General features: G+C 56.1%; 45 protein-coding genes and 1 pseudogene (2 of these 46 only partly in view). 25 read left to right on the top strand and 21 right to left on the bottom strand.

All coding sequences use genetic code 11. The features are described 5' to 3' along the window. From GTQ55_RS02420 to GTQ55_RS02440, 6 genes and pseudogenes are all read left to right on the top strand, one after another. Positions 1 to 1462, top strand: partial view of a TonB-dependent receptor gene (locus tag GTQ55_RS02420; RefSeq protein ID WP_161857299.1) — the 3' portion only. The gene continues 1169 nt to the left of window position 1, outside the view; the window shows 1462 of its 2631 coding nt (coding positions 1170-2631); its start codon lies beyond the left edge, outside the window; it ends in the stop codon at positions 1460 to 1462. A 132-nt stretch (positions 1463 to 1594) separates the two neighbouring features. Continuing rightward, positions 1595 to 2074, top strand: a complete 480-nt coding sequence (locus tag GTQ55_RS02425) for a DTW domain-containing protein (protein WP_161857300.1) — start codon at positions 1595 to 1597, stop codon at positions 2072 to 2074. 269 nt (positions 2075 to 2343) lie between these two features. After that, positions 2344 to 2643: pseudogene (locus GTQ55_RS18095) on the top strand (toll/interleukin-1 receptor domain-containing protein); the annotation flags it as partial. A gap of 39 nt (positions 2644 to 2682) precedes the next feature. Then, positions 2683 to 4401, top strand: coding sequence for a hypothetical protein (locus tag GTQ55_RS02430; RefSeq protein ID WP_337248017.1), 1719 nt, complete (start codon positions 2683 to 2685; stop codon positions 4399 to 4401). A 44-nt stretch (positions 4402 to 4445) separates the two neighbouring features. After that, entirely contained in the window at positions 4446 to 4895 is a 450-nt protein-coding gene (locus tag GTQ55_RS02435; RefSeq protein WP_161857302.1) for a hypothetical protein, read from the top strand. An 817-nt stretch (positions 4896 to 5712) separates the two neighbouring features. Then, positions 5713 to 7626, top strand: coding sequence for an alpha/beta hydrolase family protein (locus GTQ55_RS02440; protein ID WP_161857303.1), 1914 nt, complete (start codon positions 5713 to 5715; stop codon positions 7624 to 7626). A gap of 244 nt (positions 7627 to 7870) precedes the next feature. Here the strand turns inward: GTQ55_RS02440 and GTQ55_RS02445 are convergent, their stop codons facing one another. Beyond that, positions 7871 to 8062, bottom strand: coding sequence for a hypothetical protein (locus tag GTQ55_RS02445; RefSeq protein ID WP_161857304.1), 192 nt, complete (start codon positions 8060 to 8062; stop codon positions 7871 to 7873). Between the two features lie 165 nt (positions 8063 to 8227). Here GTQ55_RS02445 and GTQ55_RS02450 point away from each other — a divergent pair, with 165 nt between their 5' ends. Next, a complete protein-coding gene (locus tag GTQ55_RS02450; RefSeq protein ID WP_161857305.1) occupies positions 8228 to 10384 on the top strand; it encodes a PKD domain-containing protein in 2157 nt (718 codons plus the stop codon). A 90-nt stretch (positions 10385 to 10474) separates the two neighbouring features. Here GTQ55_RS02450 and GTQ55_RS02455 read toward each other — a convergent pair whose 3' ends face one another. Next, entirely contained in the window at positions 10475 to 11500 is a 1026-nt protein-coding gene (locus GTQ55_RS02455; RefSeq protein WP_161857306.1) for a zinc metalloprotease, read from the bottom strand. A gap of 532 nt (positions 11501 to 12032) precedes the next feature. Here GTQ55_RS02455 and GTQ55_RS02460 point away from each other — a divergent pair. Continuing rightward, the gene (locus tag GTQ55_RS02460; RefSeq protein WP_161857307.1) at positions 12033 to 12551 is read left to right on the top strand and encodes a peroxiredoxin; all 519 of its coding nucleotides are present in this window, start codon (positions 12033 to 12035) and stop codon (positions 12549 to 12551) included. Positions 12552 to 12660: 109 nt separating this feature from the next. Here GTQ55_RS02460 and GTQ55_RS02465 read toward each other — a convergent pair whose 3' ends face one another. Next, positions 12661 to 13458, bottom strand: a complete 798-nt coding sequence (locus GTQ55_RS02465) for a DUF2884 family protein (RefSeq protein WP_161857308.1) — start codon at positions 13456 to 13458, stop codon at positions 12661 to 12663. Between the two features lie 325 nt (positions 13459 to 13783). Between GTQ55_RS02465 and GTQ55_RS02470 the strand changes: the two genes are divergently transcribed. Beyond that, positions 13784 to 16321: a TonB-dependent receptor plug domain-containing protein gene (locus GTQ55_RS02470; protein WP_161857309.1), complete on the top strand. Its 2538-nt coding sequence runs from the start codon at positions 13784 to 13786 to the stop codon at positions 16319 to 16321. 151 nt (positions 16322 to 16472) lie between these two features. On the opposite strand, the gene GTQ55_RS02475 is transcribed toward GTQ55_RS02470, so the two are convergent. Together GTQ55_RS02475 and GTQ55_RS02480 are read right to left on the bottom strand one after the other, a co-directional pair. After that, on the bottom strand, positions 16473 to 17621 hold the full coding sequence (locus GTQ55_RS02475; RefSeq protein ID WP_161857310.1) for a pyridoxal phosphate-dependent aminotransferase: 1149 nt from the start codon (positions 17619 to 17621) through the stop codon (positions 16473 to 16475). Between the two features lie 52 nt (positions 17622 to 17673). Continuing rightward, on the bottom strand, positions 17674 to 18492 hold the full coding sequence (locus tag GTQ55_RS02480; RefSeq protein ID WP_161857311.1) for a sulfite exporter TauE/SafE family protein: 819 nt from the start codon (positions 18490 to 18492) through the stop codon (positions 17674 to 17676). A 280-nt stretch (positions 18493 to 18772) separates the two neighbouring features. Between GTQ55_RS02480 and GTQ55_RS02485 the strand changes: the two genes are divergently transcribed. Further along, complete coding sequence (locus GTQ55_RS02485) at positions 18773 to 21163, top strand: zinc-dependent metalloprotease (protein ID WP_161857312.1); 2391 nt, start codon at positions 18773 to 18775, stop codon at positions 21161 to 21163. Between the two features lie 78 nt (positions 21164 to 21241). On the opposite strand, the gene GTQ55_RS02490 is transcribed toward GTQ55_RS02485, so the two are convergent. The 3 genes from GTQ55_RS02490 to GTQ55_RS02500 all read right to left on the bottom strand — a co-directional run bounded on the left by GTQ55_RS02490 (position 21242) and on the right by GTQ55_RS02500 (position 24922). Continuing rightward, complete coding sequence (locus GTQ55_RS02490) at positions 21242 to 23284, bottom strand: S8 family serine peptidase (protein WP_161857313.1); 2043 nt, start codon at positions 23282 to 23284, stop codon at positions 21242 to 21244. Between the two features lie 568 nt (positions 23285 to 23852). Further along, positions 23853 to 24665 (bottom strand): transglutaminase-like domain-containing protein, encoded by an 813-nt coding sequence (locus GTQ55_RS02495; RefSeq protein ID WP_161859965.1) that lies wholly within the window; start codon positions 24663 to 24665, stop codon positions 23853 to 23855. Between the two features lie 17 nt (positions 24666 to 24682). Further along, a complete protein-coding gene (locus tag GTQ55_RS02500) occupies positions 24683 to 24922 on the bottom strand; it encodes a DUF350 domain-containing protein (protein ID WP_221296248.1) in 240 nt (79 codons plus the stop codon). Positions 24923 to 24962: 40 nt separating this feature from the next. Between GTQ55_RS02500 and GTQ55_RS02505 the strand changes: the two genes are divergently transcribed. After that, positions 24963 to 25406 carry an SPFH domain-containing protein gene (locus GTQ55_RS02505; protein ID WP_237567784.1) on the top strand — a complete coding sequence of 148 codons (444 nt, stop codon included), beginning with the start codon at positions 24963 to 24965 and terminating at the stop codon, positions 25404 to 25406. 105 nt (positions 25407 to 25511) lie between these two features. Next, complete coding sequence (locus GTQ55_RS02510; protein WP_237567785.1) at positions 25512 to 25892, top strand: hypothetical protein; 381 nt, start codon at positions 25512 to 25514, stop codon at positions 25890 to 25892. Between the two features lie 105 nt (positions 25893 to 25997). Here GTQ55_RS02510 and GTQ55_RS02515 read toward each other — a convergent pair whose 3' ends face one another. Continuing rightward, positions 25998 to 26396: a globin gene (locus GTQ55_RS02515; protein WP_161857316.1), complete on the bottom strand. Its 399-nt coding sequence runs from the start codon at positions 26394 to 26396 to the stop codon at positions 25998 to 26000. 176 nt (positions 26397 to 26572) lie between these two features. Continuing rightward, a complete protein-coding gene (locus GTQ55_RS02520; protein WP_161857317.1) occupies positions 26573 to 28144 on the bottom strand; it encodes a S8 family serine peptidase in 1572 nt (523 codons plus the stop codon). Positions 28145 to 28702: 558 nt separating this feature from the next. Between GTQ55_RS02520 and GTQ55_RS02525 the strand changes: the two genes are divergently transcribed. Then, on the top strand, positions 28703 to 30382 hold the full coding sequence (locus GTQ55_RS02525; RefSeq protein ID WP_161857318.1) for an FAD-dependent oxidoreductase: 1680 nt from the start codon (positions 28703 to 28705) through the stop codon (positions 30380 to 30382). A gap of 89 nt (positions 30383 to 30471) precedes the next feature. On the opposite strand, the gene GTQ55_RS02530 is transcribed toward GTQ55_RS02525, so the two are convergent. After that, positions 30472 to 30666, bottom strand: a complete 195-nt coding sequence (locus GTQ55_RS02530) for a CPXCG motif-containing cysteine-rich protein (protein ID WP_183946613.1) — start codon at positions 30664 to 30666, stop codon at positions 30472 to 30474. A gap of 2 nt (positions 30667 to 30668) precedes the next feature. Then, a complete protein-coding gene (locus GTQ55_RS02535; protein ID WP_161857319.1) occupies positions 30669 to 31472 on the bottom strand; it encodes an alpha/beta hydrolase in 804 nt (267 codons plus the stop codon). Positions 31473 to 31795: 323 nt separating this feature from the next. Between GTQ55_RS02535 and GTQ55_RS02540 the strand changes: the two genes are divergently transcribed. The 3 genes from GTQ55_RS02540 (at position 31796) to GTQ55_RS02550 (ending at position 35286) form a co-directional block, all read left to right on the top strand. Beyond that, positions 31796 to 32959, top strand: coding sequence for a phosphoglycerate kinase (locus tag GTQ55_RS02540; protein ID WP_161857320.1), 1164 nt, complete (start codon positions 31796 to 31798; stop codon positions 32957 to 32959). Between the two features lie 209 nt (positions 32960 to 33168). Beyond that, positions 33169 to 34233: a class II fructose-bisphosphate aldolase gene (gene fba, locus GTQ55_RS02545; RefSeq protein WP_161857321.1), complete on the top strand. Its 1065-nt coding sequence runs from the start codon at positions 33169 to 33171 to the stop codon at positions 34231 to 34233. 72 nt (positions 34234 to 34305) lie between these two features. Then, complete coding sequence (locus GTQ55_RS02550; protein ID WP_161857322.1) at positions 34306 to 35286, top strand: alpha/beta hydrolase; 981 nt, start codon at positions 34306 to 34308, stop codon at positions 35284 to 35286. A 15-nt stretch (positions 35287 to 35301) separates the two neighbouring features. Here the strand turns inward: GTQ55_RS02550 and rarD are convergent, their stop codons facing one another. Then, entirely contained in the window at positions 35302 to 36216 is a 915-nt protein-coding gene (gene rarD / locus GTQ55_RS02555; protein ID WP_161857323.1) for an EamA family transporter RarD, read from the bottom strand. 164 nt (positions 36217 to 36380) lie between these two features. Next, positions 36381 to 37613, bottom strand: a complete 1233-nt coding sequence (gene serA / locus GTQ55_RS02560) for a phosphoglycerate dehydrogenase (protein WP_161857324.1) — start codon at positions 37611 to 37613, stop codon at positions 36381 to 36383. Between the two features lie 173 nt (positions 37614 to 37786). Here serA and GTQ55_RS02565 point away from each other — a divergent pair, with 173 nt between their 5' ends. The 7 genes from GTQ55_RS02565 (at position 37787) to GTQ55_RS02595 (ending at position 43906) form a co-directional block, all read left to right on the top strand. Continuing rightward, positions 37787 to 38449, top strand: a complete 663-nt coding sequence (locus GTQ55_RS02565) for a fumarylacetoacetate hydrolase family protein (RefSeq protein ID WP_161857325.1) — start codon at positions 37787 to 37789, stop codon at positions 38447 to 38449. 111 nt (positions 38450 to 38560) lie between these two features. Then, a complete protein-coding gene (locus GTQ55_RS02570) occupies positions 38561 to 39085 on the top strand; it encodes an asparaginase (RefSeq protein ID WP_161857326.1) in 525 nt (174 codons plus the stop codon). A gap of 101 nt (positions 39086 to 39186) precedes the next feature. Continuing rightward, on the top strand, positions 39187 to 40704 hold the full coding sequence (locus tag GTQ55_RS02575; protein ID WP_161857327.1) for an aldehyde dehydrogenase: 1518 nt from the start codon (positions 39187 to 39189) through the stop codon (positions 40702 to 40704). A gap of 190 nt (positions 40705 to 40894) precedes the next feature. Further along, positions 40895 to 41206 carry a hypothetical protein gene (locus GTQ55_RS02580; RefSeq protein ID WP_161857328.1) on the top strand — a complete coding sequence of 104 codons (312 nt, stop codon included), beginning with the start codon at positions 40895 to 40897 and terminating at the stop codon, positions 41204 to 41206. A 251-nt stretch (positions 41207 to 41457) separates the two neighbouring features. Continuing rightward, positions 41458 to 42555 carry a TonB family protein gene (locus GTQ55_RS02585; protein WP_161857329.1) on the top strand — a complete coding sequence of 366 codons (1098 nt, stop codon included), beginning with the start codon at positions 41458 to 41460 and terminating at the stop codon, positions 42553 to 42555. Between the two features lie 114 nt (positions 42556 to 42669). Further along, entirely contained in the window at positions 42670 to 43059 is a 390-nt protein-coding gene (locus GTQ55_RS02590) for a SpoIIAA family protein (RefSeq protein ID WP_161857330.1), read from the top strand. A 100-nt stretch (positions 43060 to 43159) separates the two neighbouring features. Further along, positions 43160 to 43906: a TerC family protein gene (locus GTQ55_RS02595; protein WP_161857331.1), complete on the top strand. Its 747-nt coding sequence runs from the start codon at positions 43160 to 43162 to the stop codon at positions 43904 to 43906. Positions 43907 to 43965: 59 nt separating this feature from the next. Here the strand turns inward: GTQ55_RS02595 and GTQ55_RS02600 are convergent, their stop codons facing one another. Continuing rightward, positions 43966 to 46428, bottom strand: coding sequence for a choice-of-anchor D domain-containing protein (locus GTQ55_RS02600; RefSeq protein WP_237567786.1), 2463 nt, complete (start codon positions 46426 to 46428; stop codon positions 43966 to 43968). Positions 46429 to 46682: 254 nt separating this feature from the next. Further along, complete coding sequence (locus GTQ55_RS02605; protein ID WP_161857333.1) at positions 46683 to 48920, bottom strand: serine hydrolase domain-containing protein; 2238 nt, start codon at positions 48918 to 48920, stop codon at positions 46683 to 46685. A gap of 273 nt (positions 48921 to 49193) precedes the next feature. Between GTQ55_RS02605 and GTQ55_RS02610 the strand changes: the two genes are divergently transcribed. Then, the gene (locus GTQ55_RS02610; RefSeq protein WP_161857334.1) at positions 49194 to 51398 is read left to right on the top strand and encodes a transporter substrate-binding domain-containing protein; all 2205 of its coding nucleotides are present in this window, start codon (positions 49194 to 49196) and stop codon (positions 51396 to 51398) included. 59 nt (positions 51399 to 51457) lie between these two features. On the opposite strand, the gene GTQ55_RS02615 is transcribed toward GTQ55_RS02610, so the two are convergent. From GTQ55_RS02615 to GTQ55_RS02625, 3 genes are all read right to left on the bottom strand, one after another. Next, positions 51458 to 51835 (bottom strand): RidA family protein, encoded by a 378-nt coding sequence (locus tag GTQ55_RS02615; protein ID WP_161857335.1) that lies wholly within the window; start codon positions 51833 to 51835, stop codon positions 51458 to 51460. Positions 51836 to 52228: 393 nt separating this feature from the next. Then, positions 52229 to 53152 carry a transglutaminase domain-containing protein gene (locus GTQ55_RS02620; RefSeq protein ID WP_161857336.1) on the bottom strand — a complete coding sequence of 308 codons (924 nt, stop codon included), beginning with the start codon at positions 53150 to 53152 and terminating at the stop codon, positions 52229 to 52231. Positions 53153 to 53364: 212 nt separating this feature from the next. Continuing rightward, positions 53365 to 53778 (bottom strand): DUF3574 domain-containing protein, encoded by a 414-nt coding sequence (locus tag GTQ55_RS02625; RefSeq protein ID WP_161857337.1) that lies wholly within the window; start codon positions 53776 to 53778, stop codon positions 53365 to 53367. Between the two features lie 318 nt (positions 53779 to 54096). On the opposite strand from GTQ55_RS02625, the gene GTQ55_RS02630 reads away from it, so the two are divergent. Further along, positions 54097 to 55941 (top strand): ABC transporter transmembrane domain-containing protein, encoded by a 1845-nt coding sequence (locus GTQ55_RS02630; protein ID WP_161857338.1) that lies wholly within the window; start codon positions 54097 to 54099, stop codon positions 55939 to 55941. A 71-nt stretch (positions 55942 to 56012) separates the two neighbouring features. On the opposite strand, the gene GTQ55_RS02635 is transcribed toward GTQ55_RS02630, so the two are convergent. Next, complete coding sequence (locus GTQ55_RS02635; protein ID WP_161857339.1) at positions 56013 to 56222, bottom strand: cold-shock protein; 210 nt, start codon at positions 56220 to 56222, stop codon at positions 56013 to 56015. Between the two features lie 266 nt (positions 56223 to 56488). Continuing rightward, positions 56489 to 57671 carry the 3' portion of an ABC-F family ATPase gene (locus GTQ55_RS02640; protein ID WP_161857340.1) on the bottom strand. The gene runs 422 nt beyond the window's last position, so 1183 of the gene's 1605 nt are visible here — the last part of the coding sequence; the start codon falls outside the window, past its right edge; the stop codon is at positions 56489 to 56491.

Consider the following 57671-nt stretch of genomic DNA (forward strand, 5'->3'; position numbering starts at 1 on the left):
CCTGGATGACCAGATTGAATTCGAGGCCAGTACCGACGCCAGTTTTGATGTGCGCGGAGAGCCGAGTTACGCGTTTGCGGGCAATCTGTCGCCGTCGGACTATGCCACCATGTATACCCACCGGAATATCTTTGATAACTCCGAGAAGGAAGACTATGTACAGCTGGACCTGAATATCGAGCTGAATAATACCTTCTTCAGCTCGGTGGATGTCGGGGCCAAATATCGCGACCACCTGAAGGATTCCAACCTGCACAAAGATGTCTGGGTGGTGTTCCTCGACCCCTATATTACGACCCTGGACAACTATGCAGATGGCTCGGTTGCCGGTGACTTCAAGGGCGGCAGCAGTTCGCAACAGGGGCTGTATGAATTCGAATATGCAAACTGGGTCGACTGGACCAATGCGACGCCCACTTACCGCTCCAACTACCGGCCGGACTACAGCTTTGAGTTAAAGGAGCAGATTGCCAGCTTCTATGTACAGGGCAATATCGAATACGACAGGCTGCACGGCAATGTCGGTTTGCGCTACGCAAAAACCGATAGTACCAGCGAGGGATTCCAGCTGTTCAAGCCGGTCTCCTGGAATCCGGATACCTGGACCATGACGCCGGCGAGTATCGACAACGATTACAAAAATGTACTGCCAAGCCTGAACCTTGCCTACGACCTCCGGGAAGATACCGTGCTGCGATTTGCTGCGGCCAAGGTGTTGTCGCGCCCCGACTACGACAATCTCAAAATGACCCGTGGCTTTGCCAACAGTATCTGGGTGCCCGGTTACGACGGTTTCGGTAGTGGCGGCAACCCAAACCTGAAACCGTATCGTGCCACGCAATATGATTTGGCGACCGAGTATTACTTTACCGACTCGTCCATCCTTTCTGTCGCCTACTTCTATAAAGACATTGATACATATATTGAGACCGCGGATGTGGGTGAAGACCTGATCGGCGAAGACGGCCCCGGGTACTACCGGATCACTATTCCGGTGAATGGTCTCGGTGGCGTCAACCAGGGGCTGGAAGTCAATCTCCAGCATGACTTTAACAATGGCTTCGGGGTACTGGCGAACTACACCTATTCCGATGCCGACATGAAAGAGAGTGAAGAGGATATCGCCGCGGGAATCGAGAAGCAGCTGCCGGCGAACTCGCGCGATACCTACAACCTTACCGCCTATTATGAAGACCACGGACTGTCTGCACGTCTGGCATACAACTACCGTTCAAAGTATTACACCGGGACGAGCCGCAATGGTCTGGATTTGTACCGTCAAGGCTATGGGCAACTGGATGCAAATGTGTCGTATCGCCTTACTGATAACATTGATCTTGTAGTCAACCTGTTGAACCTTACCGATGCGGAGCAATCCAGCGAATGGGGAGAGCAGGGCTTTGTCGGTGACGTTCATCAGTATGGGCGAAGAATTTTCGCGGGTGTCTCCGCCAAGTTCTGATTTCTTTCTCCTTGTCGTCTTTCCTTTGGCCGGCTCATTAGAGCCGGCTTTTTTTATTTATGGAGGTGGTGTAATTTGCCGTGGCGGTCCTAGACGTTACCCTTAAAGCAAAGGAAAAGAGAGTCTGATTACTTGAGGATTTACCTGCTTACCCATGAGCGCGAGCTCGACAGAAACACGAATACAGGCGCCATCGCTTTGTCGGTTGCGAGTGGCCCGGAGGGTGTGGTACAGCGTATTGTCTGGAGCCGCACCAGTCCGAATCAGAACTTGCTGCAACTATTGGCGCAGGGAGCGGTGGGGTTGCTGTATCCGTTGTCGGAGGCGGACGGCACAGAAATCGGGGTGGATGAGTGTGAACACTTTATTTTGCTGGATGCTACCTGGCAGGAAGCGCGCAAAATATACAACCGCAGTCCTTATTTGAAAACCGTCCCCCGCGTAAATCTGCGGCCGGAGCAGGAGTCCAGATATCGACTGCGGCGGAATCAAAAAAGTGATGGCCTTTGCACTGCGGAATGCGTAATCCAAATTCTGCAGGCGAAAGGGAAGGCGGCGTTGGCTGCTGAAGTTGAGACAGCATTCGATGGGTTCAATTCCCGCGCTCAGTGAGATGTAAGCGTCTTCACGCGGGCACTGCATCGAAGCATGTCTGGTGTGGTGATGGCGCAGGTCCTGATACATCTCCGCAAGCTCGAATGCACCTCGCGAGTATCGACACAGCGACTATTCCGAGTGGAATACATGAAACAGGCGCCAAAAGCGTGGATTTAAGGCTAGATTCCCGCCAGAATTCAACGTGTTGGTACAAATGTGTGGTTTCCGTGAGAGTTTTCACCTAGTCTCAGGCCCCTACTATTCGCCGGGTTAAAGGCTCTGTCATGAGCGATAATAATAACTCCCAGCGTTACCGGGCTTTCATTAGTTACAGTCATGCCAATGAGCGGGCAGCCAAATGGCTGCAGCGCGCTCTTGAATCCTATCGCCTGCCCAAACACCTGGTTGGGCGGGAAACGTCTGCGGGAGTTCTTGCGTCCAGGGTCGGCAAAGTCTTTCGGGATCGGACCGATCTTTCTCTGGCACCGGACCTTACCGTTGAGTTGCAGGCGCGCCTCGCCGCGAGTGATTACCTGATTGTTATCTGCTCTCCGGCTGCTGCCGCCTCCCGGTGGGTAAATGAGGAAATCCTGCAATTTAGTCGCCTGCGCTCTCACAAAAGGGTGCTTGCGCTGATTGCGGATGGTGAACCCTTTGCTTCTGTGGCGGGTAACCCCGAACGGGAGTGCTTGCCTCCCGCGTTGCGCTTCCAGTTAAACCCCGATGGCTCTGTTTCGGAGCGTATTGCAGAACCCCTGGCTTCGGATATGCGCGCCAAGGGCGATGGTCCGCGCATGGCGTTGCTGAAAATTCTGGCCGCGATCCTGGATCTCGGCTTGGATGAGCTGGTGCGCCGGGACCACCAGCGGCGTATGCGGGTTCAGCAACTGATCTCCGCTGCCGCATTGGTTCTGGTCAGTATCTTCGCCGGATTGAGCTACCTTGCCGTGTCTGCGCGCAATGTTGCGGAGGAGCGTAGGCTGGCGGCGGAAGACCTGGTTAACTTCATGCTCACAGATCTGCGGCAGCGACTCGAACCGATTGGCCGGCTGGATGCGCTGGATCTGGTCGGGGAGAAGGTGCTCGACTTCTACTCCAGTCAGCAGGCAAGCACTTTGAATACGGATGCACTGGGAAGGCAGGCTTCCGCCATGCACTTGCTGGGTGAAATTCGCGATTTAGCCGGGGATACGGATGCAGCCATTGCGCTGTTTTCGCACGCAGCACAGACAACTGGAGAGCTGTTGGCGCGGGAGCCGAATAATCCACAACGGGTCTTTGAGCACGCGCAAAGTATGTTCTGGGTGGGGTTCCCGGATTTTCAGCGCGGGGAATATATGCGGGCCCAGCGTTGGTTTGATCAATATCTCGAGTTATCGCGCAAGCTGCTGGTGTTGGATCCCGGAAGCAGCCGTTCGCAAACCGAACTTTTTTATGCGCTCAATACCCAAGCCGTACTCAAGATTCACAATGCCCAATTCCAGGAAAGTCTCACGTTATTCGAAGAGGCTGAAAAAATACTGACAGAGCTTCCCAATTCGGCAGATAACCGCGAGGCGCTGATCAATAATACGGCCTGGATCGCCTCGGCAAATTCATTGCTGGGTGATTTTGAGCGGGCAATTGATGCCCGGCTGCGGCAACTGGCCATGATCGACCAGTGGTTGCAGGAAGAGCCGGATCGGGCAAATCTCACCGACTACACGGTGACGGCGAAAACAGAATTGCTTCGCTTGTTTCAGATCACCAGGGATCAAGCGCGTCTTTCCGAGGTTGTGAATTCCGGCATGGTAGCCGCGGAAAAATTACTCAAGCAGGACCCCACCAATCTTGATTATCGCTTGCGGGCGTATAAGTTTTATCTTGGCGCAGAGCTGAATGAGCCGGATGGCACTTCCCTGTCGCCAACGCTGCTGGACGATATTCGTGCACTGGCCGCCGAGATTCCGGAAAACCTGGATGCGCAAATGCTGCGTTGGGAGGCTGATATCAGCCTGGGTCTGAAAAACCGGGAAGCAGAGGATAATGGAGCATTGTTTGCTTCCGTGCGGGCATTTGAGCAATGGGCATCGAAATTGGACGCGCCGGAGCAGCAGCGCAGGCTGCAGAAGCTACGTGTGCTGGCTAACCTCGTTAGCGCGCTGGATCCGCATTTGGCCTCGTCAGAGCGTCATGCGCGCATCCGTCTTGGTCAGGAAGTTCTTCGTCTCAGCGATAGCGGACTGAAATATTCCGTCCATTGTGATGAATCGAATCTGGATCCGTTAGTCAGCAGTGCGCTGGTCGATACGGATGCTTTGATGTCGGTGATCAGGCGTTGTATCGGCCTGAAGCAAGCCTAGTAGTTTTATCCCAAAAAACCACAAGAAATATCAAGGAAAGATTTATGAGTGACGATTACAAATTCCGTATCAATATCTGCAATTCATCCGATAGCGATGACGGATGCCCCGTTTTTTTTATGGAAGATCCCCATGAAAAAAAGGGGATCGCGACGATCAAGGAGGATGGCACTATTTCCATCTGCAAGGAAAAAGGAAAAAAAGTAAAGATAGCCTTTCGTCTTCAGGACGGGGTCTATGATGGCTATACCTTTGATCTGACTAAATCGTTTAGCGCGACCAAGGTGCCCAGTGGTGAAGCGGGTAATTTCAGTTTTGCGCTTGACGATGCTGGTGATCCTGAGTTGTCTCCCTCAAACGTTAAGGATGATTCGCGTACCCTGGTGGTGACCGATAAGAATGACGATGGCGGTGACTGGCGCTACACTCTGGAAATCTTCAACGATGGCAAGTCAGTCACGATCGACCCGATGATAAAAAATAGCGTGGTTTGATCAGGGTGGGCTGCCCGACAGGTCGAGAGTTTCGGTCCTCACCTTTTGGGCAGCATCCAGAACGTATCGCGCGATAATATTGGTACGGAGCTAGTATTTTTGCTGGAAAAAACACGGGTCGCTTTCGGCATGCTGGGCCTGGCTTCGGCATAAAGAGTCCGTGATCATATCCGGTATGATCGTGGCTCTTTATTCGCCGGTTACTCGGGGTATCTGCAGGTGCTGCCCGTCAGCGCAGTCAAGGCGGAGCATTGCATCGGGATGCTCTATAGAGCGCAATTAAATAATTCCTATTTGATAGGCCGGATGTCACTGATGGATGGCTGGCCCTTCTGTAAGCGGTGCGTATCCTTGCGCTAATCCTTCTGATTTACATCGCGGTAAAGGCATTTGGAGTGCAAGCGGCATCGCGAGCGTCAATTAGCGTCTATCTCCGAAACACTACCGCGTCTCATTATCTGGGTTGTGCTACTTAACCAAAATAGATGGCGCACCTCTATTTTGGTATTGGTGCATTATCTAGCTTCTGTCTCCTGTTGCTTCAGTCAAGAAATGCTCGCCGAAATTTATACCTTATAAAAAGAAAGTTTTGATCTCTGTATTCGTGGTCGACCAAAGCGATTCCATGCATTCCTGCCAATCGTGACTTTTGTGGTTTAGTTCGACCTTCATGGTGAATAAAATTATCTTATGCTGGAATTTTATTCTTTCGTTACTTAATGTGTTTGAGTCGTGAGGCAAATTACCTGGTTTCATGTTCTGCTAGAGCTTCCCAGTTTCCTAAATTTCTAATAATCAAAAAACTTAAGGGGTAAGCATGCGAGTGCTCATCGTTCTTCTGCTTTTATGTCTTTGTTCCAGTGTGCGAGCTTTCGATGTCGTGGATACTTTTGGTGGTCTCCCGGCAATGAAAGATTTTCAGATTTCTCCTAACGGAAAAACGATGGCCTATTTGCGAGAAAATGAGGGTCGATACTACGCTGTTGCGCAGCGTATGGATGAAAATAAAAGCCCGGTAATATTTGGGTTTGAAGAAAGTGAGATTAGGTCGCTGGAATGGGTGAGTGACAGTAAGATTTTACTGCGGGTGTCCGAGGCGTATTATTCAAAAGCTGACTCAGAAAGATTTACGATATACCGTCTCGGAATCTGGGATGTTGATGACAATGATATAACGTGGGCATTTAATGGGCCAAGGTATAAACACAATATTAGTGCACCTAAGCTCGTTAGTAAAATCCTGAATGAAGATAAGTACGTGTTGCTTTCCTATTACTATAGAGAGGTAGATGCTCTTTTTCGGATAAATCTTGAAACCGGTAAGAGAGAGGAAGTTTTTCAAGGAAAAAATATTAATCACTGGATGGCCAATGAAGACGGGGATCTTATCTTCTATCGTAAGTACGATAAGAAGATGGAGCAGGCCGTCTCAATGGTTCGAGGTGCCCACGAGGACGATTTTTCGCCGCTAATGAAGATGGCAGATGGCGAGCTTCAGATCTTCCCTGAAATAACGGTAGGGGTTAGCGAGGAATTGGATCGGGTTTATTACGTGGCAGAGGGCGAGCAGGGTGTTGACTGGTTCCTTGCTGCTCCTGTCAAGAATGGCGTTGTTGGAAATGGTGTAGTTTTGGGGCCTTTGGGTGACCGCGGTTACGACATTAATTCATTGGTTTACGATTATCACTCCTCCATCCTTTCTGGGTATGGCGTTATTCTTGATGTTGAAGAGTTTCGTTTTCTTGCGCCTGAGCTTTCACAAGTATATGCAGATTTGCGCACTACTTTTGAGGGCGCGGAAGTTGAGTTGACTTCGTATACCCAAGATCGATCCAGGTTCGTCGCACGTATTTCCGGTTCTAAGTATGCTGAAGAGTATTATCTGTATGACCAAAAGGCAGGTAAGATTCAATTTCTGGGAAGTGGATATCAAATAAAGGATAAAAATAAGCTGGGGCGCGTCACCAGCTTCTCTTATCAAGCGAGAGATGGCCTTGAGATTTCTGCCTACTTAACAGTTCCTTTACATGTAGAAGGTGAGTTGCCTCCGCTAATCGTAATGCCACACGGTGGTCCGGAAAGTCGGGATAGCAAGAGTTTCGATTGGAAGCGGCAGGCCTATGCCTCGGCTGGATATGCGGTATTTCAACCGAATTTTCGCGGCTCATCCGGATTTGGTACTGAATTCGCTGAAAAAGGCTACGGTGAGTGGGGTCAGAAAATGCAAAGTGATGTCAATGATGGCGTAGAATTTCTGGTTAAAGAAAGGCTTGTTGATCCGGAAAAAATTTGTGTCGTAGGATCTAGTTATGGAGGCTATGTCGCTCTTTTCAGTGCTGTGCAGTACCCGGAGATTTATCAATGCAGTGTTTCTTTTGCAGGGATCAGTGTTTTGAGTGAGATGCACCTTCACGCAGAAGAGCAAATGAGGGGGCTAAGTTATTGGAAAAAGTCTATAGGTGATCGTTTTGAAACAGACGAGTTGTCAAAGTATTCGCCTCTGGATCTGGTGAATAAGGATGCCGCGCCTACTCTCCTGTTTCACGGTGACATGGATACGGTGGTTCCTTTATACCAGTCAGAAAAAATGGCTAAGCGGCTCAAGGCGCTACGAGTAAAAAACAGCGAGTTTATACAGCTTGATGGAGAAGATCACTGGTTGTCAAAGGGGAGTTCTCGTGAAGTTTTTCTAGCAAAGTCCCTGGATTTTATTCGTGAAAATATTCAGTGAAAGATTAAATTGATTTTCCAGATATTTTCTGAGTATTGGGAGTTGTTTGGGTAAATTAGTCTGCATTTGATTTTTTGCCTGGTTCTGTGCGCAGGGAGCACAGTGATAGACTGTGCTCTTTTGGCCAGCTGATTCTGAGCTCGCGTGTGAATTACATCGCCGCCCGCGGTGATCGAATACACACTTGGCGTGTGCAATGCTGGCCTCGAATAAGGGCAGAACACCAAGGACTCGGTTCTCTACATTATGTGTTCTCTAGGTAGGTCAGTCCCCATATCTGGCTTGGCAGTAAATACGTTGTTGCCTTTCGCAGCGAACGCGAGTTACTGCAATTCATCAATTTTTTTCGAGGCGCACCGTTGATGACGATGATGTCATCCTGCTTGCCGACTTCCAGAGTGCTGATCGGGATACCAAATGTTGAACGTTCGTTCATCCATGACTGGTTCCTTCAGTTTATTCGATACTTTTTATCTCTCCCGGCATGTCATGCGTCCCACGTTGGCTGCCAGTGAACAGTGGGAGAAGCGCCATTCACTCGAGTTGGTAGATTGGAGTGGCACGCTGTAAAGCGTGCAGCAACCAATGAGAGAAAATAACGATGCAAAATAAAAATAGTTATAAAGGTTTGCTTCTTACCGTGGGTCTGACGGCGGTGTTGCCGGCTTTCGGCCAGCAGTGTCAGTCTCCGGCTCCGGTATGGGAAGACAACTTCGACGGTACCACTTTGGACACTTCAAAGTGGGAACCCATGATTGGCGATGGTTGTAGTTACGGTATCTGTGGCTGGGGCAATAGCGAGCTCCAGTATTACAAGGCCGAGAACGCCACAGTGGCCAACGGGTTACTGACCATCACCGCCCGCAAGGAACGGGTACAGAGCAAAGCCTACACATCCGCGCGCCTGCGCACCGCCAATATGCCCGATGGCGGTGAGTGGACCAACGGTCGCTTCGAGGCGCGGATCAAGGTGCCGGATGGCACCGGCACGTGGTCGGCCTTCTGGATGCTGCCCACCGACCCCGCCGAAAGTTGGCCGATCAGCGGCGAGATCGACATTCTGGAGTCCATCGGGCAATCGGATGAGTACGTATTTGGCACCCTGCATTACGGCGAGCTGTATCCGAACAACGCCTTCACCGGCAACCGCCTGCTCATCCAGCCAGAACCCTGGTCGGCGGATTTCCATGTTTACGCGCTGGAGTGGGAGCCGAACGAGATGCGCTGGTATGTGGACGACCAGCTGTACGCAACGCTGACGCCCAACGACCTGACCAGTGCATCCTATTGGACCTTTGAAAATTACCAGTACCACTTCCTGTTGAACCTGGCTGTGGGCGGTAACCTTGGCGGTGCCGTGGATGACAGTATGCTGCCGCAGACCATGCAGGTGGATTATGTGCGGGTCTACGATTACGGCCAGCCCAGTATTACTGGTGAGCGTATTGTGGATAACGGCGAAACAACCAGTTATTCCGTTGCCGGTGCCATTGGCGGAAACCCCGGTTACAGCTGGACCCTTCCCGCCGGCGCGACCCTGGTGTCCGGCGGCAACAGCGACACCATCACGGTGCAGTGGGGCAGCGCCGGCGGTGATGTGAGCGTCAGCGTCAGCGATAGCTGTGGTAGTCGCGATTTGAGCCTGCCGGTGCATGTCGGACCCAAACTAGTGCAGGAAAACGTACTGGATGACTTCGAGTCCAATCGCACCCTGGCGTATACGGTGTTCGATGGCACTTTTGTGCAGGATGCAGCCAACCCGCAAGCGGACGCCACCAATGGTTCCTCGACCGTGGCAATGTATACCCGGTCCGCCGGGGCTCAGTACGATGTGATCGCCGCAGATACCGGCGCAATTGTGGATGCGGATCCGTTCCTGTCCGGTGAGAAGGCCTTCTATATGGATGTCTTCACCACCGCCGCCGCGGGTACCCAGATCCTGGTGCAGCTGGAAGACAGTTCGACGGCCACGGCATCGAACTATCCGTCGGGTCGACACTCCAAGTACGCCGCCTATGTGGGCGAGGGCAGCGGATGGCAGCGACTGAAGTTTGAGCTGGACGATCGCATCGATGGGGCTACCCCGGCGAGTGCGGTGGACAGCCTGGTGATCCTGTTCGACCCCAATACCCTCAATGGCGACACCTATTACTGGGATAACTTTGATATCTACGGCCTCGACACGGGTGTCAATCAGGCGCCGACAGCCAGTGCCAGCCACAGCTGCACCGGCCTTGACTGCAGTTTTGATGGCAGCGCCAGCGCCGACAGTGATGGTTCGATTGCGAGCTATCACTGGGACTTTGGGGATGGTGCCACCGCATCCACGGCAACCGCCGCCCATTCCTATGCTGCGACCGGTAGCTATAGCGTGACACTCACCGTTACCGACGATCAGGGGGCAAGCGGCCAGAGCAGCTTCGATGTCAGTGTGAACGACGGTGCCATGGCGACCACCATGTTTGTATCCAGTGTGGTGACCGGTACCGCGTCCGCGGGCAGGGGGCAGAAGTACGCAACCGCCACCGTGACGGTACTGGATGACCTCGGCCGCGGTATGCCGGGGGTATCCGTGACCGGTGACTTCAGCGGCAGTATTGCCGAGAGTGGTGTCAGCGGGCTTACCGACAGCAACGGTATCGCCACCGTGACCAGCTCGGCTTCCGCTGGCGGTAACGTGTCGGTGAGCTTCTGTGTTACCAACCTGAGTGGTGGCCTGAGCCACGATACCGGCACCAGCACCGGACTGTGTCAGTAAACCGGTGTGCGCGGGCGACGCTAGTCGCTCCGCGCCCCGTGGATCTGTGAACAGGGGCCTGCCTCCGGCGATGCCGGAGGCAGGCCTTTTTTATGTGCCGTGAAAACCGCAGGAGCCAACGCGGTCTTTGTAAGGCTGGGAGTCTTTGATAAACGCCGTATATTCCTCGCGAAAGCTCGCGCAGGATGCGGTGGCATCATCCGAGGTGCCGCAACAGCGGATGGCTTCCGACAGCTCCCGCTCGGACACACTGTCGAACGCAGCAGACTGGCCGGCACCGTACATGATGCTGTCGGACCAGGTCTTTGCCGGGCGCCAGGAATTGTTGCCGTAGGCACCGCCGTAATAGCAGCCGGCACCTTCCAGGCAATCGAGGCCGATGTCTTCGGTACCCCACGCCGGGGTGCACTGGGCCCCGAAGTAATCGTCCACGGTGTCTTCTGACCAGGCACAACACTCGACCGTGCCACCTTCATCGGTGGTGCACTCGCCCTGCGTGTCTCGGTTGTAGCCGGTACAGGCGTCCTTACTGTCAAAGGTATGACAGGCCGCACTGGCAGACTGGGTATATTCCGAGGCCGGTTTGAAGCTGCTGCACCATTTGTCGCAGCCGGGTCCGTCCAGGTTGCGCCATTGGCGCGACAGGCTACTGGGCCAGCCGCTCACGGCAGAGCCATCGGCATTGGTGCCGCCGTCGTATAAATCGGCGAGGCCGAAATTGTGCCCTACTTCGTGCACCACGAGATTATTCAGTTTGTACAGTGCGGTCTCTGCATCCGGCCAGCCGCTGTCGCTGCCCAGGTAAATGATTTCACCGCCGGAAGCGCCGTAGCCGGTGTCCGCGATAACGACCTTGATGGTGCCATAGAGGTCGTCCACATCGCACTGCTGCAGAATGGCCTGGTGTATTCTGTCGTCGTCACAACTGAACGAGGCGCCGTTGCTGTTGCCGGTCGCCTTGCATCCCAGCGCTCCCGCATCGGACAGTGCCAACCGGTAAAACGCAAAATTGGAGACATAGTCCCGAAACGGTGCCAGCGCCTGGAACTGGTTGAGGATCGCATCCTCGACGATCTCATCGAAATAGGGAGCATTGTCGAGGTCAGCAAACAGCAATTTGAACTCTGCGGTCTCGCTCCCTGCCACCAGTGGGCAGTCAGGGGTCGCTGTGACCCTTGCATATTCGCCGGGTTGAAGCGCCTGCGGTGATCCAGAAGAATCGCCAGACGTATCAGAAGAGCCATCGGAATTGCCTCCAGATCCGCCTGGGGCTGAGGGTGCCGATGGGGCCTGGCCGATTTCCTCGGCCTCGGGTTCACTGCCATTGCCACCGCCACAGCCGGTCGCAAGCGCGAAAAAAATACACAGGCCTGGCAGCCAGAGAGTATGGTGTCGCATGTTATTGGGATTGAGATCGCTTAAGCTTGGACTCTTGGCCATAGTCCGCGGTTATTGGTGTACGAGCTCAATCCATTGTGCGCCTGTTGCCGGAGCCCCTGTCGTCCTTCCGGCGCGCCCGTCAAGGCGCAAAAGTAGGCGATTTTACGGCTAAAAAATGAGCGTTTCCAGCGATTGCGCCGCAGCGCTGGAAGTGAATGTGGAGTCAGTTATTGACCCGGCGACCGCCGGAAAAATCAGGAGAAAAGTGATGAGAAAATTATTCTTGCTGCTCGCCATGGTGGCGATTGTTGTACCGGCCTATGCGCTGGAGGTAGGGGATAAGGCCCCGGATTTCTCCCTTCAGGGAACCGATGGCAAAACCTACACCCTGTCTGACTTCAATGGCAAGCAGGCCGTGGTTATCGCCTGGTATCCCAAGGCCTTTACCAAAGGGTGTACCATCGAGTGCAAGTCACTTGCGGAAAACGGTCACCTCATCCGCGAGTATGACGTTACCTACTTTATGGCGAGTACCGACGAGGTGGAGGACAACACCAAATTTGCCGAAGAGCAGAAGGCCGACTTCCCTCTGCTAAGTGATCCCAGTGGTGAGGTTGCAGAGGCTTACGATGTGAAAATGCCGGTGCTGAATATGGCCAAACGTGTGACCATCTATATTGGTAAAGACGGGACAGTGCTGAAGATCGACCGGGATATCAAGCCCGCGACCAGTGCCCAGGATATGGCGAGCACCCTGGGGGAACTGGGGGTTGCCAAAAAGGGGTAGCAAGAAAAACGAGAAAGGGTTGAGTCGAGTACTTTCCAAAAAAAAGGCCGCAATTGCGGCCGAACTTTCTGGGGGTAATTCTGGTCAACGCAATCGCGTTTCGCGTCAGTTATTTACTTCTACTATTTACTTCTACAAGGTCAAGCCCCTGCAATTCCGGGATGGCCTTGTGAACGTCTTTTTCGAGAGTATCCAGTTCTGACAGCTGGTTGCACAGGGCGCTTGCCCTGGCTTCCAGCCGTTCCGCTTTTTCTTCCACGGCCTTTTCGGCGGCTTCTGCAGCAATTTCGGCATCCCGCTCGATACTCGCTCCACCGGTAAATACCGCTTTCATCGCGTGCCACGCGATCGCGCCAGCTGACTTTTTGGCGAGCGCCTCTATCTGTGGTTCAAGCTCTCTTTCAAACGTATCGCCCATGGCATGTTCCATCCATGATCCGCCAAAGGTGTATACATCACCCGGCTGCTGGATTTCGGCCAGCAACTTCGTGCGTAGTGCCTCTGAAGATGCGAGAAACTCCTGGGTATCCGGGTCTTCGGCACCAGCCAGGGTTGCCAGAGCGATACCCACTCCATCCAGTGCGATATCCATTGCTTCGGCGGAGATCAGCGTTACGTCCCGGCCAGCACTGTGCAGCCCCTGTTGATAGGACAGCATCAGTGCCTGCTGTTGTTCGTCGAGGATCAGCCCCTCATCCCCAACGGCAAGCTGGTCGGGGGCATGGTAGGCAAAAAGCGGCGCGCTGCTCTCGCTGTCGCGGCTTTCAATAAAGCCGGGGCCCACGGTGACCTGGTGATGAAGGTCGAGAGAGCAGTGGGTACCGTTCCCCGACTCGAGGTTGAGGGATTCGCCGTGTGCCGCCGAGGTCGTCATTACTGCGAGAGCGATGGGGATTAAGGATTTCATCGAGTGTTCCGTTTTCACTGGTTTGTAGTTACGACGATGGCACTGCACCGAATGGATGCATCGGGCTTGAAAAAAAGTTTGGCATGTATATTGCTCCACAGAAAAGTAACACACAGAACATTACAGACTCTTGCGGTCGCAGGTCCCGCGTCCCGCTCAGCATAAAGATGTAATAGGCCACAGCAAATACGGCCAAGCAGTATCTGAAAGAACCCGTTAACACCGATGTTTTCAAACCCTGCGCACTACCAATGTGCGGGCTACGGGAAGCTTTTGCCTAAAGAAAATCACGATTCTGACAATTGTTCAATGAGAGGGCTGGCTAATGAAGCGGAAGTATCTGAGTAGTGCGGTAGTGGCAATCATCACCAGCGGTGCGGTGGCACCGGTACAGCCGGTGTTTGCGGAAGAACTTGAGGAAGTGGCTGTCACGGGGGTTCGGGGGAAGCCGCGTTCGGTATCGGATTCTCCGGTACCGGTGGATGTATTTGGTAGCGAGGCCCTGCAATCGGTGTCCTTTACCGATACCAACGACATAATGAAGACGCTGGTGCCTTCCTATAACGTGACGCGCCAACCGATCAGCGACGGCGGCACATTTATTCGTCCGGCCCAATTGCGGGGCATGCCTACGGATAAAACCCTGGTACTGGTTAACTCCAAGCGCCGCCATCGCGCGGCGCTGGTGCAAATTGGCGGCTCCGGTACCCAGGGACCGGACATTGCCACCATCCCGAGCTCTGCGCTGAAGTCTGTGGAGGTTCTGCGCGATGGCGCAGCGGCGCAATATGGTTCTGACGCCATTGCCGGGGTAATCAACTTTATCCTGAAAGATAATCCAGACGGCGGTTCCTTCAGTGTGCAAGCCGGTGAGTACTCGGAAGGTGACGGCTTCCAGACGACGGCCACCGGTAATGTGGGTATGCCCATCGGCGAAGACGGTTTCTTCAGCCTCTCCGGTGAGATGTCCCAATCAGACTTTACCTCGCGCTCAGAGCAGTACTGTGAAGACTGGTTCTGCCTGGCTGATCAGGATCCTGAGTTCATCGAGGCCGCGAAAAATGCTTCCCTGGAGGGCGATGTTGTACAGCCCTGGGGGCGACCCAATTCGGAAGGTGCGCGACTCTTCTTTAATGCAGGCTATGATCTCGGCGATGGAAAAGAGCTCTACGCATTTGGTAATTATTCAGAAAGTGAAGCGGATGGTAGTTTCTACTATCGCTACCCGGGTAATGGCACCATTGAGGACCTGCGAGAGGAAGATGGCTCCATTTACAGCCCGCTGGAAAAATTCCCGGGCGGCTTTACACCGCGCTTTTTCGGTGAGGTGACCGACTACTCGCTGGTGAGTGGCCTGAAAGGCGAGCTGCTTTCGGGCATGCTGTACGACTTTAGTGCACGCTATGGATACAGCGAAGTCGCCTATACCCTGAAAAATACTGTCAATCCGTCAATGGGGCCCGATAGCCCAACCTCGTTCAAGCCTGGCACACTGGCCAACGAAGAGATTCAGTTGCAGGCCGATTTCTCCAAAGAACTCGATTGGGGTATGGCCGCTCCAGTGGTTGCCGCTTTCGGCCTGAGTTATATGGACGAATCCTATGACCTGGCCGGTGGCGATGAAGCTTCCTATGCGGCCGGTCCCTACGCGACGCAGGATCCCTGGGCGTTCTGTGACGGCGACATCCCCACCGCTGCAGGTCTGGCGGTGATCGCGGGTGGTTCTACCCTGAATTGTGCCGATGAAAATGATCCAATCTATACCGTTGTTGGCGTTGGCTCTAACGGATTCCCTGGGTACTCGCCGGAATATTCTGGCAGCTATTCTCGCGACTCCTACGCGGTATACGGTGACCTGAGTAGCGATGTAACTGACCGGCTATTTCTACAGGCGGCGATCCGCTACGAAGATTATTCCGATTTTGATGCCGAACTGGTGGGCAAGCTCGCCATGCAATACGATCTGACAGAAAATATCGGTCTTCGCTCGTCGATTGGTACCGGTTTCCGTGCACCAACTCCGGGCCAGCAGGGCACCACAAACGTATCCACGCGGCTACCTAATGGCTTCCCGGTTGCCACCGGCTTGTTCCCCGCCAGCAGTTCTGTTGCACAGGCACTGGGTGCCGATGCACTGAAACCGGAAACCTCTACCAACTTTACCTTTGGCTTTACCGCCGATTTCGATGCCCTTTCGATGACGGTGGACTTCTATCGTATTGATGTTGACGATCGCACCTATGCAATCTCAACCCTGGACGTATCTGCGGATAGCTCGACTGGTAGCGCCTATGGCAACTACCTCGCTCTGGTTGACGCCGGCGTTGTCGGTGCGGAATCCATCGGTGGGGTTTTCTACTTTACCAATGCGTTCGATACCCGCACCCAGGGCGTGGATGTAGTTGCCACCTATCCACTCAGCTGGTCCGATACCAGTGTGACCAACCTTACCGCCTCGTTTAACTACAACAAGTCGGAATTTGCCTCTGACCCCAGCGAGTATCTCAACGAAGAAGATGAGTTTGACTTTGAAAACTTCCAGCCGAAACTGCGTGGCGCAGTGACTGCAATGCACGATGTTGGACCGCTGTCCCTGATGGCGCGGGCCAATTGGTATGGCAGCTATGAGAACTTCCAGGCGGGTAACGTTCAGGAATACGACCCGTTGGTTCAGGTCGATCTGGAAGGGCGTTACAACATTACCGAGATGACCAATGTGAGTGTCGGTGGACGCAATGTCTTCGACAAGTACCCGGAAAAAGACCAGCTAGGTGACTACTGTTGTGGTGCGATATACGCGTCGGACACGGTAGTCGACTGGCAGGGTAGCTTCTACTACATGAGCCTGAATCACAATTTCTAAATAGCAGTGTCTTCTGCAAGTTTGGATCCCCGCTTCGGCGGGGATTTTTTATGCCCTGATGAAACGTGAACCAGTGCGAGCCGGAACGGCAGTCACAAAAAAGGCCAGCGAATGCTGGCCAGTGGAGCGACTGCAAATTTGGCGTTGTGAATCAGCTCATACGGTGCAGTACCTTGGGTAGTGCCGAGGTATACTGCTGTACGTCTTCGATATACCCCATACTGACACGAGACCAGTTGGTGTAGTCCCGGTAAATGCCGCGGATAAGTACATTTTCTTTTGCCATCTCCTCACGGAAGGTCTCTGCGTTCAGGTCTCCCAGATTCACGAACATGAAGTTGGTGACGGAGGGCAACGCCGTCAGGCCGTTTTCCTTCACTGCGGCGCTGACCATTTCTCTAGCCTCTTTCACTTTGGCGCGAGAGTAGTCCATAAACGTGTGATCTTCATAGCTCGCGATGGCGGCAGCCAGGCCTGCCTGATTCAGTCCATACCAGCCGATACCAAAGCGCTCCATTTCCGCGATTTTTTCTGGCTGGGCAATCAGGTAGCCCACACGCATGCCGGCGAGGCCGTAAATCTTGGAAAAGGTGCGCGCGACGATGACGTCGTGTCCCTGTTTGATCAGTGGGATAACGGTGTTGGCATCGCTGTTATCGGTCAGCTCGTTGTACGCTTCGTCGGCGAGTACCGTGCACTTTTTAGAAGCCTTGATGCAGAAGTTTCGCATCGCCACAGGATCTATCAGCATCCCTGTCGGGTTATTCGGGTTGGTGACCTGGACCATGGAGATTGAGTCGTCGATCGCCGCGTACATGGCGTCGAGGTCGATAGCGAGTGATTCCAGCTTGGGAAGCCTTTTGATCTCGCCGATATCCTGAATTTCCACTACCCGTGCTGTAGTGTCCCAGAAAAGGTCCGGTCCGAGGATGCTGCCTTTTCGCCCTGCGACAATGGCTGCTGCGACCAGGCCGGCGCTACTGCCGCTACCGAGGGCGATGTGATCCGGGGTCAGTCCGTGGCGCTCTGCAATCATGGTCTTGAGGCGCATGACGCTGTCGTAAACGTAGTAAGCACCCTTCTGGCTGGCTTCCATCATGGCTTTCAGCGCTGCGGGGCTAGGGCCATAGGGGTTTTCATTGGCGTTTAGCTTTGCCACACCTGGCGGCGGGCCATAGAGCGGAGTAGGACGGGATATCTCCTTTGCCGACGCGCTGCTGGCAAGCCCGCTTATGCTGGCTGCCGAGAAGGCCGCAGTGGTGCCCTGTAAAAACATCCGCCTGCTCAGTGATTTGTTCATTATTTTACTCTCCCCGTTGGTGTGTCGTTTTTCAGTTCGGTAACCGAACTGATTAAGCCTTGGCGAACATCGCCAGAGATACCACTATCAGGTACACCCCAAACAGTCGTTTAAGGTGTAGCTCATTCATGCTGTGCGCCCAGCGGGCGCCTATCGGTGCGGAAATGATGGAAAAGACGGAAATCGCGACCAGTGCGGGGATATTTATGTATCCGATGGATCCCATGGGCAGATCTGGTGCACCAAGCCCCATAATGAGGAATCCGATGGCGCCAGGAAGCCCGATAAGGAAGCCAATGCCCGATGCTGTTGCTACCGCCTGGTGTGCCGGCCGGTTGCACAGCACCATCGTCATCACTGTAATGGTGCCGCCACCAATGCCGAGCAGGGAAGAAAATCCGCCGAGAAAACTGGCGAGTCCTGCGCGTGCAAAACCGGTAGGCATCTCCAGCTTCCCTTTCAGGCCATCAAACAGGTGGGGGAAGAGGAAATAGACTGAATACAGCAGAACACCTGCAGCGAATACATGCACCAGGCTTTTACTGTCGGTAAATGACGCTATGTACAGGCCGGCTCCCACGCCCAGTACGATCCATATCGACCAGTCACGCAATACTTTAAAATCCACTGCACCTCGTCTGTGGTGCGCCTGCACCGAGCGTGCTGACGAAACCACAATAGAGGCGAGCGATGTGCCCACCGCAACGCGCATCATTTCATCTGACGCGCTATGCAGGAACGGGAATACCGCCAGCAACGCAGGTACCACGACAAACCCCCCCCCGTTACCGAAAAGGCCTGCGGTAATTCCGGCTATCAGGCCCGCGGCGCAGAGCAGCAGGATAAAAAGAGAAACTTCCTCAAAGCTCATGGGCTCTCCAAATGCTCTTTAGTGACCATGGATACAAAAGCATTAACCGTGCCAATGGGCGCCTGCTATAGAAAGCTGAGGTGAGTTGAGGTCTGATGTCGTTAAGCCGAACAAGCCCCTCAAACCCGGGGTGGAAAGGAGATTGATGCGGCGGTAACACGTGGCGGCTATCGACAATCCGAACCTGGAGGTTTACGGATGTGCCATCGCTGGTTATCTTCGTCCCGGTATTGATCCATAACGATTTTAACGAACTCGAATAAAGCCCGGCGGGGGAGACATGCTCAAAAAGATAATCCTGGTGACGGCGCTGCTCGTCAGTATCGGCACGCATGCCGAGACCATCAGCAAGCTGACTGCAACGATGAACAAGCAGCAGGGGTTGTTCGACTTCTATTGGGATGAAACCAAGGGCCGCGTATTGCTGCAGGTTGATCAATTTGATCGCGAACTACTGCTCCTCACTGGACTGGCCCAGGGGCTGGGCTCGAATCCTGTAGGCCTGGATCGCAATCAGGCGGGCGAAAGCCGCGTGGTCAAGTTCGAGCGAGTGGGTAACAAGGTTCTGATACACCAGCTGAATCTGGCTTATCGGGCCCAGTCGGAGAACCCGGCGGAGCGGCGCGCGGTCGAAGAAGCCTTTGCGACCTCTGTGCTGTGGGGCTTTGATGTCATTGCGGAAGAGGGGCGGGGGGTGCTGATTGATTTCACCCCATTCCTGTTGAGCGATCAGCATGGTATTGCCCGAAGCCTCAAAAGCGCCAAACAGGGGAGCTACAGCGTTGATGCGAGTAAATCCGCAATTTATCTTCCTCGCACCAAGAGCTTTCCCGAGAATACCGAATTTGAGGCGCAGTTGACCTTTGCCGGTAACGAGCCCGGCAACTATATGAAGGAAGTGGTACCGACGCCGGAGCTGGTTACCCTGCGTCAACATATCTCTCTGGTGGCGTTGCCAGATGACGACTACCAGCCGAGAAAATTTCATAGCCGCAGTGGTTATTTCCCGCTCAAATACCGCGACTACGCAACAGCGATTGACCAGCCACTGGATCAGCGGCTGATTTTTCGCCATCGCCTGCAGAAGAAACCGAACAGTAATGAAGCGGTTGAACCCATCGTGTATTACGTCGATTCCGGCGTACCGGAGCCCGTGCGTAGTGCATTGATCGAAGGGGCCAGCTGGTGGAATCAGGCATTTGAGGCAGCCGGGTTCGAGAATGCGTTTCAGGTCAAGGTTCTTCCTGAAGATGCCGATCCATTGGATGTACGCTACAACGTGATCAACTGGGTACACCGCTCAACACGCGGTTGGTCCTATGGTTATTCGATCTATGACCCGCGCACGGGTGAAATCCTGAAGGGTAATGTAACGCTCGGGTCTCTGCGTGTTCGACAGGATTTCCTGATCGCGCAGGGCTTGCTGCAGCCATACGGCAACAAGGACGCAGATACGGAAAGGCTCAAAGCGATGGCGCTCGCGCGTATTCGCCAGCTGTCGGCACATGAGGTGGGGCATACTCTGGGGCTCGCACATAACTTTATTGCCAGCACCGAAGATCGGGCGTCGGTAATGGACTACCCAGCACCATTGGTTACCCTGAAGGGAAGCGACCTGAAGCTTGGTGAAGCCTATGCCACCGGTATCGGAGGCTGGGACAAACTCGCGATTCGCTACGGGTATGGCATTGCCGAGGGAGATGAGTCGGATTACCTCGCGAGTGTGATCGATGAAGCGCAAAAACAGCAATTGCGCTTCATTTCCGATCCGGATTCCCGTGTCATCAACAACGCGCATGCGGAGTCACACCTGTGGGACAACGGAGAAGACGTGTTGCAGGAATTTCAGCGTATGGCGGAACTGCGTCGTCACGCGCTGGAAAACTTCACCGCGGCCGCAAACCGACCGGACGCGGCCCGCTCCTCGCTGGATGAAACGCTGGTGCCGGTCTACTACGGTCATCGCTACCAGGCGGAAGCCGTGGGCAAGCTGATCGGCGGGCTGGATTACAACTACCTGTATAACGATGCGAAGGGTGAGAGTTACTCCATGGTACCCCCGGACAGGCAGCAGCAGGCGATTGATGCGCTGGCGCATACGCTGAATCCGGAGTTTCTGGCCATGCCGGAAAAGGTGTTACAGCTGCTGCCACCGAAGTCCTACGGCTATCGCCGTACCAATGAGAGCTTCCCCGCATACACTGGCGTCGCCTTTGACGGGATCGCCATGGCGGAGGCGGCCGCCGGCCATACCTTTTCCATTCTGCTCGATCCAGAACGCGCTGCACGTTTGCAGCAACAGCAGGCGCGTCGCGGCGAGGGGCCGGGGTTCAATACTCTGCTTGCCCAGCTGACAGAGCAGGCACTGGCCAGTAACAAGTACGAGGGGCTGGAGGCTGCCATTCACCAGCGAGTAAATCATGTTTACATCCACCAGTTGATGCTGCTGGCTGGCAATAAGAAAGCGCCGGAATCCGCCCGTGCCCGCGCAAGTTTCGAGCTGGCCAGGTTCCAGCATGCCATTGGTGAGATGAAGCTCTTCGGTGAAGACGCTCACGGCTACAACGCGCACTACTTTTACGAGGCCAACCGTATTGCTGCGTACATGGCTGGAGACCTGAAGGTGGAGCCGGGAGATATCAAGGGGATGCCGCCTGGGTCACCCATATGATCCGTGTCAATTGGGCCTGAAGAAGCAAAAAGGCCGTGCAAATAGCACGGCCTTTCTTCATTCCAGGCGGGGAAAAATTCAGAAAAAGCAACGCCCGCCCCAACGGAACTGGCAGGTTGCGGTTACCTCGCGGGTTACCGAGTGACTGGCACCATCGTTGTCGGTGACGGTCAGGGTGACACGGTAAGTACCGTTCTGGGTGTACTCGTGGCTCGGGTTTTGTGCATTAGAGCTGCCGCCATCCCCAAAATCCCACGACCAGCTCTGAATGGTTCCATCACTATCCGAACTGTTATCGGTAAAGCTGGCAGTGGAACGGCTTATCGACACAGTAAAGTCGGCCTCCGGTGGCGCGTTTTCCGCTGGATCAGAAACCGTGACCTGCCGGCTGATGGAGTCGGTGGCATTTTCATTGTCAGTGACTGTCAGCGTCACGGTATAGGTGTCTGGGGAAGCGAAGTTGTGTGAAGGGTTCTGTGCGCTGGAACTGGTGCCATCACCAAACTCCCAGCGCCATGAATTGACGGTGCCATCGCTGTCGCTGCTGGTGTCGGTAAAGTCCACACCCAGGCCACTGGTGGTGAAATCAAATCCCGCATCCGGGGCCTGGTTCTGTACCGGGCCTGAAATGTCGAACGACTGCCTGCTGCTGTCGCTGGCATCCTCGTCGTCAGTGACCGTCAGCGTTACCTCGTAGGTCCCACCGCTGGCATACGTATGCTCTGGACTCTGTTGGGCGGATGTATTGCCATCGCCAAAGTCCCACGCCCACCGGGTGATGTTACCGTCGCTATCCCCGCTCTGGTCCGTGCAGCTGAGAGTCAACGCGTCGGAGGTACAGCCAAACTGGGCGGTGGGCGGTCGATTGCCGCCACTGACCGCATCCAGCGCGGCGCGCGCATCAATGATTCCCGCTCCGCAGCCGCCACTGCAACTGCCGGGAACCGCACGCGCGGTGTCCTGTATTGCCTGGATGACCTGATTTGGCGACAGCGCGGGATTCGCCTGGTACAGCAGGGCCGCTACGCCAGCGACATGGGGGGCGGCCATGCTGGTGCCCTGGTAGTGCCGGTAGGTTTCTCCGACAGGACCCTGTGAGCCACTGTTGAGCGTGGAGAGAATTCCGTTGGCGGTCGTATTGGTCTCTCCGCCGGGTGCACTGATCTCCACGGAATCGCCGTAATTGGAATAGCTGGCGCGGTTCCCCTGGCGGTCTGTGGCGGCTACGGTGACCACGCCATTACAGTTTGCCGGGGCGTAATTCGCGGCGTCGGCATTGCTGTTGCCGGCGGCAATAACCACCGTTGTGCCATTGGCGCGCGCGGTATCAATCGCGCTCTGCATGGCCGCGCCGCAACTTCCCTGTCCGCCGAGACTCAGATTGATGACCTGGGCCGGATTTGCATTGGCCGGCACGCCGGAAACTGTGCCGCCTGAGCTCCACACGATGGCATCAATGATATCCGAGGTGTAGCCGCCGCATTTTCCCAGTACCCGCGCGACCAGGACTTTGGCCCCCGGGGCAATGCCGGCCACACCCTGGCCATTGCCGGTAACTGCGGCGATGGTGCCCGCGACGTGGGTGCCGTGCCAGCTGCTGTTGCGCGGCTGGGACGGGTTGAAGAACCCGCACTCCCAGGCATCGAGCCAGTCACCGGGGTCGCTGGGGTCGTTATCACGGCCATTGCCGTCATTGGCGACCGCTGTGTCACCGATAAAGTCATAGCCGCGAATCACATTGGCATTCAGGTCCGAGTGATCGGTAATGCCCGTATCGATGACCGCGACCACGACACCGCTACCGTCGTGCGTATCCCAGGCGGTTTCCAGGTTGATGCCACCGGTGGCTTCGAAGTAATGCCACTGTTCGCTGTAGCGACTGTCGTTCGGCACGGCCGTATGTTGCATCATGCGGTCGACTTCCACGGACAGCACCCCAGGTTGTTTCTCCAGCGTGCGGATCAGCTGTTGTAGTGCGTTTTCCGGCAAGCGTTGTTGCAAGCGCAATACGTCAAACTCGCCACCGAAAAGGCTGCGGCGATAGCGTAAATCTGCGCCGGCAATACGGGAAAGGGCTGCCGCGGTATCGCGGTGGTCGCGACCGGAGCTGGCGGAGGTCATTCGCAGTATCAGCTGCTGTGGCAGTTGGCCGGGAGTGATTTCCGGTTCAGCTGGCCAGGGTTGTGCGGAACTGTTGGCCGTGACAAGAAGAGCAAGCCAGCAACCAATGCCGGCTAACGAGGAAAAAGAGCGAGTCAATCCAGAGGCAATCACAACTGCGTCCTTGCATGGTCGGCGCGAAAACCTTGCGCGAAAGGCCTGCGCACCGGTTGGGTCTCAGCGCCTTCCTGGCGCAACCTTTTTTTAAGACTAGCAGGTTAGCTTTGGAGATCCTGGGGAGCGGGCAATCGATCGTCAGGCAGGTAGTGGTTGCGGGTTATGGGAAAGGTGGGTCAGATCGCTGATCACACAGTTGCGGCCGGCAGCTTTGGCGCGATACAGCAGACCATCCGCCTAATTGATCGCCTGAAAGATATGATGGTGCACCAGGCAATCAGGAATATACTGCCCAGCATCGCACTGGTGAACAGCATGGAAATGAAAATATAGTCTGTCGCCGCCATGGCCTATTCTCTGGGAGCTATTCCTTTCCGAACCATTTCAATAGCTCGCTCTCCGGTGATCGGTATCATCCGCGAATAAACTGAGACTTTCTGATCCAGTGCTTGCCACGGTAACTGCGTGTTGGTGCGGAGGTGGTTTTGGCCCAGAAGAAATCCCGGTTGAACTGGAATTCCACCTCGTAACCCTCGGCCAGAGCGGCCAGGGGCATCGCCTGCCAGTTGGACTGGCGGCGTTTGCTGGTTGCTTCCAGCAGGTATTCGGTGTTGTTCACAATGGCTACCACCCAGGCATGCCCTTCGCCCTTGTGGGTGCCCAGGGCAACCCGCGCATCAACCCCCAGGTTGATCAGCCAGTCGGCGAGTAAAATTGCGTGGTCCTCGCAATCGCCGCGTTTCTGGTAGTACGCCTGACGGGAGGTCTGCCAGATATCCGCAAGGCCCGCATACTGCAGGTGGTCGTACTGATACTCTTTGCGGATCGCCAGTGTATATAGCGGTACCCAGAGATCTTTGGTTTCAAACGGCTGGAATCCCACCAGGTAGCTGTTGGCAAAGTGATGGAGTTTGTCCAGGCCGCGTGCCGAGGCCGTCACCGACTCCAGCCCCTGCCAGTTCCAGACGGAGATATAGCTGCTCTCCTGTTCGGAACGCTTGCCGACCGCCTGCTGCACCATGGATTCGGTGAGTGGAGAGCTACTTCCTGTCACCAATACAGAGCCGCGCTGATCGTCCTTTGTATCCTGGGACGTGTCAGGATTGCGATTCGACGCCCTTTTTAACGGCTTCAGGATGCTTTTTTCCTGTTGTGACGGTTGCTGCTGCACAATCAATTCCGGCAGCATCAACGCCATGCCAAGCAATACGCCTGCCAGTAGCATACGCACGGTAAAAAGCCTCAGCCCTTGAGGCCAAAGGAAATGATCAGGGCCACGAACACAAGGATCGTGGAGGCAAAGATGGCCACGGCGATATTGCCGTTCTTCAGCTCCGCCTCGATATCCACATGCTTGAGTAATTTCTTATCGATAATCAGCAATGCCAGCATGCCAATCAGCAGTGCCAGCAGGGTGTACAGAAGGTTCAGGCCGAGGTTGAACAGTGTTGCGGTAAGGAATTCAGATTGCACGTTTTTCATCCATGTAGATCATTCGCGCGCAATTAGATCACAACACACAATGATTTTCCGCTGCGTGCCGCTAAACACTGACAATATTTCGGTAAGTCAGGTGTACAACACTTATGCCCAGCCGGTGATTAGGGATGGGGTTCGACGGGTAATCGCCAGGTACTCCATTAATGAAATTGTCTCCAGCCGGGAGATAATGAACACACAGGTGGCCAACTGGCTGCTGGACCGAACCCTCGTCATCCGTTTTCTCGCCCTGCTGCTTTTTATCTGGGTACTGGTCGGCTTCAATTCCAATGCCCCGAAGCTGGTATTGCAGCCGGATTGTTCTGCAGAGCAGAAGGCCAGAGAGAGGGCACTGCAGGTGGAATCCGGGGCGGTGGAAAACTTTGCTCCAAAAATGCGCAAGGCAGAGGAAACCAGTGCGCATCTGGAGTCATTAAGAGACGAGCAGCAGGCTGAAGTTACAGGCGAAGAAACGCCTGACTCATAAAACGTAGCGGGTTTCAGGTGAATGAGATTTTAGCAGGTATTTTTGTTGGGAACGGGTTCTGCCCTGAGTAGACTTCCGAACACGTTGGAAGAGGAGGTGTTTTCCATGCGTTATTTAATACCTGTAGTACTGTTTTGTTCGCTCTCTGGTGTCGCCATGGCACAGCAACCGATGGCTCAGCTCCCGGCTGGCGCTTCGGAAGTGCAGATCATGGGTAAGACTTACTGGCACAGTGGCGATAACTTCTATCAGTTCAATGAGAACACCGGTATGTTCTATGAAGTTCCTCAGCCCACAGTGCAGGCGCATAAGGATCGTGCATCTCAGGCGCACCAGTCTGTGGTAGCCCAGCCTGGCCCGGGTGTGACAGCTGACCAGATTGAAGGCTGTCGTAATGCCGCGGCGGATAAATCCAATGCGGTGCCTAACCGAGGCAGTGAGGTGTACATTAACGAATACAACAGCTGTATTCGCGACCTTCAGTAACCAGTGACTTTTAGACTCGAAGGTGGAAAAGGATTACCGGTATCCCGGTAATCCTTTTTTTATGTCCGTATTTTTTTCTCTCGTACCCTTTGCTTCTGACCCTGATTAATAGGCTCCACGAATCAGCTCGATGCCGGGCTCAATGGCGCGCCGCCAGGCCTGTGCTATGGCGTCATCAAATTGCGGGTCATGTGCGCGCAGCGTTGCCAGAAGTGCGTCCAGCCAAAGTCCATACCACTCAGGGCGTATCCCGTAGCCCTTGCGTGAGTGGCTGCATCCAAGCGCCTGCAATTTGGTGTCCGGCATACCGCGGGCGTGCAGTACCAGTTGCATGATGCCATTGCGCAGAAGGTGCCGCTGGGCGGGCATGTCGGTGTCTTTGAACAGGGCCCGAATCTCCTCGGAGCTACCCATAAAACGGTCGTAAAAATCGATGAAAAAACTCTCGCGGTTGCAGCAGCGGCCGTAACTCTGAAACACGATATCGCTGTCGGCATTTCCCATGGCCGTGGCTCCCCTGACGTTTGTTATCCCTGAGGATTGTGGAAAACAGGTGACCGCGGATTCTAATGCGGGTGCTGGGTTGAAGATTGATGTAAATCAAGTCGACGGAGTGAGGGTGTGAGCCGGGAATAAAAAAGGGGGCCGGAAGGCCCCCTTTGGAATCTGCGTGCGCAGGGTTACTGCGTGCAGTTTTTGCCTTTGCAGGGCTTGCCGCCGCCGCTGCCGCCGCCGCTGCTGCCACCGGAGCTGCTGCCGCCGCCACAACCATTGGCGGTGAGGTAGTCCACCGCATCTTTGGCCTGAACCAGGCCATAGCCATAGGCGTTGTCACGTCCCGCAGCACCCAGGTCTTCCGCGGTGCTGGTCATCGCCGCGCGAATTTCGCTGGCGCTACAGCTGGGGAAGTGACTCCACACCAGTGCGGTTACGCCGGCAACGTGGGGCGTCGCCATGGAAGTGCCGTTGTAGTAGGCGTAGTCACTGGGTTCGATGACCAGGTTGGCACTGCTGCCCAGCTGGCCGAGAAGCGCCGCGCCGTCGGTATCGGAAATGCCCGCAGACGGAATACCGGTCGCGACACCGCCCATGGTCCCAAACAGCATGCCGGGTTCATTGTTGTAGATCACTGCGGCGATACCACCGCCGGCCTCACAGGACTGCACTTTTTCGGCAAAGCTGATGTTGCCGCGGGAGATCAGACAGACCTGGCCGGTAGCGCCAGTACAGGCGGATTCGCCCAGGCCACAATCCACCAGGTTGCCGGTGACATCGCCTTGCGGGCTCTCATCCATTCCGGCCGCTTCAATGGCATTGCCACCGACGGTGAGGCTGGTGGACAGGCCCGCGCCTACCGGCACGGAAGACAGCACATCGACACCGGGGCCGGAGAGTTCAACCTGATCGGTCTGCTGGGAGAAGTCGGCAACGACTTTGTTGCTGTCGATGGCCGCTACCGACACCACGGCATCGTAAGAGGCCGGGTAGGAGTGACGGGTGTTGCCGTCGTTACCGGCCGCTGCGATGGAGAGGATGTTCTGGTTGGCGTAGAGGTCGGCAAAAGCCTGTTCCTCGGTGCGGGACTTGAAGGTACCGCCGAGGCTCATATTGATCACGCTGGCGCCGTTACTGGCGCACTCGTCGGCCGCGGCTACCAGTGAAGAGGAGTAGGCCCAGCCGTCTGCGCCGAATACCTTGACGATATGCAGGTTGAGGTTGCCGTTGGGGTTCACCCCGACCACGCCCACACCATTACTGATCGCGGCGATGGTACCGGCCACATGGGTGCCGTGATGGTTTTCATCGGTGTACCAGTTGCCGGTGCCGGAATCGAAGTTGCCGGTGACGTTATTGCCGGACAGGTCTTCGTGGGCGATGTCGTAGCCGGAGTCGATGATGCACACGGTCTGGTTGCCGGCCATGGCGTCGCTGACCTGGTCCGCCTGAACCATGGGAATGCCGAAGGGTACGGTTTCCGCCATCGGGTAGCGTTTAACGTCCTGCTCCACGTATTCCACATTGGGGTTGTTGCGCATGGCGGTGAGGGCCTTGGATGGCAGGTTGGCTGCCATTGCGTTGCGCTTGTTCAGCGCCAGTGCCGAGCGGCCACCGTTCTTCTCCATCATCGCTGTGACAGCCGGGCCTTTTCCCTCTTTGAATTTGACAATGTAGCGGTCGTCGTCGGCACTGGCCTGGGTTGAAATGGCCAGTGCAAGAATGCTCGCGCACAGGGCTGGAAGGGTTCTGGTCATCTTTTGATTGCTCCAGTTTGGGCTGGTACTTCTTATTGTTAATGGTGTGATGTTGGCTGACTGCTGCCTGATACCCCTGCAAACGGGTACTGGCGTACAACCGGTGCAGAAAATTTAGCAGGTATTTTCGCGGCCGGAATTACCCGCTGACAACAATGTGCACTCCACTGCAAAAAGATGTATTCGGGAGGGAAACGGTGACAGCTTGATTGAGGGAGTTCCGTGCTGGTTCGTTGTTGGCGGCCTGGAGAATCGGCGGGCCAGGGTGCGGCGCGTTACCGGATGCGAGGATAGTGGCGGGCGAGTTCGATATTTTCCGATCGAACAAAAAAACGAAGAAAAATCTGTTTAAAAAATATTCTCCCTCCGTGGTTGAGCGTGCGGAAAATCAGGAAAACGTATAGAAAACAAAGATTTAGCAGGTTTGTGAGTACTTAGTTTCTTTGTTGAACCAAAAACCGAACAAATATTCCATTTTGTGTGCTTCTCTGTAGAATGGCGTGAAAAATAACTTTTGGGACGTAGTTCCCAATTATCACGACTCACAGGAAAATAATCATGAGAAGCCGCAAGTCCCTCTCCCCGATGGCGGGGTTGCTGCGCCGCATGCGTGTTGCACAGGCGCTATCTGACAAAACCGGAATTTCCGCAGACGAAAGTCTCGACATCGTTACCGAAGGCGCGCGCCTCGGTGGCAAGGCTGCGTCCGACGATCAGCGCCGCCAGTTCCTGAAGCAGCTGGGGCTGGGTGCAGCCGCGGTGGGTGTGGGCGCTTCTCTCAGCGGTGTATCCAAGCCGGCCCAGGCCGATCCGGGTGGCGGTAACGGCGATGGTCGCCCCGGCCGGGTAGCGATTATCGGTGGTGGTGTTGCGGGCATCCGCTGTGCCCACCGCCTGCAACAGTACGGCATTGCCAGCACCGTCTTTGAAGGCAACTCCCGCCTGGGCGGCCGGGTAAATACCAACCGCAGCATTTTCGGCCGTCCGGTTGAGCGCGGTGGTGAGCTGATCTCCACCGAACACAATGCAGTGCGCAACCTGGCCAATGAGCTTGGCCTGGACGTGGAAGACGTGAACGGCAATGCGGTGCCCGGCGGCAACGAGTTGTATTACGTAAATGGCCAGCATTACACCGAGCACCAGCTGAATGAAGAGTGGCGCGACGTGTACAAGATTTTCAAGAAAATTCAGCAGGAGGCGCCGTGGCTGCCTACCTACGATTGGCACAATGACACCCACAAGGCACTGGACTACATCGATTCCAATACCTGGATGGACCAGGTGGGTATCGGTGCCAACTCTAATATGGGCCAGGTATTCCAGGCCGACCTGGTTGCCGAATACGGCATTCAGCCGGAAGACCAGACCGCTCTGAACCTGATCTACCTGCTGGCATGGAACCCGATCAACAGCGCCACGCCGCTGGCGGGTACCGACGAGCGCTTCCGCATTGCCGGTGGTAACGACCAGATCTGGAGCAAAATGGTCGAACAGCTGCCGGAAGGCACCGTTGAAACCGGCCGCAAGCTGGTGGCCATCAGAGGCCACATCAATGGCCCTTATGCCCTGACCTTCGAAGACGGTTACGTGCACAACTGTGACAAGCTGGTGCTGGCGCTGCCGTTCTCCATGCTGCGCGATGTGGATATCGAACCGGCATTGTATGAAAGCTTCCGTCCGGAAAAGCGCATGGCGATCGAACAGATGGCGTTTGGCTCCAACGGCAAAATGGCAATCCAGGGCAGCAGCCGCCCGTGGGCGCAGCCGCAGTACATCAATGGCCAGGCGGTGACCGCCAACGGTGTGTGCTACGTGGGGCGCCCCGAGCTGTTCGATACCTGGGACTCCACTTCCGTGACCGGTAGCCAGGAAGGCATTCTGGTGAATTTCTTTGGCGGCGATTATGGTGCCAACCTTGGCGGCAGCACCCCGTTCGCCGCGCCGAAATCTGCAGACGTAAACCATTTCCTGAACATTGTGGATAACGTCTTCCCGGGAACCTCCGCCGCCTACACCGGTACCGCGATGCAGTCCAAGTGGTCTGCCAACCCGTGGTCCAAAGGCTCCTATTCAACCCCGACCTTTGGCAGCTACACCTCCTGGTGGGGCGCGCAACCGCTGGCGGAAGGGAATATCCACTTCTGTGGCGAGCACACCGAGCTGGAATATTTCGGTTATATCGACGCTGCGGTTTCTACCGGCGAGCGCGCGGCGAGGGAAATTCACCAGACGGCGTAACGATTTCATCTCACAGGATGCGAAAAAGGCCGCGGGCGCATGCTCGCGGCCTTTTTTGTTGTTCGCGCTTTGTACTTTGTGGATGCCCGTTAAACGTCGTTCTCGTGCTTCAGTTGCACGGTCCACTGTCCTTCCATATCCACACTCACCAGCACCTGAATCGGTCGGCAGCACACGGTGCAGTCTTCGATGTAGTGGCGGCTACCGCCCGAGGTGTCAATCAGCAGCAAAACACTCTCGCCGCAGTAGGGGCACTGAGCTTTGAATTCTTCCACGGTATGCATAGTCACTCGCTCCTGTTGGTCTGCTGGCTGAGGTATGGCTCCGCCCATGCGGCCAGGGTATCCGCTACATAAATAGCATCTTCTCGCCGCGTCAGCAGGTGATCGGCGTCGTCGAGGCTGATAAAACTCTTGGGATGCAGGGCGCGGTTATAAATATCCGCGGCCTCATCGATAGAAACAACCTGGTCCACGGGGGAGTGGTAGATCAGCAGCGGGCGCCCCAGGCGGTGGATATAGTCCTCTTCGATGGACGCCACATCCTCCACAAAATGTTTCTGAATCACGAACGGCCGGCCGGAGAGCTCGACTTCGGCCTGTCCGTGTTCCTCGATGGCGTCCAGTGCACAGGAAAACTGCTTGAGCACATGCTCCGGGTCCGCGGGGGCAGCGATGGTGACGATGGCTTTCGCTTCGGGGATGTCTTGTGCCGCCGCCAGTACTGCCGCGCCCCCCAGGCTGTGGCCCACAAGCAAATCGGCGGGCTGAAACTCATCGCGCAGAAAGCTCGCCGCGCACCTCAGGTCTTCGACATTGGTGGAAAAGTTGGTCTCGCTGAATTCCCCCTCGCTGTCACCGAGCCCGGTGAAGTCGAGGCGCAGGGTGGCGATACCCAGCTCACTCAGGCGGCGCGCGATTCGGGCGGCTGCCAGCACGTCTTTGCCACAGGTGAAGCAGGGTGAGAAAAGCGCGTAGCCGCGAGGGGAACTGGCCGGGGTTTCGAGGATTCCGGCGAGCATCTGGCCACTGGTATTGGGGAAAGTCACCTTGTGTCTGCGGCGCTCTCTGCCAGTGCTGTTTGTGGCCATGTGGACTCCTGTCGACTGGGATTGAAGGCAGGTCAAACCTGCTCCTGTTGGCAATGTTAGGGAGCGAAAATTGACCGGGCAACGCGTTCGAAAGGATTTTTTTGCGTTCTTGTAAAAATGACAGCGATGTCACCTCGTTATTCATGCTGTGCGGTAATTCACTTACAAAACCGGTTGATATACTCCGCAGCGTAACGCACCGGCCCGCATTTACTGCCAGAGCGGTGACCATACAGGTGGTCAGAGCGTATAATCCGCGCCCGCTTTCCCCGCACCACTCCGGGGTTAGTAAGTATTCAGCAACCAGCAAATGAGGATTGGCTATGGCGGTTAAATTGATGAAGGACCAGGATCTGGCGGGCAAACGCGTTCTGATCCGCGAAGATCTGAACGTACCGGTGAAAAACGGTGCGGTCACCTCCGACGCGCGCATTCGCGCGGCACTCCCCACCATCAAGGCCGCCTCCGATGCTGGTGCCAAAGTCCTGCTGATGTCCCACCTGGGCCGTCCTACCGAGGGCGAGTTTGCGGAAGAGTTCTCGCTGGCTCCCGTCGCTGCGCACCTTGGCAAACTGCTGGGCAAAGAGGTGCCGGTCATTAAGGACTGGCAGAACGGTGTGGAACTTGCAGATGGTGAAGTGGCGCTGCTGGAAAATGTGCGCTTCAACAAGGGCGAGAAAAAAGACGATGAGGCTCTGTCGAAGCAGTACGCGAATCTGTGCGATGTGTTCGTGATGGATGCGTTCGGTACCGCGCACCGCGCCCAGGCCTCCACCCACGGTGTAGCAAAATTTGCCCCGGTTGCCTGCGCCGGCCCACTGCTGGCAGCGGAACTGGACGCACTGGAAAAGGCCCTGGCCAAACCGGCGCGCCCAATGGTGGCCATCGTTGGTGGCTCCAAGGTCTCCACCAAGCTGACCGTGCTTGAGAGCCTGTCCGACAAGGTGGACCAGCTAATTGTCGGCGGTGGTATTGCCAACACCTTCCTGGCGGCAGACGGCAAGCCAGTAGGCAAGTCCCTGTGTGAGCACGACCTGATCGGTACCGCCAAGGCCCTGATGCAGAAGTGTGATATCCCGCTGCCCAGCGACGTGGTGACCGGCAAGGAGTTCAGTGAATCTGCGGCGGCGGAAACCAAGCCGGCCGACGCGGTTGCAGACGACGACATGATCTTCGATATCGGCCCGGACTCCTCCGCGGTACTGGCGGAAATCCTTAAGGGCGCCAAGACCATTATCTGGAACGGCCCGGTCGGTGTGTTCGAATTCGATCAGTTTGGCGGCGGTACCGAGCGCCTGTCCAAGGCGATTGCCGACAGCGACGCCTTCTCCATTGCTGGCGGTGGAGACACCCTGGCCGCAGTGGACAAATACGGAATTGCCGAGCAAGTCTCCTATATTTCTACTGGGGGTGGTGCTTTCCTCGAGTACGTGGAGGGCAAGGTGCTGCCGGCGGTTGCCATGCTGGAGAGCCGCGCCAGCGAATAAACTCTGAAGGCGGTGCCCTGGACGAAGTCCTCGGCGCCGCGCCAGCTCCACAGCGCCTGATGGCGCTAGCGGCCTGCTTGTCCATACAGTTTCCGATGTAGATACAGAAGTACCCAAACTTAAAAAGAGATGCGACCGGGCTCCGGCTCAGGAATCGCACACCAGAAGTACCAAATTCCAACTTTATTTCGACGAGAAAGGGTTTTTTCATGGCTTTAATCAGCTTGCGTCAGCTGCTGGATCACGCCGCCGAATACGGCTACGGCGTACCGGCGTTCAACGTCAACAACCTGGAGCAGATGCGTGCAATCATGGAGGCGGCGGACCAGACCGACTCTCCGGTGATCGTCCAGGCGTCCGCCGGTGCCCGCAAATACGCCGGCGCTCCCTTCCTGCGCCACCTGATTCTGGCCGCTGTGGAAGAGTTTCCGCATATCCCGGTGGTTATGCATCAGGACCACGGTACCAGCCCGGCCGTGTGCCAGCGCTCCATCCAGCTGGGTTTCAGCTCAGTGATGATGGATGGCTCGCTGATGGATGACGGCAAGACGCCGGCTTCCTACGAGTACAATGTGGACGTCACCAAACGTGCGGTGGAAATGGCGCACGCCTGTGGCGTCTCCGTAGAGGGTGAGCTCGGCTGCCTGGGTTCCCTGGAAACCGGTATGGCCGGCGAGGAGGATGGTGTTGGTGCCGAGGGCAAACTGTCCCACGACCAGCTGCTGACCGACCCGGAAGAAGCGGCGGATTTCGTCAAGAAAACCCAGGTCGACGCGCTGGCGATCGCCTGTGGCACCAGCCACGGTGCCTACAAGTTTACCCGCCCCCCCACCGGCGACATCCTCGCCATCGATCGCATCAAGGAAATCCATGCACGTATCCCGGATACCCACCTGGTTATGCACGGTTCTTCCTCGGTACCGCAGGAATGGCTGAAGGTGATCAACGAGTTTGGTGGCGAGATTCCGGAAACCTACGGCGTGCCGGTTGAGCAGATCTGCGAAGGTATCAAGCACGGCGTGCGCAAGGTCAATATCGATACCGACCTGCGCCTCGCGTCCACCGGCGCGGTGCGTCGCTTCCTGGCCCAGAACCCGTCCGAATTTGATCCGCGCAAATTCCTCAAGGTCACTACCCAGGCCATGAAGGATATCTGTGTGGCCCGTTACGAAGCCTTTGGCACCGCCGGTTACGCGAGCAAGATCAAGCCCGTAAGCCTGGAAACCATGTTCCAGCGTTACGAGCAAGGCGAACTGGTACCGAAGATCAACTGATCTTTGCCGGTCTTCAAAAAGGGCGAACTTCGGTTCGCCCTTTTTGGTATAAAAATGCAGTACCATTAAGTCATGGATCTGCTGAAAGACTTTAACGCTGTCGACGCAAGCCCGGTTATCCGCCGGCCGGATTACTCCGCGCTGCGCAAAGAGCTACCGGCACTGGACTTCGCCTGCGATCAGCCCCTCCCCAACTCGGTCGTTTCTTACCGCAATTACTATCGCCTCAATTTTGACGAAGCTGCTGGTACCGGTATCGGAACATTCACGGCCACCGGCTTTGAACTCGTCGCCCAGTACTGGCTGGTGCCCAACCCCAGGGGCACCCTGTTTATCTGCCACGGCTATTTTGACCACACCGGTATTTACGGCGCGGCTATACGCTTTGGCCTCGAGCGCAATTTCAATGTGGTTACCGTCGACTTTCCCGGCCACGGACTCTCCAGTGGAGAGCCGGTAGCCATTGATACCTTTTTGCAATATCGGGAAGTGCTGGAAGCGCTGTTGCACAGGGCGGAGGGGAAAATGCCGGGTCCATGGCACGGTATGGGGCAGAGTACCGGCGGCGCCACGCTGCTGAGCTACCTGCAGTTCAGCCTGTGGCAACCGTTCGACAAGATCATGCTGCTGGCGCCGCTGGTGCGACCGGCCAACTGGCATCTGCGCAAGTGGATGTTTTATCTGGGGCGCTACCTGATGCCGCACCCGAGCCGCGGTTTCAATATCAATACCCACGATGCTGAATTTGCACGCCGACAGGCGCACCGGGATCCGCTGCAGTCGCCGGTGATGTCAATCCGCTGGCTCGGAGCAATGGTGGATTGGCTCAAGGTCTTCCCCAAAACCAGCCGCAATCCCAAGCCGATCCTGGTGATACAGGGGACCGACGACAAAACCGTAGACTGGCGCTACAACATGCGTGCAATCCACGGGCGCTTTCCCAATAGCAAGCGGGTAATCGTACGCGGTGCGCGCCACCAGATGATCAACGAAACCCAGCCCTACCGGCAGCAGATTATCGCCGCACTGGATGACTGGCTCGCCGAACCATAAGCCTCGGGCTGCGATTCATAGCGGTTTTTTTCTGAGCGCCCGGCGCTTGCGCCGAAGTATCAGTGCGTCCGCCGAGTAAAACCCCAGGGCAACCCACACGAAAATAAATGTCACCAGCTTGGTCTTGTCAAAGGGCTCGTTGAAAAGCAGTACTGCGAGGAAAAACATCAGCGTCGGACCCAGGTATTGCAGAAACCCGAGGGTGGACAGGTTCAGCCTGCGTGCGGCGATATTAAATAGCAGCAGTGGTGTCAGCGTAATGGGACCAGCCAGGAGCAGCAGGCCGTTCAATTGCCACGAATTATCCAGCAGGTTGCTGGTGGGGCTGGTGGTCCAGAACAGGAAACCCACCGCCAGTGGTAGCAGGTACAGGGTTTCCACGGTGAGTCCAGTGAGGCTGTCGACCGGCGTCTGCTTGCGCACCAGACCGTAGAACCCAAACGTTGTAGCGACCCCGAGCGCCACCAGTGGCAGGCTGCCAAACTGCCACAGCTCGTAAGCAATACCCACTGCCGCCAGCGCTACCGCAATCCACTGCAGCGGCCGCAAGCGTTCCCCGAGAACCACTACGCCGAGCAAAACGCTGATCAGGGGGTTGATGTAATACCCGAGGCTCGCGTCGAGCAGGTGATCATTGGTCACCGACCAGATAAAGATCAGCCAGTTGGTGCTGATCAGGGCGGTGGAGACAAGTAGCGCCAACATGGTTTTTCGGGACGCGAACACCGCGCGCAGCCCGCGCAACTTGCCAAGCAGTGCCAGTAAAATCAGTGCCAGCAACAGCGACCAGATACTGCGGTGGGCGAGAATCTCCGGTGCGGAGAGGTCGCCCAGTAGCTTGAAATAGAGTGGCGCAACCCCCCAGATGAGGTAGGCGCCGCAACCCGCCAGCAAGCCCGCGGCGGCAGTATCGGAATTCTGGTTTTGCACGAGGAATAGTCCTGGCCCACAGGCCATCACACTGGCCTGCGCATTTGATTCGGGAAGACAGAAAGCAAGAAACCCGGTTGTTGTGCTTTGAATACACAGCAACCGGGTTTCCGGGAGTCTAACAGACCGTGCGCGGGCCTGTCAGGAATGGTCGACGGGGCGAATCAGAACAGGACGCGGCAGCGCAGGGTACCGGGAATGTTCTTCAGCTTTTCCAGCGCCAGGTCAGAGTACTCCGCGTCCACGTCAATCACCACATAGCCTACCGTCTCATTGGTCTGCAGGAACTGGGCGGAGATGTTGATACCGTTGTCGGAGAACACCTGGTTGATCGCGCCGAGTACACCGGGCACGTTCTTGTGGATGTGCAGCAGGCGGTGCGCGCCGACGTGGCTGGGCAGCGCAACTTCCGGGAAGTTTACCGAGCTAGTGGTGGTGCCGTTGTCGGAATAGAGCGCCAGCTTGTCGGACACTTCCACACCGATATTCTCCTGGGCTTCGACCGTAGAACCGCCGACGTGTGGTGTCAGCAGGGCATTGTCGAGGCCGCGCAGAGGGGAGACAAACTCGTCGTCATTGCCGCGCGGCTCCACCGGGAACACGTCGATGGCGGTGGCCGACAGGTGGCCGCTCTTCAGCGCTTCCGCCAGCGGCTCGATTTCAACCACGGTGCCGCGGGACGCGTTCAGCAGGACTGCGCCCTTTTTCATCTTCGCGATCTGCTCGGCGCCGATCATCCACTTGGTGGAGGGCAGTTCGGGTACGTGCAGGGACACCACGTCGGATTGCGCCAGTAGCTCGTCCAGGCTGTTCACCTGGGAGGCGTTACCCAGCGGCAGCTTGGTGACCACATCAAAGAAGATCACACGCATGCCGATGCCTTCGGCCAGCACCGAAGTCTGCGATCCGATGGCACCGTAGCCGATGATGCCGAGGGTCTTGCCGCGGGCCTCGTAGGAGCCCACGGCGGATTTCTGCCAGCCGCCGCGGTGGCAGACCATGTTCTTCTCGGGGATTCCGCGCAACAGCATGATCGCCTCGGCAATCACCAGTTCAGCTACGCTGCGGGTATTGGAATAAGGCGCATTGAATACCGCAATACCCAGGTCGGTCGCCGCCTGCAGGTCTACCTGGTTGGTGCCGATACAGAAGCAGCCTACGGCAATCAGCCGGTTGGCGCTCTCCAGTACTTTGCGGGTCAACTGGGTGCGGGAACGGATCCCGACAAAGTGCGCGTCGGCTATCTTCTCGATCAGTTGGTCTTCCGGCAGTGCGGTTTTAATGTATTCCACATTGGTGTAGCCGCGGGAAGACAGCAGATCCACCGCGGACTGGTGAACGCCTTCCAGTAGCAGAATACGGATTTTGTCTTTCTGAAGAGAAGTCTGTGGAGCCATATCGGATCTCTTGGCCGTGCGCGATGACAATTGGACAAAGGCATCGCGACTAATTAGCGAAAAAGGGCGAAAATCAATTGGAGGCCGCCGGGAACCCGGCGAGGGCGGCATCATAACACATGCGGCCTGCAAAGCTTTATACGCAATATCTATCCTAGGTATCGAATTTGGTTATGTATCAGCATACTTTTACCTGCAAATCTCCCGTTGATCTCCCTTTAGGCAAGATCGTGTGTGTCGGGCGCAACTACGCGGCCCATGCGGCGGAGCTGGACAACCCGGTACCGGACGAGCCATTGCTGTTCATCAAGCCGGCAACGGCGGCGGTACCCATGGCAGAGCCCGTGCACCTGCCACGTGGCCGGGGCAGCTGCCATTTTGAGGGCGAGCTGGCGTTGTTGGTCGGCGACAAGCTGACCGACGCCAATGCGGCGGATGTTCCGGAGGCCATTGCCGGCCTCGGCCTGGCGCTGGACCTGACCCTGCGCGAGCTGCAGTCGGCGCTGAAAAAGCAGGGGCAGCCTTGGGAAAAAGCCAAGGGTTTTGATGGTGCCTGTCCGTTGTCGCCCTTTGTGAAGCTGGACTGGCTGCCGGACTGGGACAACCTGACGTACACCCTGTGGTTGAACGGCGAAATCCGCCAGCGCGGCAAGTCCAACCATATGCTGACGCCGATTCTCGATCTGGTGGCGTACATCAGTAGTCATTTCACCCTGCTGCCGGGAGACGTGGTGTTGACCGGTACGCCCGCCGGCGTTGGTGAACTGTCAGTGGGTGACCGGGTGGCAATGGGGTTAGAGGACGACTGGTTGCGGGTGGAGACTTCGGTCGCCTGAATTGGCGCCCAGCGCTCGGGGGTGGAGCGGCACACCCGGCAAACTAAGATTGTCCCATTCCAAAACCCCCTCTAAGATGCGCATTTTTGTACTCACTCAGCGGGAAAAAAGATGACAGATCTCAACCAGAAGGCCACTGTCCGCATCCTGACAACCGGTGGCACCATCGAGAAAAGCTACTGCGAATCCGAGGGCACGCTCAAAAACCGGGCCTCAATCATCCGTGAGGGCCTGATCTCCAGCCTGCGCCTGCCCTATACCCATCTGGAACTGGAGAGCGTGCTCAACAAGGACTCGCTGGAAATGGACGACAACGACCGCATGCAGATCTGCAGCGCCATTGCGGCCACTGCAGAGCGGGGCGACCCTATCGTCATCCTCCACGGTACCGACACCATGTCCGTTACCGCCGAATACTGTTACCGGCAGATGGGAACCCCCAAGGTGCCGGTGGTGTTCACTGGCGCCATGAAGCCCATGGGCTTTATTGACTCCGATGCCCGCCAGAATGTCACCGAGGCCCTGCTCACCGCACGCCTGGTGGAGCCCGGCTTCTACATCGCCTTCCACAATCGCGTCTTTCCGATTCCCGGCGCGCGTAAAAACCTCGAGACCGGCACCTTCGAAGCCATCTGACCCGGGCAGCCGCACACAGGCTTTGATTTGTGATCACATTTTAGGTATAAACTGAACAATCCTTCAGTTTTATCAACATTCGACCCCACACGAGGTGTGCCATGACCAACAAGGCCGAAAAAAAGCCGACCCCGCAGACCCTCCAGGAGTGGCTTGCCATGGCCGACGCCCTCACCATCGAGGGCCGGGCATTTATCAATGGTGAATATGTCGACGCCCTCTCCGGCAAGACCCGCCCTACCACCAGCCCCGCTGACGGGCGGGAACTGGCGCAGATTGCCAGCTGTGGCCCGGAAGATGCCGAGCGCGCGGTGAAAGTTGCCCGGGATACCTTCGAGTCCGGCGTCTGGTCCCATATGCCGCCGATGGAGCGCAAGAAAATCCTGGTGCGCTTTGCCGAGCTGATCGAGGAAAACCGCGAAGAAATCGCGCTGCTGGAAAGTCTCGACGCCGGCAAGCCCATCAGCGACACCATGAATGTGGACGTGCCCGGCGCTGTGACCACTATTCGCTGGACCGCTGAGGCCATCGACAAGATTTACGATGAGATTGCGCCTACCGGGCCCACCGAAATTGGCCTGATTACCCGCATGCCCCTGGGGGTGATCGCGGCCATCGTGCCGTGGAACTTCCCGCTCTCCACCACTGCCTGGAAACTGGGCCCGGCACTCGCCACCGGCAACAGCGTGATCCTGAAGCCCGCTTCCAACACGCCGCTCACCGCCATCAAGCTGGCGGGCCTTGCCAAGCAAGCTGGGTTGCCGGACGGCGTGCTGAACGTACTGCCAGGGCCTGGCAGCACCCTGGGTAAAGCCCTGGGCCTGCATATGGATATCGACGGGCTCACGTTTACCGGCTCAACCGAAGTGGGCAAGACCCTCACCGAATACTCCGGCCAGTCCAACCTGAAGCGCACCTTCCTTGAGCTGGGCGGCAAAAGCCCGAACATTGTGTTCGCCGATGCGGACCTGGACAAAGCCGCGGAAGCCGCGGCGCTGGCGGTGTTCTACAACCAGGGTGAAACCTGCACCGCGGGTACCCGCCTGCTGGTGGAAAAGGGCATCGCCGACAGCTTTATCGAAAAGGTGAAGAAGGCCTCCGAGCGCTTCAAGCCGGGCCACCCGCAGGACCCGAACAGCGTCATGGGCGCACTGATTGATCAGAGCCAGTTTGATACTGTCGAGTTTTACGTGGCCAAGGGCCTGGAGCAGGGTGCACAGCTGGTATGTGGCGGCAAGCCTGCGGAGGCGGTTGAGGGCGGACACTACTACGAGCCGACCATCTTCAAGGGCGTTAATGGCGACATGAAAATTGCCCGTGAGGAAATCTTTGGCCCGGTGCTGTCGGTCATCGAGTTTGAAACCGAAGAAGAGGCGCTGAAAATCGCCAACGACTCCATCTACGGCCTCGCCTCCGGTGTCTGGACCCAAGACATCAGTCGCGCGCACCGCCTGGCCCGGGATATCCGTGCCGGCTCGGTGTGGATCAACAACTACTTCGGCGGCGATATCACTGTGCCATTTGGTGGCTTCAAGCAGTCCGGTAACGGTCGCGACAAGTCTCTGCATGCGCTGGACAAATACTGTGAGCTGAAATCCACCTGGATCGATATCAGCTGATCCCGCAACCCTGTAAAGAGCTGGATTTGACTCCTTTGGGCCGCATTCGCGGCCCTTTTTTATGTCATTCAGGCTGTAGTCATCTGCGGCGCTGGATAATAAAAATGTGATGTCGTGCGGGTGTGTCGACCTGTTGTCGGTTTACGATGGCGCGTATTCGTTTTGAATCAACTTTGATAGAGGTGACCCCATGCTGAAGAGCCTGACTACCGCACTTGTTGCGATCGCGCTGGCAGTGCCAGCTACCACGGCACTGGCAAAGCCCGATAAACACGGTGACCTGCCCCCCGGGCTACAGAAAAAGGTCAACCGCGGCGGCGAGCTGCCTCCAGGCTGGAAGAAAAAGCTCCAGCGGGGCTATGTCCTCGAGGACGAAATCTATCGCCATGCGGTGGTGGTGCACCCCGTTGATGATCGCGGACTGGTGACCGTGCGGATTGAGGGTGAGCTGGTTCGACTGGTTCACGCCACCCACGAGATTGTGGATATTCTTTCCCGATGAATCAGGGCGCCGGTGAAGTGAAGCGCTGAGCCCCACTCCCGGCCTGAGCCCCATTCCCGAAAGGTATCCACGGATGCCGCAGCAAAGATCTGAACCTGTTCCCCCTGGGCCGCATTCGCGGCCCTTTTTCGTATCGGGCCCCGGAATCTGTTGTTGCGCACACGCAATGTGCGACAATTAATGATGCGCCATGGGCGGCGTATCCTGAGGATGTAAAAATCGAACAATAAAGAGGCGGCAAGGGAGCGACAATGAAGGTAAAACCGTTACGCTGGGTCAACGCACTGGCCATTTCCGTCGCACTGAGTAGTGCAGCAAATGCGGGTGAACTCGGGGACCGGTTTGCAGAGTACAAACTGGCACTTGAGTCAGGTAGTAAAGGCCGAATTGCCGAGACAGCGAAATCGGTTTTCGACTATACGAAGGAGAATTTGCCCGAGAATAATAAAAATCGCGCTGCTTCCGCGCTCAATTACGGCAGTGCCCTGATTGCTCTCAAACGGTACGACGATGCGGAGAAAGTGTTGTCCGAAGCCATGACGGTCTACCGCAGCAGCTATGGGGAAAATGCGGAAGCGCTTATTGATCCCTTGATGATGCATGCGAAGGCGAGAGCGGCGAATGTCGGCCACTCCTCGCGTCAACGCTACCGTCGATTCGTCGACGATGCACTGGATATCGCCGAAGCCAGCCGCGGCAAAGACTCCTACCTCTATGCCAAGCTTCTTCAGGAAGCTGGCAGAATCGGGATTGATAACGCCGGCGATCGCCATGCCCTTGAATATCTGGAGCGCGCCTATGCCGTCTTTACCGGGCCGCTCGGAGAGTACCAGGTCGAGCGGTTTCTGGCGGGCTTCTACCTCGGCAAGTACTTTTTGGTGCGGAAAAACTACCGGCAGGCCGAAGTGTTCCTTGCTGAAGCGCTGGCGCTCGCCGACGCATCTTCCGAAAAGGATACACAGTTAGAACTCACCGCTCGCGCGTTCCTGGTTGAGGTATACGACTCACTGGGAGAGAGTGAGAAATCGATCGAGCAATGTCGGGCTATTGGGAAGGCCACGCCATTCAACATGAATCAGGAGCCAAAGCCGTTGTTCAGGCGTAACCCGAAATATCCGCGGAGTGCGCTGGAGATCGGGACAGAGGGCTACGCGATTGCACAGTTTACGATCAGCGACGCCGGCATTGCGGAAGATATCGAAATTTTGGAGACCAAAGGCTCCCGGAGTTTCGGGCGTTCTACTCAGGATTACCTTGAAGACCTGCGCTTTGCTCCGCGCTTCGAGGACGGTGTCGCGGTTGACACCCCGGGGCGAAAAATGCGTGTGAATTTCAGCATGGCAGATTGATGTCGCCGGATGCCCTGTGGCCCTGCCTCGACACTGGGCGTTAGCGCGGAAATACGTTATACCTACGGGTAAACAAGTATCCAGAGCCTGGTCTGAGGGCAGGGGAGACGATCCATGAGCGAATATCATCACGGCTTTTCCGTCAGCATTGAGCGCACCGGAGATGAACGTGTGCTGTTGTCGCTGTATGCGCGGGGCAAACTGGAGCATGAAGATTACGAAACCCTGGTGCCCATGCTGGAATCCGCCATCGCCGGCATGGACCACCCGAAAGTGGATGTGCTGTTCGATATGCGCGATCTGACCGGCTGGGAAATCCGCGCCGCATGGGACGATCTCAAGCTGGGATTAAAACACGGGCGGCAGTTCAACCGGGTGGCCATGGTCGGTGACAAGCAGTGGCAGGAAGTCGCCGCCAAAGTCGGCAGCTGGTTTATTGGCGGTGAAGCCAAAATCTTCGACGACAGAGCACAGGCCGTGGCCTGGCTAGAGCAAAACGCATAAACTCCCCCTGGAATAATTTCTAAAACGGCCCCTGCCCCGCGGCAGGGGCCGTTTGCTACATATATGACCTGGCGCAATTGCGCAAATCGGGGGAAACAACATGTTCGAATGGATTGCGAGCCCAGAGGCCTGGATCGCACTCGCCACGCTGGCGGCCCTGGAAATCGTTCTGGGTATCGACAATATCATCTTCATTTCCATCCTGGTTGGCCGCCTGCCGGAAAAGCAGCGTGAATCTGCACGCTTTATCGGGCTGGCGCTGGCCATGGTCACACGCCTGATGTTGCTGTTCTCCATCGCGTGGATCATGGGACTGACCGAACCCTGGTTTACCGTATTTGGTGAGGAAATTTCCGGGCGGGATGTGATCCTGATCGGCGGTGGCCTGTTCCTGTTGTTCAAGGCTACGCATGAAATTCACGGCAGCCTCGAGGGTGTGGACGGCGAGACCGGTAGTGTCGCAACAGCCACCTACGGCATGGTGCTGGCGCAAATTGCCGTGCTGGATATCGTATTCTCCCTGGACTCCGTCATTACCGCCGTCGGCCTGGTGGATCATATCTCCATTATGGCGATTGCGATTGTCCTGGCGGTGGGTGTCATGCTGGTTGCCGCCAAACCTATTGGTGACTTTGTTGATCGCCACCCCACCATAAAAATGCTGGCGCTTTCGTTTTTGATTCTGGTCGGGGTAACCCTGATCGCCGAAGGCTTCGATGTGCATGTACCGAAAGGCTACATTTACTTCTCCATGGCCTTCTCGGTAGCGGTGGAAATGTTGAATATCCGTATGCGCAGTAAAAAAGCCAGGGCGGTAAAGCTGCACAAGCCTATAAGGGAAGAGTAACAAGCGCTGTAAATAAAAAAGGGGGCGATTTAATCGCCCCCTTTTTTGTGCCTGAAGAGCTATTGGCACAAGCTGCGGATACTGTGTGATTCCTGTGCCGCATCCATCCACAAGTATTCGTCGTCATCACCGAAGTAGTAATACACGCTATTGTTGGGCAGGATCAGGACTGAAATACCACCGTAGCCCGACATGAATGGCAGCCACAGGGGGTTGCCACAGCCGCTGATATCACTGCTGATCTCATGCGCCCAGAAGCCATTGTTGTACTTGTAGTCAGTGAGGGGCTCCAGGCCGCGGTCGTTTGCATCACGTTGGAGCGCTGCGTCAAGCTGCGCCTGGTGCAGGGTGGATTGGCTGGTATCAGCAAAGAAGTTACCAATTTTTGCTACATCGTCGCGTAACCACATCAGGCCCCAGCCGGTGAAAGGCTGTTGCACACTGTCGTAGGTGCGGCGGGTAAACTCTGCCGTGGCACTTACACCAAGCGGCGCCAACACCTCATCGAACAGGATATCCCGGAATATATCACTGCTGCTGCCCTCGATACCCTGAAGGTATGCGTTCATCGCAGTACCCAGAACATAGGTATCGGAAGTGTGGTAAACCCATTTGGTGCCAGGCGTTGCCTTGCGAGGGTACTCCGTGCAGCTATAGGATATTTTGCTGGCGTGATCTTCCGGAAGGAACAGGTCATTGGTGTGGCTAGCGCCTTCGTCGCTCATATAGCCGGCGAGCTTATAGTTGCCGGTTCCCATATCCAGCGCATTGCCGAAAGTCACGTCATTCCAGTTGCCGTTGGTATTGCATTCACTGATATAGCTGCCGATGGACTGATTGAATGTCCCGGGGTACTTCTGCTCCAGTCGCATCAGCGTACCACCAGCGAATACTGTCTTGGCGCTGGAGTAGGACGGCACCACCAGTGATTCGCAGAATGGGTAGGTGCCACTTCGGGTGCTACAACCTCCCACATAGTGCGTACCATCAATCACGAATCCGACCAGGGAGATGGCAGCGGGATCCTTGCTGTTGGGTGTGGCAAAGCGGGTGTAATCGGTCCCCGGATAATCCTGAGGCAGTGCGCTGAGTGGCTTGGTCGGCATACGCGCTGCCACTTCAGCCTGATACTCGCTTACTGTCAGTGCACTGTTGCTGACCGTTTGCGGTGTGTAATTGGCGGTAAGCTGTCCCCACATATCAAACTGGTAATAGAGGCAGGTCTCACTCGCAATTTGGTAGGCGGCGTCGGAGACGGAACCATCATCCTTGAACAGGAAGGTCATGACTCCGTTGTGTATGCAGTTTGCATTTTTCTGCTGAAGCGCAAATGGTAATGCGACACGGCTATACCCGGCATCACCGTTCTCATTCCACACACGTCCCGGTGTCAGTACATATTCCCATTCGGGGTGAGAGCTCGGAATGGAGCCGCGCTCCGTTGGCACGATGTGACTCCCGGTCTGTACAAAATCAAAGTTGAACTCCGGCAGATGTTTGCGGGTGGCATCCTGGGTTCCGGTATAGCGGAAGGTGTCTTTTTGTTCATTAAAGGCACCTTCGGTTGCCTCCCCAAATAGTTCCAGCGATCCCTCAAACTGGTTGGTGGGCATGGCCGCCTGAGCGGGGAGTGCATAGTTCGAAAAGTCCACCAGGCTCCCGGGGGCGCTGCCATTGATCAGGGTGTTCATGGTCAAGGCGGAGCGGCTGACGTTACCGCTGCCGGTAAGTGGGTCGAAATCCTGCACGGTGCCACCGCCCTGGCTGGCGTTGCCGGTGAGGACGATTGAAACAACGGGCTCGTCGGGATCATTTGACGTGATGGTGATCCCGCTACTGAAGCTGCCCTCGGTAGAGGGGTTAAATTGTAGCGAGATTGAGCAACTTCCGCCGGCCGCAACCGTCGAACAATTATTGCTGGTGATGCTGAATGGTCCGGTAGGTGCGCTTGTGCCACTGATTATCAAAGCCGCCGAACCGCTGTTGGAAATCCAGATATCCTGCGTCGTACTGGTACCGGGAGTGACCGAGGCAAAACTTACGCTACCGGGGGCGTCAATATCTGGATTGGTGGGGGCACCACCGGTACCTGTTGCGAGTGCCTGATGCCCGTAGCAGTAATCTCCAGTAGTGGCGCCGGTGCCGCGAAAGCGCAACTGCACTGATGTGTTGTTGTCGATACCAGCCGGAGCACTGCTGGCACTGAACTGGGTGCCGTTGTCATCACCATTGGCTATTGTGATGGCGGTGGTCCAGTTACTGCCGCCGTCCGTGGATATTTCACCATAACAGAACTCGCCGTTCTCCAGGGAGCTCGCTGACATGATCAGAGATACGGAAACCGCGGAATAGCCCGCAGTAGACAGGATATGGCTCGCACTGGAATTGGCTCGCAGGCGAATCGCGCTATTGTTGTGGGCATCTACCGTACCTGTTGTATTCCAATCGCTGATGTCGCCACTAGCAAAACTGTCGGAGTAGATCGTTGTCGCTTGGGCACTGGTGGAACCTGCCGTAAACATGAGTAAAAACAAAGCCGCGAGCCTAGCTCGAGGAAGTTGGTATCTCGATTTCATATTCGCACCTTGACTATTCTTGTGGGGGCACCGCTGTGCAACTTGGGATCGAAAAGTTGCGTCGGGATAACATGAACTGCGGGGGAAGCATTCTGTAGAGCCACCTGTAGCAGGCGCGTAGGGCCAGAGTCATACTGGCGCAAAAAAAGCGGGCCATCCGTGTGGCCCGCACCAGGCAGTTCTGCCAGAGAGGTCGGGTCTTACTGGCAGGCGCTCTGGATCTGGTGTGCCTCTTGCACTGCTTCCAACCAGAAGTAGGTGTCGTTATCACTGAAGTAGTAATAAATACTGTCATTTGGCAGAAGCACTATGGTGATACCGCCAAAGCCGGAGAGGAACGGGATCCACTGGTCTCCACTGCACCCACTCAGGTTTCCGGCCACGTTGTGCGCCCAGAAGCCGTTGTTATAGCGATAGTCAGTGAGCGGCACGGTACCCGTGTCGGAAGTATTACGCTGGAGAGCGGCATCAAGTTGCAAGTTGTCGAGCATTTCCTGGCCGTTGATTTCACCATCCTCGATGTTGATAAAGCGCGTAATCTTTGCCACATCATCCGGTAACCACATTAACCCCCATCCCGCAAAAGGCTGCTCCATGGCATCATACGTGCGGCGCGTATACTGCCCGGTAGGGCTCACGCCAATCGGTTGCCACAGGTCGGAAACAATGGTCTCTGCGAAGATATCCGCACTGCTCCCTTGCTGGGTTTTCAGGTAGTCATTCATGTGGGTGCCGGCGATATAGGTGTCCGAAGTGTGATATACCCACTGACCGCCGGGCGTGGCTTTGCGTGTGTACTGGGAGCAGCTGTAATTTATCTTGTTGTTGTGATTGTCTGACAAAAACAGGCCGTCTGTGTGGGTAGCGCCCTCGTCCTCCATATACACCGCACTGCCGTAATTGCCAGTGGCCATATCCAGCAGATTATTCAGGGTAACGTCGAACCAGTTGCCGTTGCTGTTACATGCGGGAACATGATTCGAAACATAGGTGTTGCGCACTCCCGGATATAACTTTTCCAGCCGCATCATCGCTACGCCGGCAAACAAGGACTTGGCGGTAGAGTAGGACGGTACCACCATGGAGCTGCAATACGGGTAGTTTCCGTAGCGGGTTACGCATTCACCGCGGTAGTGCACACCAGCATAAACAAAGCCGGCAGTGGAAACGTGACTGGGGTCAGTACTGTTTGGGGCTTCAAACACGGAGGGGTCGGTGCCAGGGTAATCGGTGCTGAGGTCAGACAGGGGCTTTGTCGGTATGCGCGCAGCAATTTCCGCCTGGTAACCCTGAATCAACTGGCTCTGGTTTGGAATGGATTCCGGCGTATAGGTCGCGCTGAGGAGGCCCCACCAGTCTGCCTTGAAATACAGACAGGTTTCACTACTAATCTGGTACGCCACCTTTGAAACCGAACCATCTTCTTTGAACAGGAATGTCATCACACCATTGTGCATACAGTTGGCGTTTCGCTGTTGCAGGGCGAACGGGATTGCCGCTCGACTATAGCCATTGTCACTGTTCTCCTGCCATACACGGCCCGGCGTAAGGACATACTCCCAATCGGGGTGTGCACTGGCGATGGAGCCGCGTTGTAGGGGGAAAATATGGCTACCAGTCTGGATGAAGCCAAAATCAAATTCAGGGAGATGTTTGCGAGTGTCGTCGGCGCTGCCCGTGTAATTATACGTATCTTTCACTTCCGAAAAGCTGCCGCCGGTAGCCTCTCCTGAGAGTCTGATTTTTCCCGCCAGGGCATGGTCGGGATGGGCAGCATTTTCCGGTACAGCATAAGCGGAAAGGTTTACCCTGCTACCGGGATCACTGCCGCTCATCAGGGTAGCGTAGCTTAAAAGGCTGCGAGAGACATTGCCGGAACCGTTCAGCTCATCGTAGTAATCATCGTTTCCACCGCTGCTACCACCGCTGCTACCACCACCACTGGAATCCGCATCTCCGGTAACCAATATGTTGTCACCGTAACAGTAGTCATTGTAATTATTCACGGCATTACGATACCGGATCATCAGCTGACTTTTATTGTCTGCATCGATTGCAACACTGCTGACGGAATAAAGCGCGCTGTTATCCTGCCCGTTGTACAGGGTAATAGCGTTCACCCAGGAGCTACCACCGTCGTTGGATACTTCGGCGATACAGCGCTCCCCATACTCGAGTGAATAGGCGGAAATATCCAACGCAATATTTACGTTGATATAGCCTGCTGTAGACAACGTATACGTTGCTCGCGCATAGGCGCCACCTAAACCGATGGAATAGTTGCCATAGTATGAGTTGGTATACACGTTGCCAGTTGTACTCCAGCCGGCGATGTTCCCGTCCTGAAAATTTTCGTCGAGAAGTGGGGCTGCCTGCAGGGTAGGTACTGCGCACGCACTGAGGAAAGCCACCATTGAAAGGCGTCGAATATTTTTCATGGTTGTTGCACATTTGGGGTCGGTTATAGGTTGGGCATGGCATGTACAGCAATCGCAGGCAGCCCGTTCGCTCGCAGCCGGAAGGGTAATCCCGGAAACGTAAAATCAGGTTCGCCGAAAGCCATGTACATGAATAGCGCCAGCTCCCGATAGGGAATAGGTCCAGAGCGTTGATCTGGATGCCGGGTGATCAATAAACATACAAAGTCGAAATGCATCACAGTTTGTGAGACATTAATCACACGAACACTGACAAATTGAGGTGTAAACGCTATGGCTGGTTTGCCGGGCACGGAAAGGAAGCAACTGATTGGTATGGTGGTATTGCGGGCCTGCAGCGCACTGATATTCACGCTGCTCGTCGCCTGTGGCGGTGAGCGTGCGGCACAGGAACCCGCGGATACGCTCGAGACGGTCACGGAAACCGGCTCTGAAGACGTGGTGGCTGAGGACGCCCCGCCTGAATTTGAAAACTATATCGAGTGCGGCGACCTGGACGCGATTGGCGAGCGCGGGACCCTGCGACTGCTGGCCCCACGCGGGTTGGAAGAAGAGGCACTGCCTCGCGATGGACTACCTACCGGAGAATGGCGTGCACTTGCGGAGAAGTTTGCCCATAAACGGGGGCTCGAGCCACAGTGGGTGTATGTCGATAATTTTGCCCAGCTGATTCCGGCTTTGATTGAGGGCCGGGGTGACCTTATTGCGGTCAACTTCTCGCGTACGCAGGAGCGGGCGATGCAGGTGGCGTTTACGCGTCCTCTGGAATATGTTCAGGAACAACTGATTACCCGCCGCGACCTGGATGCAAGCGATGGCTCGCTTGACGTGGTGCTAAGAAAAGGCAGTGCGTTTGCCCAAACCCTGAAGCAACAATCCACAGAATCGCGCAGCTTTCATCCCCGCTATCTCGAGGGCCCGGTTACCCAGGATGAACTGCTCGACGGTGTCACCAAGGGCGAGTTTGATGCAACGGTCATCGACAGCAATCTCGCCGAGGTCCTGCTCCCAGACTACCCGAAGCTGCGGGCCGAGGACCTGCGAGACAGTCGCCGGGCTATCGCGTGGGCGGTGCGAAGGGACAGCAAAAAACTTGAGCGGGCGCTGAACGAGTATTTTACCGAAGAGCACCTGATTGCCGCTCGACGCCGAGCGAGTGCACTGCGTGACTGGGAGCAGATCCAGGAAACGCGCACCCTGCGCGTACTTACCCGCAATCACCCGGCCTCGTACTTTATGTGGCGCGGCGAGTTGATGGGGTTTGATTACGATCTGCTGCAACGTTTTGCTCGTGACCATGGCCTGCGCTTGAGCATGGTGGTGCCCGGCCCGGATGTAGACCTGGCCGATGCCCTCGCGGCTGGCCACGGCGACCTGATTGCTGCCTCCCTTACTGTCACCGAATCCCGGAAGGCGCAGGGGCTGGTATTTACCCGCCCGTATATGCAGGTGACCGAACAGCTTGTTACGGCGGCGGACAATATGCCGGAGACGGTTTCGGCGGTACCTGTAGCGCAGCGGCTGCAGGGGCAGTCAGTCGCGGTCAATCCCCTTAGCAGTTATTACACCAGCCTGGTGGCACTGGCTGATGCCGCTGAATCCTCCGTCGATGTGTTGCCGGTTGGCGGTGCCACCACCGAGCAATTGATCGATGCCGTGGCCGCAGGGCGCTATGACTACACCGTTGCAGACTCCCACCTGGTGGAGATTGAGCAGACCTACCGGGATGACTTTGCGGTGGTCGGGGATATTTCCGGCGAGCGTGATATTGCCTGGGCCGTGCGCGGGGATCAGCCGGTATTGCTGAAGGAGCTGAATGACTTCCTGAACAAGTATTACCGCGGGCTGTTTTTTAACGTCACCTACAACAAATATTTCCGCGAAGAAAAGCGCCTCAAGAAAAAGCAGCGCGAACGCTTACGCGATACCAGCGCCCTTTCTCCCTATGATCCCATTGTACGTAAACACGCTGTGCCTGCCGGCAGGGACTGGAGGATGGTGGTGTCGCAGATGTATCAGGAAAGTCGCTTTAACCCCAAGGCGAAGTCGTTTGCCGGGGCCCGCGGCCTGATGCAGGTGATGCCGCGCACCGCGCGCCAGATGGGCATATCAGGGCTGTATCAGCCGGAAAACGGTATTCGTGCGGGTGTCGAATACATGGGCTGGCTGGAAGAGCGTTTTCCCAAGACCCTTCCCTTCGACCAGAAGATATATTTCACCCTCGCCGCTTACAATGCGGGTCACGGCCATGTGCGGGACGCACGGGTGCTGGCAGAGCAAATGGGCAAGGATCCGAATCGCTGGTTTAACAACGTCGAAGACGCGATGTTGTTACTGGCCAAGCCACAGTATTACAAAAAAGCACGGTTTGGTTACGTGCGGGGGCGGGAGCCGGTGAACTATGTGCGGGAGATTCGCGATCGCTATTTTGGATACCTCTCCGTGGCCCGTAATGAACAAATGTCAGAGCAGCAGTGAAGGCCCGATTATGGGCGCGGCCGGCGCGCATTGGCTGCCGATCGTGCCCGTGACCTGACTCAGACTCGGGCCGTTACCTGAATCTCAATCTTCATGGCATCGTCCAGCAGGCGTGCTTCAAACACTGTCGCCGCCGGGCGGATCTCTCCCAGCCACTTCTGAAATACCGGCCAGCAGGGTTTGAAGTCATCGCGATTGGGCAGTATGTAAGTCACCCGCGCGATCTTGTCGATGCCACTACCGGCCTCCTGCAGCGCCTGTTCGATGTTTACAAAGCACTGCTCTGCCTGCTCGGCCACATCGTCACTGATGCTGTTGGTCGCATAGTTGAAGCCAGTGGTGCCGGAAACGAATACATGGTCTCCATCAACTACTGCACGTGAATAGCCGATCTTGCTTTCAAATTCCGATCCGCTGGAAATCAGTTTTCTGCTCACAAAGTGTCTCCTTGAGAACGAGATGCCACAGGAACTTCCTGGCCGAGCTCGGCCGGAACGTGGAATCTCGGAATATTGGGCGCGGGATAATGCCACAGGCTGGGCCATTCACATAGCGGTCCGACCGAAGCCTTTTCAGGGGCTGCTCGCTGGTAATCGGGCAACCTCTGAAAGTCATCTAAAACCCACTCTGACACGATTTTATAGTAACTGAGATGATTCTATGAAGGTGATTAATACGGGCTGTATCTGCCTGTAGTGCCCTTTTGCGGGAGCGCTTGGAGCCGTTTAAAGGTGACCATTCGAGCGGAGTCACAGGAGGTGATCATCGTGCCCGTGTTTACTGATCAGTCGCTCAATTAGGGTGTTCATATTGACCACGGTATCGCTGCCTCATGAGCCGCGATTGCTATCCGTCGGCAACTCCGACTGGGAAAGTGCACGCAGGCTCTGTAGCCGGTATACATTGCGTAAATTGCGCCGTGCGGCCGAGTTATTGCTGTCGAGTTCCAGTGCCTGGTCGTAACTCAGCTGCGCCAGTTCCAGGTTACCGCCTTGTCGGTGGATATAGCCGAGGCTGTTCCAAAGTAGACTGGCATTCGGCGTTAGCAGCAGAGCCTCCTTGAGCATGGACAGGGCCTCTTCATGCCGTTTTTCCCTGGCTACTTCCAGTGCGCGATTATTCAGGTAGAGTGCCTGCACGGTTGCATCGGTAAGTTGCTGATGGCGATAGTTGAAGCGCGGCTCGAAGTTGAATTCAATCACGCGCGTGGTCCAGCCAAACGTCACTTCCGCATTGATATGCAGGATATCCTGCACCAGTTGCCGGCCATCGCCGCCGGATGTGGCGCGGCGTTCCATCGGTGCATGTACCTGATTGAAGTGCGCTTCCATGCCTACCTCTCGCGCCAGTGCGACAACCAGAGCGGCGAAAGAAATACAGTTCCCGCGTCTCAAGGCAAATGCTTCCGCAGCGGTCGTGGTTCTGTCCAGGTCGTATTCCAGTTCAAAGCGCTCTTGTCGCAATGTGCGCAGTATCCGTCGAAAGCGCTGGGCGGGAGCGAGTGATGGATCGATGGATTCGACAAACTCCTTCATTTCCGGGCTCAGTGCCAGTAACTGCTGCGCGCGTGGACCATCCCCGCTTGAGGGCTCGGGACTTGCCGTCACCGCCTGAGTGGTATCGGTAAGGTCCTGGGCGAACACCTTGTTCAGCAGCGCCTGAGTTTCTCTGTCCAGCCTCTCGGGTGTCTCCGGCAACTGGCTGCCTGCACAGCCGAGCTGAAGTACCGTTATCCATATCACCATCCACCGCATCGGATTATCCTCCTGTTTGTGGGGATATGGACGCATATAAATTTTGCTATAGATTCAGGTTGTCGATGAATGTGCTGAAAACTCGGGTGAGTTGAGCCGCAAAGGAAATCACGTGCTGCGGCCTGAAGAAGTGTCTGCGGTGAGAGGAATCGCTGGCTGGACAGGAGGAGGGGCCTTCCCGGGCGAGGCCGGGCTATTGGCGGAGCAGGGGATCAGCGGAAGGCTACGCAGGCCGGGTTCCTCACCCGTAAAACGGCCTTCTGGTCGAACGCAGCTTTATACGCTTGGATCACCGCAGTGATGGACTCCTCAGCATTTGAGTTGCCGGGGTGAACCAGAGACAGGACGTAGCTTCCCTCGCGCATAATAGTGCCGGACCCGGATCTCCATTGTCCGGTCGCCTGCAGCACGGTTAGCCCTTCTGGAAAGTGTTGTGTAAGTACCTCGTCGAGAAACCGGGTCCACTCCGCTTCGGTTACCGCCGGGCGCGCGCTGTCGATCGTCGCAGTACCGAAATACAGCAGGTCGTGGAATTGCAGGGTTTCCCCCGGCCGGCAGCGCTGCGCGGGCTGGCTACTGCAAGCCGCGAGCACCGGAAGCATCAACATGGCGGCCAATACTTTCAATCCAGGCAGCCGAATATGTGGGGTGCTATCGGCAGGGTTTATTCCGGTCAAAACTGTTTTCATTGTTAGGCTTAACGGTAGGAACCTGTGTCTCAAATGCATCTGGGGCTGTCCGATTGCTGCCAATGAGGGAAGTTCGTGAGGTAATTTCCTGTCTCAAGCATAGAGTGGCGCCTATTACTTCTCGCTTTGCAGAAACTACGTACCCATTCTAATAAATTGGCGTAGGGCGGCCGTAGCTGGTTCGTGTGGATGCCGGTTGCGAGACCGACCCTGCTACCCCGTATACTTGCTGGCCCTGTATACAAGTAGAAGTTTATGTCGAAAAACACTCCCCCACTCGGTAGCCCGCATAACGGCACGCCTTCGGAAAATAACGCCGCGAACATGAGTGCGCGGGAGATGATGATCTCCCTCTGGCAATTTATGCGGCCTTACAAGAAGGTGCTTTTCGGCGCGGGCGTGGCACTTGTGTTCACTGCGGGCATCACCCTTGCCATTGGCCAGGGCGTGCGCCTGCTCGTGGATCAGGGGCTTACCGGGGATTCCAGTGAGGCCCTTGCCCATGCCGTCCTCGTCCTGCTGGTACTGGCCGGGCTGATGGCGCTCGGTACCTATGCGCGCCACTATCTGGTTTCCTGGCTCGGCGAGCGCGTGGTCGCAGATCTGCGCAAGGCGGTGTTCGATCATATCGTTACCCTCCACCCGAGCTATTTCGAGACCAACCGCAGCGGCGAGATCATGTCCCGCCTCACCACCGACACCACACTGCTGCAACATATCATCGGCACTTCCTTTTCCATGGCCCTGCGCAGTTCGCTGATGTTTGTGGGTGCATTGATTTTGTTACTGTTCACCAACCTGAAGCTGAGCCTGATTGTTTTGATTGGCGTACCGCTGGTGCTGCTGCCGATCGTGCTGTACGGCCGCCGGGTCAGAAAACTCTCGAAGGCCAGCCAGGATTCCATTGCGGACGTGGGCAGTTATGCGGGAGAAATCATCCAGCACATCAAAACCGTACAGAGTTACACCCGTGAAAGGGATGAGATGCGGGCGTTTGCCGCAGAAGTGGAAATTGCTTTTGATGTCGCCAAGCGGCGCATACGCCAGCGCTCCCTGCTGATCGCAGTGGTGATACTGCTGATGTTTGGTGCCGTGAGCGGCCTGTTGTGGGTGGGTGGCAACGATATGATCGCCGGGCGTATGAGTAGCGGGGACCTGGCGGCCTTTGTGTTCTATGCGGTGATGATGGGCTCCGCGGTGGCAACCATCTCCGAAGTATACGGCGAGCTGCAGCGGGCCACCGGCGCCACCGAACGCCTGATGGACCTCCTGCACGTGGAGTCACAGATTCCCGCCAGTACCGGTATGGGCGAAGCGGATCGGCCGTTCAGCGACGCTGGCGGACATGTGGTGTTCGACGGGGTGGATTTCAGTTACCCAACCCGGCCCGATCACCCCGCGATTCATCACCTGGACCTGGACGTACCAGCAGGCAAGAGCCTGGCGCTGGTGGGCCCTTCGGGCGCGGGCAAGTCCACCCTGCTGGAATTACTGCAGCGGTTTTACGATCCGCTCGGCGGACGCATTACCCTGGACGGCGTGGATATTCGGGAAATGGACACCGGCGCCCTCCGCAAATACATCGCGGTGGTTCCGCAGCAGCCAGCCCTGTTCACTGCCGATGTCTGGTACAACATCCGCTACGGCAAACCGGACGCAAGTGATGAAGAAGTGATTGCCGCCGCCAGGGCTGCCCATGCCGACGAATTTATCGAGCAATTGCCGGAGGGGTACAACAGTCACCTGGGCGAGCAGGGCACGCGACTCTCCGGGGGGCAGAAGCAGCGCATCGCGATTGCCCGTGCGATCCTGAAAGACCCGAAAATCCTCCTGCTGGATGAGGCCACCAGTGCGCTGGATGCGGAGAGCGAGTATCACGTCCAGCAGGCGCTGCAGACACTAATGAAGAACCGCACCACCATTATCATCGCGCATCGGCTGGCGACCATCCTGCACGCAGACAGTATTGCGGTGTTGGAGCGGGGGGCTCTGGTAGCGCAGGGCAGCCACCGGGAGCTTGTCGATATCTCACCGCTGTACAAGCGGCTTGCGGAGCTACAGTTTCAGGATTCAGAAAGGCGGATGCCAGATGGGGAGTAGAGGGGCGAGCAGACAAATACAGCACAAACAAAAACGGGCCCCGAAGGGCCCGTTTTTACATCAGCAGGGGATTAAACCACTACGATGTTTTCAGCCTGAGGGCCTTTAGCGCCCTGAGTTACGGTGAACTCAACGGCCTGGCCTTCGGTCAGAGTGCGGAAGCCGGTGCTGGCGATTGCACTGAAGTGTGCAAATACGTCCGGGCCGGACTGCTGCTCAATAAAACCAAAGCCTTTAGATTCGTCGAACCACTTTACGGTGCCAGTTACTGTATTGGACATAATAAAATCCTGAGATTGTTACGGAGTTGTGCCTTCGGAGGGCGATGTATTGCCTTGAAAACAAGCCGTGACTTAAAAACTGCAGGACGAGGTGTTACGAATAATACAGCGAAATGTAGATTGTAAACGTGGGCTTTCTTTCTAGCAGGTATCCACTCTATAGATAAGTGAGGGCGGTGTCTACTATTTGTTCAGTAATTGTTCAATAAAATTTGCCTGGGCACAAATCGCGCCAGTTAGAGGCGATCTGTGCCAGGTCCGCGGACTCAGGCTGCGCGGGCTTCCTCGCGTGCCCGGTCGGTCAGGTACTCATCGTAGGTGCCCTGGAAGTCGACCAGCTGGTTGTCTTTGATCTCGAGCACGCGCGTGGCCAGAGAGGACACGAACTGACGGTCATGGCTGACGAAGATCAGTGTGCCCTCATACTGGGACAGCGCCTTGTTCAGCGCCTCGATGGACTCCATATCCAGGTGGTTGGTGGGCTCGTCCATGACCAGCACATTGGTGTCCATCATCATCAGTTTGCCGAACAGCAGGCGGTTCTTCTCGCCACCAGAGCACACGCGGGCCTTCTTGTTGGCGTCGTCCGCGGTAAACAGCAGGCGGCCGAGCATGCCGCGGACCGCCAGGTCGTCGTGTTTGGGCGTGCGCCACTGTGACATCCACTCAAAAATGGTCAGGTCGTTGTCGAAGTCGGCGCTGCTGTCCTGGGGGCAGTAGCCGATAGCCGCGTTCTCGGACCATTTCACCACGCCATTATTAGCCTGCAGCTCGTCCACCAGGCAGCGCAGCAAGGTGGTCTTCCCTACCCCGTTCTCGCCGATTACCGCGAGGCGCGCGCCAGCTTCCAGAATCATTTCACCACCGGCAAACAGCGGCTCATCAAAGCCGTGGGCCAGCTGCTCCAGGATCAGCGCCTGTCGGTGCAGCTTCTTGCTCTGCTGGAAGGTGATGTAGGGTTTTACCCGGCTGGAGGGTTTCACTTCGTCCAGCTTGATCTTCTCCATCTTCTTCGCCCGCGAGCTGGCCTGCTTCGCCTTGGAGGCGTTGGCCGAGAAGCGGTTTACGAACGACTGTAGCTCTTCCAGCTCTGCGGACTTCTTTGCGTTCTCTGCGTGCAGCTGATCCTGGATCAGGGTGGAAGCCGCGACAAAGTCCTCATAGTTACCCGGGAAGATGCGCAGCTCACCGTAATCGATATCCGCCATGTGGGTACAAACGGAATTGAGGAAGTGGCGGTCGTGAGAAATGATGATCATGGTGGAGCGGCGCTGGTTCAGCACCTCTGCCAGCCAGTGGATGGTGTGGATATCCAGGTTGTTGGTGGGTTCGTCCAGCAACAGGATATCGGGATCCGCAAACAGCGCCTGCGCCAGTAGCACCCGTACTTTCCAGCCAGGCGCGACCTGCTTCATGGAACCGAAATGCAGGGACTCCTCGATGCCTGCC

This window comes from Microbulbifer hydrolyticus, from assembly GCF_009931115.1.
GTDB lineage: Bacteria > Pseudomonadota > Gammaproteobacteria > Pseudomonadales > Cellvibrionaceae > Microbulbifer > Microbulbifer hydrolyticus.

Excerpts from the sequence above, each read along its gene's own strand:
- GTQ55_RS02495 (WP_161859965.1), bottom strand. The coding sequence starts at position 24,665 with ATGCTACTGGCAGGCGTATTGCTTGGCATGGCGTTGATGCTGCCGGAA.
- GTQ55_RS02530 (WP_183946613.1), bottom strand. The coding sequence starts at position 30,666 with ATGCATACCGTGGAAGAATTCAAAGCTCAGTGCCCCTACTGCGGCGAG.
- GTQ55_RS02535 (WP_161857319.1), bottom strand. The coding sequence starts at position 31,472 with ATGGCCACAAACAGCACTGGCAGAGAGCGCCGCAGACACAAGGTGACT.
- GTQ55_RS02515 (WP_161857316.1), bottom strand. The coding sequence starts at position 26,396 with ATGGGAAATGCCGACAGCGATATCGTGTTTCAGAGTTACGGCCGCTGC.
- GTQ55_RS02475 (WP_161857310.1), bottom strand. The coding sequence starts at position 17,621 with ATGAACAAATCACTGAGCAGGCGGATGTTTTTACAGGGCACCACTGCG.
- GTQ55_RS02470 (WP_161857309.1), top strand. The coding sequence starts at position 13,784 with ATGAAGCGGAAGTATCTGAGTAGTGCGGTAGTGGCAATCATCACCAGC.
- GTQ55_RS02445 (WP_161857304.1), bottom strand. The coding sequence starts at position 8,062 with ATGAACGAACGTTCAACATTTGGTATCCCGATCAGCACTCTGGAAGTC.
- GTQ55_RS02635 (WP_161857339.1), bottom strand. The coding sequence starts at position 56,222 with ATGTCCAATACAGTAACTGGCACCGTAAAGTGGTTCGACGAATCTAAA.
- GTQ55_RS02435 (WP_161857302.1), top strand. The coding sequence starts at position 4,446 with ATGAGTGACGATTACAAATTCCGTATCAATATCTGCAATTCATCCGAT.
- GTQ55_RS02480 (WP_161857311.1), bottom strand. The coding sequence starts at position 18,492 with ATGAGCTTTGAGGAAGTTTCTCTTTTTATCCTGCTGCTCTGCGCCGCG.
- GTQ55_RS02460 (WP_161857307.1), top strand. The coding sequence starts at position 12,033 with ATGAGAAAATTATTCTTGCTGCTCGCCATGGTGGCGATTGTTGTACCG.
- GTQ55_RS02565 (WP_161857325.1), top strand. The coding sequence starts at position 37,787 with ATGTATCAGCATACTTTTACCTGCAAATCTCCCGTTGATCTCCCTTTA.
- fba (WP_161857321.1), top strand. The coding sequence starts at position 33,169 with ATGGCTTTAATCAGCTTGCGTCAGCTGCTGGATCACGCCGCCGAATAC.
- GTQ55_RS02550 (WP_161857322.1), top strand. The coding sequence starts at position 34,306 with ATGGATCTGCTGAAAGACTTTAACGCTGTCGACGCAAGCCCGGTTATC.
- GTQ55_RS02520 (WP_161857317.1), bottom strand. The coding sequence starts at position 28,144 with ATGACCAGAACCCTTCCAGCCCTGTGCGCGAGCATTCTTGCACTGGCC.
- GTQ55_RS02630 (WP_161857338.1), top strand. The coding sequence starts at position 54,097 with ATGTCGAAAAACACTCCCCCACTCGGTAGCCCGCATAACGGCACGCCT.
- GTQ55_RS02440 (WP_161857303.1), top strand. The coding sequence starts at position 5,713 with ATGCGAGTGCTCATCGTTCTTCTGCTTTTATGTCTTTGTTCCAGTGTG.
- GTQ55_RS02505 (WP_237567784.1), top strand. The coding sequence starts at position 24,963 with ATGATTTTCCGCTGCGTGCCGCTAAACACTGACAATATTTCGGTAAGT.
- serA (WP_161857324.1), bottom strand. The coding sequence starts at position 37,613 with ATGGCTCCACAGACTTCTCTTCAGAAAGACAAAATCCGTATTCTGCTA.
- GTQ55_RS02590 (WP_161857330.1), top strand. The coding sequence starts at position 42,670 with ATGAGCGAATATCATCACGGCTTTTCCGTCAGCATTGAGCGCACCGGA.
- GTQ55_RS02585 (WP_161857329.1), top strand. The coding sequence starts at position 41,458 with ATGAAGGTAAAACCGTTACGCTGGGTCAACGCACTGGCCATTTCCGTC.
- GTQ55_RS02525 (WP_161857318.1), top strand. The coding sequence starts at position 28,703 with ATGAGAAGCCGCAAGTCCCTCTCCCCGATGGCGGGGTTGCTGCGCCGC.
- GTQ55_RS02485 (WP_161857312.1), top strand. The coding sequence starts at position 18,773 with ATGCTCAAAAAGATAATCCTGGTGACGGCGCTGCTCGTCAGTATCGGC.
- GTQ55_RS02620 (WP_161857336.1), bottom strand. The coding sequence starts at position 53,152 with ATGCGGTGGATGGTGATATGGATAACGGTACTTCAGCTCGGCTGTGCA.
- GTQ55_RS02510 (WP_237567785.1), top strand. The coding sequence starts at position 25,512 with ATGCGTTATTTAATACCTGTAGTACTGTTTTGTTCGCTCTCTGGTGTC.
- GTQ55_RS02500 (WP_221296248.1), bottom strand. The coding sequence starts at position 24,922 with ATGAAAAACGTGCAATCTGAATTCCTTACCGCAACACTGTTCAACCTC.
- GTQ55_RS02595 (WP_161857331.1), top strand. The coding sequence starts at position 43,160 with ATGTTCGAATGGATTGCGAGCCCAGAGGCCTGGATCGCACTCGCCACG.
- GTQ55_RS02610 (WP_161857334.1), top strand. The coding sequence starts at position 49,194 with ATGGCTGGTTTGCCGGGCACGGAAAGGAAGCAACTGATTGGTATGGTG.
- GTQ55_RS02580 (WP_161857328.1), top strand. The coding sequence starts at position 40,895 with ATGCTGAAGAGCCTGACTACCGCACTTGTTGCGATCGCGCTGGCAGTG.
- GTQ55_RS02490 (WP_161857313.1), bottom strand. The coding sequence starts at position 23,284 with ATGACCTCCGCCAGCTCCGGTCGCGACCACCGCGATACCGCGGCAGCC.
- GTQ55_RS02570 (WP_161857326.1), top strand. The coding sequence starts at position 38,561 with ATGACAGATCTCAACCAGAAGGCCACTGTCCGCATCCTGACAACCGGT.
- GTQ55_RS02540 (WP_161857320.1), top strand. The coding sequence starts at position 31,796 with ATGGCGGTTAAATTGATGAAGGACCAGGATCTGGCGGGCAAACGCGTT.
- GTQ55_RS02450 (WP_161857305.1), top strand. The coding sequence starts at position 8,228 with ATGCAAAATAAAAATAGTTATAAAGGTTTGCTTCTTACCGTGGGTCTG.
- GTQ55_RS02465 (WP_161857308.1), bottom strand. The coding sequence starts at position 13,458 with ATGAAATCCTTAATCCCCATCGCTCTCGCAGTAATGACGACCTCGGCG.
- GTQ55_RS02575 (WP_161857327.1), top strand. The coding sequence starts at position 39,187 with ATGACCAACAAGGCCGAAAAAAAGCCGACCCCGCAGACCCTCCAGGAG.
- GTQ55_RS02605 (WP_161857333.1), bottom strand. The coding sequence starts at position 48,920 with ATGAAAAATATTCGACGCCTTTCAATGGTGGCTTTCCTCAGTGCGTGC.
- GTQ55_RS02600 (WP_237567786.1), bottom strand. The coding sequence starts at position 46,428 with ATGTTTACGGCAGGTTCCACCAGTGCCCAAGCGACAACGATCTACTCC.